Below are 57,671 nucleotides of genomic sequence, written 5' to 3'. Positions count from 1 at the left end.
GCGTGCAGAATTAGCCAAAGTCGGTCAGGTTCAACTCTAATCGCTAAAAAGTAGTATGCACATAAATATGTGGATAACTTTATGGATAAGTGTGTAGATATCCATGTGGGTAACCATATGGATATGTTGTGTAAAATGTAATCATTTGTAGCCAGATTGATTATGCCTTAGACGAAATTTGTATAAAAAGAGCTCAAATCTGGTTCTTTTTATACCTTACAACCCCTCTTGTTTAGGGGTCGTTTATTCATCACAGGTTCATAATCATGTTAAATAAAAAGTGATCAATAGGTCTTAAAATTGTATTTCATTGTGTAATCTCTTTGCTCGTTATTTAAATTTAATGGATGTGTATAACTTGATATGCTGCACTTATTTTTGTGAAATTGTTGTTGCTCAATTTGCCTGATCATAGGGGCTATTTCTGAATGATCATTTTGAATATCTACCATAATAACAGCAGCGACAAATGTCTTGAAGATTTGAGTAAGATCAGGTTAAGTTGCATCTCTAAGAGTCATGTTTTGTAAAAATAATCAGGTGTGCGTAATCTGGTTTTATAAAATTTTTTATAGGTAGGAGGAACGACCTCCCTTGTCTATTTCATGCTGAAATGCACAGGAAAAATCGTCAGGACGGCCTGATTCTTAGATAAAAGAGGAGGGCTGCATGGCCTGGATTGCACTTATATTCGCAGGTGTTTTTGAAATCGTTTGGGCATATTCCATGAAATTGTCCGAAGGATTTACCCGATTAACGCCAAGTATCATCACCATTTTCTTTATGATTCTCAGCTTTGCCTTACTGGCCTATGCCATGCGTACTTTGCCATTAGGCACAGCTTACGTGATCTGGACCGGAATCGGGGCTGTGGGTTCATTTCTGATCGGGATTTTAGTTCTGGGTGAGCCGACATCGGCCATGCGTATGCTGGCTGCAGTATTGATTATTTCCGGTCTGGTGCTGATGAAAGTATCTTCTTCATAATTTGTTTCAGCCTGTCTCGGTGAACTGAGTTAAAATAGAAAATAAACTCCGCTGATCCGGGACAGGGTGTAAGCATGAACTTAAGTTATCTCTATATGGATTCTCCAGTCGGTCAGTTACGACTGGTCGCGAATGACACCGCACTGGTAGCTGTGCTTTGGGATTGTGAACAGCCGAATCGGGTGAAACTGGCGACCTTGGTGGAAGATCTGCAGCATCCGCTATTGATTGAAACCAGACGCCAGCTTCAGGAGTATTTTGCTGGTCAGCGCAATGTTTTTGACTTGCCTTTGGACTTTGCCGGAACCGATTTTCAGAAAAAAGTCTGGCAGGCTCTGCTGAATATTCCTTATGGCCAGACCCGAAGCTATCGCGATATTGCCGAGCAGGTGGGTAATGTTAAAGCAGTGCGTGCCGTGGGTGCAGCCAACGGGAAAAACCCGATTTCGATTATTGCACCCTGTCATCGGGTGATTGGCAGCAGTGGTAAGCTGGTGGGCTTCGCCGGTGGTTTGGATAAAAAAGAAATTCTGTTAAATATTGAGCGAACGCATTAAGATCGAAGTCTTAAAATAAATGAAAATTAGAATATTGAACATTCCACATTACAGATATTAAGTTCGCTCTGGTCCAGTGTATGGTGGATTTTTCTGCTGTTCTTTGGCGTGATTGTTTTTAAATTATTTAAGCCATTTTTAAAAGGGAAATTAGGAGAATTTGCGGTTGCTGCCCATGTTAAACTGTATTTAAAAGACCCTGAATACATTCTGCTGAATGATTTGACCCTTCCAGATGGAGCAGGTGCCACCACACAAATCGATCATCTGCTATTAAGTCCTTATGGCATCTTTGTGATTGAAACCAAAAACTATAAGGGCTGGATTTTTGCAAGCGCGCGTCAGAAACAATGGACCCAGAAAATTTATAAAAACAGTTATACATTTCAAAATCCGATTCATCAAAACTATAAACACATCAAAGTTCTGGAACAATTACTGACTGATATTGTGGAGCCAGATCTTTTGCATTCCGTGATTGTATTTATGCCGGATGCGGTATTTAAAACACCAATGCCGAATGAGGTATTTCGGGGCGCAGCTTGGACCGATTATGTGAAAAGTTTTGATCAACAGATGATTTCTGAAACAAAATTAAAACGGATACAACTGCGTTTAGAAAAAGAGCTTTTAGAAAAATTCTGGAAAACCAATCGGAAACATGTAGAAAGCTTAAAACAGCATAAGCAGCCTTAAAATGATTTATAGAATCAAAAAAATCCTTTGAATCATTCAAAGGATTTTGCATTTACATAGTTGAAGCTTTCAGTTTTTCGGTAATCTCGGCAAGAACTTTAATCCGCTTTACTTCATCCCATAAGGCTTTGGCTTCAGGATAATGTTTCGACATCATGCCCAGCCATTGTTTGTAACGACCGACCATGCCAATTTCAGTTTTGGCGGGACCATTGATAAAGCGAATTTGCAGTTCCAGCAGTTCATTCCAGTTCATCAAAGGTGCATCCGAATTTTGGCGGATACATTGGGTCAGGTCGGGTGTGGTCACTGCACCACGGCCAATCATCAGGTCTTCGCAGCCAGATTCCAGACGACACTGTTTGGCATCGGTATTGTTCCAGATTTCACCATTGGCAATCACATTAATTTTCAATGCTTCACGGATCGGTTGTAACTGGTCCCAAAAAGCAGGTGGGGTATAGCCATCGGCTTTGGTGCGCGCATGAACGGTGACCCAAGACGCTCCCGCATCTTCAATAGCATGGGCATTGTCCAGCATAAAGTTGCGATCCATATAACCCAAACGCATTTTCGCAGACACCGGAATATGCGCCGGTACTGCATCTCGCACGGCTTTGACTAACTCATGTACCACTTCGGGTTCATCCAGTAAAACGGAACCGCCGCGATGACGGTTCACGGTTTTCGCAGGACAACCAAAATTCAGGTCAATCGCCGGTGCGCCCATTGCGGCAACTTTGGCTGCATTTGCTGCCAGCATTTCCGGATTATTTCCCAGAAACTGCACATGTACCGGCGTACCCGCCGCCGTCTTGCCATCATTTAACAGTTCCGGGCAGTAACTGTGATAAACATGATCGGGCAGGATAGAGTCGGTGACACGGATAAACTCGGTCACGCACCAGTCAAAGCTACCTACGGATGTCAGCACATCACGCATAATCGGATCGGTTAAGCCTTCCATGGGAGCAAGCACAAGTTTCAACGGTGCACACCTGTAAATTTAAAACGGTGTTATACGTTTTTTTAGCCAGCCTGTCTAGGTTGGAGGGAGAATTGAAATTTGAGAACTTGAAAATTGAGCTTGTGGAATGGATATAAAAAAGGCCTTTAATGTGGATTAAAGGCCTTTCACAGTGAAGCTTAAGATGGCTGATTCATATCCAGCTATTTTAGTCAGCCAGTTTTTCGACTTTCATACTCTCACGATAATACTGACAGCCCTTATACAACAAGAAGAAGCCAATCACTCCGGCAATGGCATTGACGATCGAAATAGAATTACCAACCATCATCGTGTTCTGAAAATATTTATCCGTGATCAACGCCACTGCGGTGGTTCCGATGCCTAAGGCAATCAGATTTGAAATTAGCAGAAACTTGGCAGAGACCTGGGCTCGTAACTGGTTTGGTGTCAGCATTTGCGTAGCAGCAGCGGATGCAGGAATCGGGAAAGTGGAGAAGAACATCGCCACAAAAATCAGCGCAAATGAAAGCTGCATATTATCGACCTGAGTAAACAGCACACTCGGAATAATCAGCGCCGCACAGCCAATGGCACCGGTACGAATTGCAGCATCGCTATAGCCACGCTTTGAAAAGAAGTCGATCAGCCAGCCACAGAACAGGGCACCAGAGGTATTTGCCACTAAAATAATCGTCCCAAGGATATAACCGGTTTGACTCGCATCCAGACCGAAATTACGCATGTAATAGGCAGGTGCCCAGCCCAGCAGCGAATACAGCATCATGGTGTAAAAAGAAAAGCCGATAAAATGACAGAAAAAGGTCTTTTTATGTGTCTTGATAAAACCGATCGAATTTTTGAAAGAGGCTTTAATGACCTGACCATCCTGACCGACTTTCATGCCCTTACGTGCAGGCTCACGCACCGTCAAAACCATCAGCAGGGCCAGCAATACGCCTGGTAGACCCACAATCATAAAGGTAAGTTGCCAGGTTTTTACTTCACCAATGAGCGGTAAAGCCACGAAGCTGACATCTTTTAGCAGGCCAATCACATAGCCGCCAATCAGGAAAGCTAAACCCGAACCAATAAAGGCACCAATCGCATATACCCCGAGTGCACGGCCTAATTTATCTTTGGGAAATAAATCGGCAACGATTGAATAAAAGGCAGGGGAAAGCGCAGCTTCACCGGCACCCACACTCAAACGTGCAATAAACATTTGAATAAAGTTTTTACTGAGACCACAGGCCGCTGTAGCGAGGCTCCAGAATGCAATCCCAGTCGCAATAATTTTAATCCGGGACTTTTGATCCGCCAGCGCGGCAATGGGCAGACCCATAATGGCATAAAACAAGGAGAAGGCTAGACCCTGTAACAGGCTGAACTGGGTATCGCTTAGCATTAAATCGGCTTTAATCGGTTCAATCATTAAGGATAAAATTTGACGGTCTACAAATGACAGAATGTAAGCCACCATACAAATGACCACCACATACCATTGATAGGTGCTGCTTTCCGGTGGTGGTTCAATCTGTTCAGACAGCGGCACGGCCGTTTCTGTCGGTGTAGGCTCAAAACTTTGATTGGGCGGTTGAATCGTCCTTTCAACCATGTCTATGTCTAGCGATTTATCATTCATCATGCAACATCCTGTGCTGATCGTTTGAGATATTTATTTGATACTTTTAATTTATATATTATTTTTATTTTGTATCGCGTTTGATCAATCTAAAGTTTAATTGGATTGACGTCAATCTGTTTTTTAAGAATAGATACAAATAGTATTTGAATTGAAAAAAAAGGAATCATAATGATTCCTTTTTTGAGTTTAAATGTTTAGCCGCGCTCAACCAGGGTCAAAATATCATAGGTTGCGACCAGTTCATTGCGCTGATTTTTGACTTTAATATCCCAGACCACGACACCATGTGGTTTCTGTGTCGGATCGCGCAGTGCTTTTGGAGTTTTCTGCTTACAGGTCAGTTCTACCTGAATGGTATCGCCAATTTTCACCGGCTCTACAAAGCGCAAGTTGTCCATGCCATAGTTGGCAATGACCGGGCCTGGAGCAGCCTCGACGAATAAACCGGCCGCGGCAGATACCACAAAGTAACCATGGGCCACGCGCTCACCAAACAGTGATTCTGCCGCAGCAATTTTGTCCATATGCGCATAAAAGTGATCACCGCTCAGGCAGCCGAAATTCACCAGATCGGCTTCGGTCACGCTACGTCGTGCAGTCAGTAAACGCTCACCGATACGCAATTCATCAAATGATTTTTTGAATGGATGCACACGGTCTTCAAAGACCTGAGCACCAGCCGTCCAGCTATGACCGACTTGGGTCATGGCATTCGGGGAACCTTGAATTGCAGTCCGTTGCATATAATGTTTCACTGCACGTAAGCCACCGAGCTCCTCACCGCCACCAGCACGTCCCGGTCCACCATGCACCAGCAAAGGTAATGGAGAACCATGTCCGGTACTTTCTTTGGCACTTTCTGCATCCAGAATATGGACACGACCATGCCATGGCGCAATTTTGCTGAGCAGTTGTTCAATATTTTCATCAGTATTGCGTACGATGGAGGCGACTAGGCTACCTTCGCCACGTGCCACCAGGTCAGCCAGCTGAGCCAGGTCACTATATGGCATTAAAGTGACAACAGGCCCAAAGGCTTCGATTCTATGAATATTCTCTGCCTGAGCCGGTGCTTTGCAGACCAAGACTGTTGGTGGATAACATGCGGACTTCTCAGTATTTTGTACTTGAATCTTAAAGTCCTGACGCAAGTGACTACCGAACACAATTTCTGCATCCTGGCTGAGCTGTTCAACTTTTGCCGCGACATCATGTTTCTGTTTGACGCTGGCCAAAGCACCCATTGTCACGCCTTCCTGAGCCGGATCACCGACAACCACTTTTTTCAGTTTTTCAATCAGACGGTCTTGTACTGTATCCAGCAGCTCGGCTGGAACAAAGGCACGACGAATGGCGGTGCATTTTTGTCCGGCTTTAGTGGTCATTTCACGGAAAACTTCACGAACAAATAAATCAATCGTTTCATCATTGGCTTGCGCCGTCAAAATCGCACTATTGACCGAATCTGCTTCCATAGTGAATGGAATCGAGTAGGCATTTAAGTGTGGATGCGAACGCAGTTTTTGCCCGGTTGATGCAGAACCGGTAAAGGTGACCGTATCCTGAGGATTTAAATAATCAAACAAATCATAAACCTGTCCGCAAATGAGCTGCAGTGAACCTTCTGGCAAGAAACCGCTTTCGTGAATGGCTTTGACCACGGCATGGGTCAGCTCGGCACCTTCTGTTGCCGGTTTGACAATACAGGGTACGCCTGCCAGTAGCGTAGGAGCGATTTTCTCCAGCATGCCCCAGATTGGAAAGTTAAAGGCATTGATATGCACGGCAACACCGGCTTTAGGCGTCAGAATATGTTTCGCGCCAAAGCTACCTTGCTTAGAAAGAGGAATCCAGGCATCTTCGACCCATGCTGTTTCATCACTCAGTTCACGACGCACCAAACTCGAATAGGCATATAAGGTGCCAATCCCGCCTTCAATATCAATCCAGGCATCTTTACGGGTACAGCCGGTTGCCTTGGCAAGTTCATAAAAGTCTTCTTTGCGCTCCATCAAATACTGTGCCACTTGCTTCAGTGCATTGGCACGTTGATGGAAGGTCCATGTGGCGATAGTCGCGCCTTTTTGTTTGGCATACTTGACTACAGCTTGGGTATCGATGCCCTGACTGCCGACCTGATAAACCGCTTCACCGCTAATGGCATGATAAACCGTACGTAAATCGGCTTGCGCTGTGTATTCCTGGCCGTACACCAGTGAAGCTAAGCTTTTGATGGCAATAGGATTATGAGTTGATTCAGTATCTTGATAATCCATTGTGCTTGAGTTGCTGTCTAACTCTAACATGGTAAAAACTCCATTTATGATACGTTTTGAGATGTATTTTAATTTTGATGTTTCATAATTTGTGTTGAAAAAGTGAAAATGTCAATCATAAATCTGTGTTTAAAAATGATTAGGAATAAAATAAAAAATATTAAACTATATAAAACAATCATTTATTAAAAATAAGCAATAAAAATTAAATGATACCAATAAATAGATATTGATTTTAATTTTGTATCGTTTTAATTTGAGTGTATCAACACTTGGGATAAGTGAGGGAACAATGAATAATCAACAACAAATCTTTGATCAAAAGATTGAAAAGGATATTTCCATCGAGCCGAAGGACTGGATGCCGGAGGCTTATCGTAAAACTTTAATTCGTCAGATTGGTCAGCATGCACACTCTGAAGTGGTGGGCATGTTGCCGGAAGGCAACTGGATTACCCGTGCACCGACTTTAAAACGTAAAGCCGTGCTGATGGCAAAAGTTCAGGATGAAGCCGGTCATGCTTTGTATCTGTACAGTGCTGCAGAAACCCTGGGTGCCGATCGTGACGACATGATGGATAAACTGATTGCCGGTCGCATGAAATATTCCTCAATTTTTAACTATCCAACCCTGAGCTGGGCCGATGTTGCAGCGATTGGCTGGCTGGTGGATGGTGCAGCTATTGTCAATCAGGTTGCGCTGTGCCGTACGTCTTACGGTCCTTATGCCCGTGCCATGGTGCGCGTTTGTAAGGAAGAGAGTTTTCATCAGCGTCAGGGCTTTGAAGCCATGATGGAATTGGCCAATGGTACGCCGGAACAAAAGCAGATGGCACAGGATGCGGTGAACCGTTTCTGGTGGCCGGCACTGATGATGTTTGGTCCAAGTGATGATAATTCACCGAATAGTGCACAAAGCATGCAGTGGAAAATTAAATTATTCAGCAACGATGATTTACGTCAGAAATTTGTCGATAACACTGTATCGCAAGTCTTGCAGCTGGGTTTAACCGTTCCCGATCCAGACCTTAAATTCAATGAAGCAACCGGACATTATGAATTTGGTGAAATCAATTGGGATGAGTTCTTTGCGATTCTTGCAGGCAAGGGACCGTGTAACCATGAGCGTATTGAAGCACGCCGCAAAGCTTGGGAAGGCGGTAAGTGGGTACGTGATTCAGCAGCAGTCTATGCGCAAAAACAGCAGCAACAGTCAGCAGCACAAAAAGTTGCTTAAAACAGTTTGATCAATATAGGGAATTTTGCTCATGAATAACAAAAACAACTGGTCACTTTATGAAGTGTTTGTGCGTAGTAAACAGGGTCTGAGTCACCGTCATGTTGGCAGCCTGCGTGCACCGGATGAGGAAGTCGCACTACAAAATGCCCGCGATGTATATACCCGCCGCAATGAAGGGATCAGTATCTGGGTGGTGAAATCTGAATTGATTACCTCTTCCCAGCCAGATGAAAAAGCAGAATTTTTTGAACCAGCTTTGGACAAGGTCTATCGCCATCCAACCTTTTATAACATTCCAGCTGGCATCGAGCACATGTAAAGGGAAAGGTGAAGATTATGACAAATCAAGTATTGGCAGAATTTCTTTTACATGTGGGCGACAGTCAACTGGTGTTGTCGCATCGTTTGGCAGAATGGTGTGGCCATGCCCCTGAACTGGAACTGGATATTGCCTTGGCCAATATCGGACTGGATTTATTGGGTCAGGCACGTACTGCCCTCAGTCTGGCCGGTGAAGTGGAAGGACAGGGCCGTGATGAAGACAAGCTGGCTTATTTCCGCACCGAACGTGACTATCGTAATTTACTGCTGTGTGAACAGCCGAATGGTGACTTTGCCCAGACTCTGGTGCGTCAGTGGTTGATGGATCACTATCACGCTTTATTGTTTAGTGCCTTAAGTCAAAGTCAGCATGCTGAGTTGGCTGCCTTTGCAGTAAAGTCACTCAAAGAAGTGAAATATCACCAGCGTTTTTCCACCACCTGGATGGAACGCCTAAGTCTAGGTACAGCAGAAGCGCATGAAAAAACCCAGCAAGGTTTAAACCAGTTATGGCGTTTTACTGAGGAACTTTTTGTATTGACGGCCGCTGAAAAACAGCTGGTCAATAGTGGTGTCCTTCCAGATATTGAAAATTTAAAAGTCCAGTGGCTAGAAACAATTACAGCCGAATTAGCCCGATTTGAATTAAGCCTGCCAGAGCTAGGTGCTTATCGTAGTGGAGCTAAACAGGGTTTACATACAGAACATCTCGGTTTTGTTTTGGCTGAACTGCAATACATGCAGCGCTCATATCCAAACATGAACTGGTAATTCAGCACAATCACAGGGAGTGAGTCGCATGAATCTGATTCGACACGTAGAAGATCAATGTTGGGACGTTTTGCAGCAGGTTTCTGATCCAGAGATTCCGGTATTGTCAGTGATTGATCTGGGCATGATTCGTGGCGTCGAGCTGAATCAGCAGGATGAAATTGTGGTGCGACTCACGCCGACCTACAGCGGCTGTCCAGCCACAGATATATTAAAAGCAGAAATTACCCAGGCTTTCGAGGCGAACGGTTTGACGCCGGTCAAAGTCATTGTCGATCTGTCTGAAGCCTGGACCACGGACTGGATGAGTGAATCGGGCAAACACAAATTACAGCAATATGGTATTGCCCCGCCGCAAGGCCAGTCACATAGCTGTGGTACGCATGTGGCATTGACCGATGGCATCACCTGTCCACAGTGCTTAAGTAACAACAGCAAATTATTAAGTGAATTCGGTTCGACCGCCTGTAAAGCTTTATATCAATGTCGGGACTGCTTAGAAACTTTTGACTATTTCAAATGTATTTAATTGTAACGATTGCGCGGTGGGCAGGGTAAACCAATAACAAGCCTGAACACCGCCACCTAAAAGAAGGATTTTGCCATGAGCCAATTTATACCATTAACCATTAAATCAATTCAGCCACAAACCGAGCAGGCAATCTGTATTGCCTTTGATCTCGCGCCTGAGCAGTTGGATGCTTTCCAATATCAGCCGGGTCAGCACCTCACCATTCGTCATTTAACCGATGACGGCGAGCTGCGCCGTTGCTATTCGATTTGTAGTGATACTCAGGAAGACATGAGTATTGCGATTAAAAAAATTGATCAAGGTCAGTTCTCGACCTGGGCCAATGCGCATCTCAAAGCGGGCGATGTACTGGAAGTCATGCCACCGCAAGGGGTGTTCTTTCAGAAAGCAGCCAAGGCCGGTGGCCAGAATTATCTAGGGTTTGCAGCAGGCAGTGGCATTACGCCAATTTTATCGATTGTAAAGTCGGTGCTAAACCGTCAAGCAGAAGCCACATTTACCTTGGTATATGGCAACCGTTCCTGGAAACAGACCATGTTTTCTGAACAGATCATGGACTTGAAAGACCGTTTTAAGGAACGTCTGCAACTGGTAAATATTTTTTCCCGTGAACTGAATGACAGCGAAATCTTTAATGGTCGTATCAATGCGGATAAATTGCAGCAGCTGTTTCAGGCCAATCTGATTTCAGCCGACACAGATCACTGTTTTGCCTGTGGTCCTGAAGAAATGATGGCGGCGGTCGAAACGGTATTACCGACTTGGGGCATTCAGCGCAGCAAGATTCATACTGAACGCTTCAATACGGGTACTGCACCGAAAGCAACCGCCCAGCAGATGGAAAGCCGCAGTGAAGAACGTGTCAATATTATCCTCGATGGTCGCGAGCTGATTGTTGAAGTCTCCAAACAGGATGACAGTATTTTAGATGCTGCGCTACGTGCCGGAGCCGATCTGCCTTATGCCTGTAAGGGCGGTGTTTGTGCCACCTGTAAATGTAAGGTGTTAGAGGGCCAGGTTGAAATGGCAGTCAACTACAGCCTGGAAGAAGACGAAATCCAGAAAGGTTATGTGCTGAGCTGTCAGGCACGTCCAACCACGGCCAATGTACGTCTGAGTTTTGATGAATAAGTACGGAATCAATTGCTGAGCATAGCAGGAGTTCAAGGATGACCTACATTAAAACCAGCTCACCCAAGCCAGGTGTGGTACTGATCGAGTTAAACCGTCCGGAAAAGCGCAATGCCTTAAACAATGCCACCTTGCAAAACATTGCAGCCTGTCTACAGGACTTGGAAACAGATGCTGCTGTGAAAGCCGTGGTCATTACCGGAAATACGCAATGCTTTGCTGCCGGTGCTGATTTAAATGAGCTGGCACAGTTAGATGTGGTCAGCATCCAGCAGGATCAGCGCCCACTGCTGTGGAAAAAAATTGATGAATTTTCCAAGCCTTTAATCATGGCCGTAAATGGCTATGCTTTTGGTGCAGGTTTTGAGTTGGCTTTGCATGGTGACATGGTGCTGACTGGAGAAAATGCCCAATTTGCCTTGCCGGAAATCGGTTTAGGTATGCTGCCGGGTGCTGGTGGAACACAGCGTCTGGCACGTCTGGTCGGTCAGCAATTGACGATGCGCTGGGCCATGACCGGTGAAATGATTTCAGCACAAGCCGCATTGCAACATGGCATGAGCAGTCAGGTTTGTCCGACAGGACTGACCGTGCAATACGCACTGGAACTAGCGGAAAAAATTGCCAAGCAGGCACCGCTGGCCATTCGCGCCATCAAGCAATCTTTAAAGTCGATTCATGAAGTGACATTAAGTCAGGGACTGAAATTGGAACGTCAGCATTTTGTCTGGCTGGCGGCGACCCAAGATCGCCAAGAAGGCATCAATGCATTTTTACAAAAAAGAAAACCAGAATTTAGAGGTGTGTAATGGAATATCAAACAATTATTGTCGAAGAAAAAAATGCAGTGGGCTACCTGACCTTTAACCGTCCGAAACAGCTCAACAGCTTTAATGAAACCATGCATCAGGAAGTCTCCAAGGTCATCAAGGCCTGGGCCAAAGACAGCCAGATTCGTGCCGTGGTGATTTCAGCTGAAGGCCGTGGTTTCTGTGCCGGCCAGGATCTAAATGATCGTGTGGTCGATCCGAATGCTGATGCACCGGACTTAGGCCTGTCAATTGAAAAATACTACAACCCTTTAATCAAACTGATTACTGAAATGCCAAAACCGGTGATTTGTGCGGTGAATGGTGTGGCGGCAGGGGCCGGTGCCAATATTGCACTGGCCTGTGACATTGTAGTTGCTGCAAAATCGGCTTCCTTTATTCAGGCCTTTTGTCGTCTAGGTTTAGTACCAGATTCAGGCGGCACCTGGTTCTTGCCGCGTCTGGTCGGGCGTGCCCAGGCGATGGGCTTAGCGATGCTCGGCGATAAAATTCCGGCTGAGCGCGCAGCACAACTGGGCATGATCTGGCAGGTGGTTGAAGATGAGCAACTGCAAGCAGAAGCGAAAAAACTGGCCAAGCATTTGGCCAAGCAGCCGACTTATGGCCTGTCACTAATCAAAAAAGCCATTCATGCCGCAGCCGACAATAATCTGGATGAGCAGCTCATTCTGGAGCGTGATTTACAGCGTCTGGCTGGACGTTCAAGCGATTATAAAGAAGGTGTACAAGCCTTTATGCAAAAACGTACACCTGAATATAAAGGATGCTAAATCATGCAACAGATCAATTTCGAACACCTCAAAGTTGCTGTGGTCGGTGCGGGAACCATGGGGATTGGCATCGCACAACTGGCCGCCATGCACGGGCATCCGACCTATGTGTTTGACCTCGATCGCAGCAAAGTTCAGAGTGCCTTGACTGCTTTAAAGGCGCAGCTTGGCAAGCGGGTACAGAATGGCAAAATGACCCAGCAATTGCTGGAGAGTACCTTCGCCAATCTGATCGTGGCAGAGGATATTCAGCAGCTTGCTGATGCGGGCTTGATTATTGAAGCCATTGTCGAGAAGAAAGAAGTGAAACAAAACCTGTTTCAACAACTGGCTGCCATTTGCCCGGAACAGACAATTTTTGCTTCCAATACTTCCTCGATTTCCATTACTGCAATTGCCTCGGCGATTCCGAATCCGGAACGGGTGATTGGGCTGCATTTCTTTAATCCGGCACCAGTCATGAAGCTGGTCGAGATTATCCGCGGACTGAAAACTTCAGCAGCCATTGCCGATGCGGTATTTGAATTGATGAAGGACTGGAACAAGGTTCCGGTACGGGCCAAATCGACCCCCGGTTTTATCGTGAATCGTGTCGCGCGACCGTATTATGCCGAAGCCTTTCGCGCCTTGCAGGAAAATGCCACCACCCCGGAACAGCTCGATTACATCATGCGCGAATGTGGCCGTTTTGCCATGGGACCATGTGAACTCACAGACTTGATTGGGCAGGATGTGAATTTCTCGGTCACGCAAAGTGTCTATCAGGAATTTTTCTATGAGCCACGCTACCGCCCATCCTTGATTCAAAAAGAACTGGTCGATGCCGGCTGTTATGGTCGTAAGTCCGGTCAGGGTTTTTATGATTACACGCAGTCCAAGCCTGCGCCTGTATATGAATTGCCAGTGTGTTATGCCAAGTCGCTGAATAAGCTCAAAGTCACGGTAAAAGGTGAATGGCTACATTCCTTAGCCCTGATTGAACGTTTAAAACAGGCCTCTCATGTAGAGCTGAGTTTTCAGGCGGCAGAACAGAATGAAATCCTGATTGGTGATCTTTCCCTGCGATTATCGCTCGGCGAGTCGGTTGAACTGGCTTATCAGCATGACCCCGTGGTGTTGATGGACTGGCATGCAGATTGGGAAAATGCCCAGGCTATTCCAGTCGTTGCATCACCGGCGTGTAGTGCTGAACAGCGCCAGGCAGTGGAGCTATTCCTTATAGGTATGGATATGATACCTATTTGGTCTAAGGATCATCCAGGTCTTTATGTTATACGTAGTATTGCCATGTTGGTGAATGAAGCCTGTGAAGCAGTATTGCATGCTATTGCATCAGAGCAAGATATTGATTCTGCTATGAAATATGGTGTGAAGTATCCTTGTGGTCCATTTGAGTGGGCAGACAGAATCGGATATTACACAATTTTACAAATTTTAGAAAATATGTATCGTATTTATGGTGAAGATCGCTATAGAACTAGTATATATTTAGCAAAGAAAGCGGTGCAGGGACATGCACAGGAAACTCAGCAGCAACCATTACGTGTTGCTGGCTAAAAGGAAGAATCATGGAACAGGTTTATATTTTTGATGGAATTCGCACCCCGATCGGACGCTATGCTGGTGGACTGAGCAGCATTCGTGCCGATGATCTGGCAGCGCTACCGATTCAATATTTGAAAGATCAGCATCCTACCTTGCCATGGGCAGAACTGGATGAAGTGATCTTGGGCTGTGCCAATCAGGCCGGTGAAGATAACCGTAACGTGGCGCGTATGGCTGCTTTACTCGCAGGGTTGCCTGAATCTGTTCCAGCACTCACCGTAAACCGTTTATGTGCCTCAGGTCTGGATGCGATTGGACTTGCCGCACGTGCCATCAAATCGGGTGAAGCACAGTTTATTTTGGCCGGTGGTGTAGAATCCATGAGCCGTGCGCCTTTTGTGCAATCCAAACCTACGACTGCCTTTAGCCGGACCCCTGAAATTTATGACACGACGATTGGCTGGCGTTTTATCAACCCAAAATTTAAAGCGCAGTTTGGCGTCGACAGCATGCCGGAAACGGCCGAAAACGTCGCTGAAAAATATCAGATCAGCCGTGCAGACCAGGATCTGTTTGCCTATCACAGCCAGCAGAAAACTGCAGTAGCGCAGCAGAAGGGTATTTTTGCCGAAGAAATTCTGCCGGTAGAGGTCAAAGGTCCGAAGAAAACCACCCTCACTATTTCCCAAGATGAGCACCCGCGTGTAGAGACGACGCTGGACAATCTGGCAGCCTTAAAAACCCCATTTCGTAAAGAAGGCGGTTCAGTCACTGCCGGCAATGCTTCGGGTGTCAATGACGGTGCAGCTTGCGTATTGCTGGGCAATCAGCAGTTTGCCGAGCAGTATGGTTTGAGCCCGAAAGCCAAAGTGATCGGGATGGCCAGCGCCGGTGTTGAAGCTAAATATATGGGTATTGGCCCGGTGCCAGCAGTACATAAAGTGCTGAAACAGACTGGCCTGAGTCTGGAACAGATGGATGTGATTGAGCTGAATGAAGCATTCGCAGCACAGTCGCTGGCCGTGATTCGTGAACTTGGCTTGCAAGACGATGATTCCAGAATCAACCCGAATGGCGGTGCTATCGCTTTGGGTCATCCACTGGGTATGAGTGGTACCCGTCTGGTGATTACCGCTATGCATGAACTGAAACGCCGTCAAGGAAAATATGCACTGTGCACCATGTGTGTCGGTGTCGGTCAAGGTGTTGCACTGGTTTTAGAAAATATGGATTAAACACATCATTCAATCAATGAATTAAACCGTGGTCAGGAAGACTGCGTCAGGAGTAAGAATATGAATAACAATGCAATGGAAAAAATTGAAAAAGTATCGGTTGATGAGTTACGCAGTGTCCAGCTACAGCGGATGAAAAAGACCCTGCAGCATGCCTATCAGAATAGCCCTGTTTATAAAAAGAAATTTGATGATGCGGGTGTGCATCCGGATGATTTTAATTCTCTGGAAGACCTGGCCAAATTCCCGTTTACCACCAAACAGGATTTACGCGATAACTATCCGTTTGGCATGTTCGCTGTACCACAGGAACAGATTGTACGTGTGCACGCCTCTTCTGGCACCACCGGTCAGCCGACCGTGGTCGGTTATACCCAGAATGATATTAATGTCTGGTCAGACGTGGTGGCACGTTCATTACGCGCAGCCGGCTTGAGCAGTAAAGATATCATTCAGGTGTCTTATGGTTATGGCCTGTTTACTGGTGGTCTAGGTGCGCATTATGGCGTTGAACGCTTGGGTGCAACTGTGATCCCAATGTCTGGCGGACAAACCGATAAACAGGCGCAACTGATTCATGATTTTAAGCCGACGGCATTAATGGTTACGCCATCTTATTGTCTGAATATTATTGAAGCGCTGGAAAAGAAATTTGGTACAGCCAAAAACTGTTCGATTAAAACCGGCGTCTTTGGTGCAGAGCCATGGACCAATGAAATGCGCAAGGAAATTGAAGAGCGTCTCGGCATTGATGCCTTGGATATTTATGGCCTGTCAGAAGTGATGGGCCCGGGCGTCGCCATGGAGTGTCTGGAATCCAAAGATGGCCCAACCATTTGGGAAGATCATTTTTATCCGGAAATTATCCATCCTGAAACCGGTGAAGTCCTGCCGGATGGTGAATTGGGCGAGCTGGTCTTCACCACCATTACCAAAGAAGGTATGCCGGTGATCCGTTACCGTACCCGTGATCTGACCCGTTTATTGCCTGGCACGGCACGTACCATGCGCCGTATGGACAAGATTGTTGGCCGCAGTGATGACATGATGATTATCCGTGGGGTCAATGTCTTCCCATCGCAGATTGAAGAGCAGATTTTACAGATCCAGCAACTGATTCCGAACTACCAAATCCAGATTTGCAAACAGGGACATCTGGATACATTGCATATCCGTACCGAAATGCGTAAAGATAGCAGTGACATTATGGCGCACCAGCTGGCAACTCAGCTTAAGGGCCAGATTAAAACTATGGTCGGAATCACGGTAAGTGTCGAAGTGTTGCCTGAAGGGAGCCTGCCACGCTCTGAAGGGAAGGCACAGCGCGTTTTTGATATCCGCAAGTCTGCATGAAGTACTATTGGATGATAGCCAAATGGTCTATCATCCAGTTTCTATAAGGTAAAGTTAAACGCAATGAATCCGAAATTAAAACAAATAATTGATGACTTTATTCAAAATGAAGCACTCAGCGGAACCTCATTAATCATGACCATCTTCGGTGACTGTATTTTTCATCGCGGTGGCATTATCAGTCTGGCCAGCCTGATCCAGCTCATGGATGTCTTCGGCTTTAATGAACGTTCAGTAAGAACTGCTGTATTTCGTCTGGTACAAAATGGCTGGCTGTTCTCGGAAAAAATTGGCCGCACCAGTTATTACCGTGTGACCGAAAGCAGCCGCCAGCGTTTTATTATGGCTGACCAAAAGATTTACAGTTTTAGCCATCAGGAATGGGATCAGAAATGGGATCTGGTGCTGCTCAGTTCAGTGGAACTGGACAATAAACTGATTCTGAAAAAAGAACTGGAATGGCTGGGCTTTGCCAATATCGCCACCAATGTTATGGCCTATCCGGGCTGTGACCACCAGAAACTGCAAAACCTGCTGCTGAATTTGAAAATGACCGATCAGGTGGTGGTGTTTAAAGCCGAAACCTTACAGCTCTGGCAGGAATCTTATCCAACTGTGAAGCGCATGGTTGCCACCAACTGGCCGGTGCAGGAATTACATCAGCGTTATGAAAAATTTATCACCGATTTTCGGGAATTCTTTCATCTGGTGGAACAGGAAGATGAACTGGATTCGGTTCAGGCTTTTCAGTTGCGAATTTTGCTGATTCATCAATTCCGCCGGATTTTATTAAAAGATCCGAATCTGCCTTTTGAATTATTGCCATCCAACTGGCTTTCCCTGAATGCCCGTAATCTGAGCAGCAATTTATATCAAACCGTGGTTGCGGCAGGTGATGAGTTCTTTATGGAGATCGCCCGAACTTCGGAAGGTTCGATGCCGCCGGTACATCCACAATTTTATAAACGCTTTGGCGGTTTGCGATTGGAAGCCGTCAGTTAATCTAATTCTGCATTTTTAAAGGAATAAAATAATGCCGTGTTATGCCATTGATGGTGTGATTCCTGTGGTCAGCCCTCGCGCTTATGTACATCCACAAGCCGTCTTGATTGGGGATGTGGTGATTGAAGAGGGCGTATATATCGGGCCTTTTGCCACCTTGAGAGCTGACTTTGGCGGGATTCACATCCAGAGAAATGCCAATGTTCAGGATTCCTGTACCATTCATGGCTTTCCCGGCAGTATTACGCTGGTTGAAGAATATGGCCATATCGGACATGGCGCGATTTTACATGGCTGTATCATTCGCAAAAATGTACTGGTGGGCATGAACAGCGTGATTCTGGATGAAGCCGAGATTGGTGAAAATACCATTATCGGTGCTAATAGTACGGTTAAAGCCAAAGCTCAAATTCCGGAAAACTCACTGGTACTCGGTAGTCCGGCGCGGGTCATCCGTCCTTTGGACGCCAAAGAAATTGCCTGGAAAAGCAAGGGAACGCAGGAATATATTCAGCTGACAGAACGCTGTCTTTCTTCGATGCAGGAAGTTGAACCGTTGTCTGAAGATTCAGCAGATCGCCTGAACTATCAGGCCTTTGATGCGGAATATCAAATTAAAAAGGATCATTAATTTAGCACTTGGCTGATGATTGTATCAGCCAAGTTTTTTATTTCATTTATAAAAATTATAAACGGCGACATTGACCTTCTTTGTCACCATTGACCCGGTTATTGCCACCGATCGGTTGAATGCGGTTGGATTCGCATTGCAAATTACCGTCAACCACATTGTCATTTACAGTAATTTTTTGGGTATTCTTTTTCAGCTGGATATCACCCTCTACCTGATTGGCAGTGAGCTGAATCGTCTGACCGCCTTCTAGCTGGATATTGCCGTCAATCCGGTTATGTTGCGCCAGAACCGAGCTAAAACGTCCTTTCGATTCCAGATTGCCATCAATCGCAGTATTTGAAATTACTGCTTGAGCACCCTGATACAGCATGACATTGCCTTTAATGTTGGCATTATCAATCTGACAGTTTTGGCTGATACTGACATTATCATCAATCGTGCGATCTTTAATGCTACCGTGACAGTGATAATCTGCGAAACTTGCGCTTGATAAACAAAGTAGTGCTAAACCTGAAAGTAATTTTATCATCATGATCCTTGGTGTATTTTTAATGCACTTTAACCATAATTTTTGAATATGACATTTTGATGACGGCACTCAAACGCAGTGTTGGCTTTAGGTTAGCGTATGTTAACGTACCAAAATCATTTCCAGCACGAATTTAGAACTAATAAAACCCAGTGCCAACAAGCCAAAACCGAACAGGGTAAAGCGCACAGCTTTCTGGCCACGCCAGCCAAACTTCCAGTGTCCGATTAATAGTGAACCATAAACCAGCCAGGAAATAATACTGAACGCAGTTTTATGTGTCAGATGTTGGGCGAAGAAATTATCGATGGTGAAAAAGCCAAAGCTCAAAGCGAGCGTAAGTAAAACAAAACCGGTCATCAGCATATCAAACAGGAGTGATTCCATGTCTTGATAAGAAGGTAACAAACTGACCCAAACCCGGCGTTTTTGCTTCTTTTTCATCTCGCGATCCTGAAGCCGCAAGATCACGGCCTGAATGGTCGCCATGTAGATGAAGGATATAAAAATCTACCATTTCCATTTCAGGAAATTTCAATTTCACCACTTATGCTTGAGGTGGAGTGGAATTTTTATCAGCTGATTGTTTATATGAGTACCTGGTCAGCCGTGAAAGCAGCAACTCAAGCACTCGGACATAATCCACTGAATGTACTGGCAGATGCCTTATTGCCAGAATGGGAAGATCCAGAATTGCCTAGAGTCATTCGCTGGCCATTGTCGGTGCGGGTAGGGAACATTCATCCGAAATGATATTTTCATACAGCTAAACTTCCGGATATTCAGCAACTAGATTCCTGGTATTGAATATCTTTAAATATATTTTGACCATTTTAACAATACATTTTCTACAGTACTGCCACTACTTGGAGCTGTACTACCTTTGTTGCTTGGCGCGATAAATTCAGAACGAGGCACCACAATATTAGAACCCGCGCCAAAGGTATTCTGTTGCTGGATGGTATTGGTATAAGGCGGCTTACCTTGGGTGCTGATAGCACCTACAATCGAAGGACCACTGCTACAACCAGAACTGCTCTCGACTGTACTTCTGGCATAGACATCTCCATAGACCTGTGCACAGGTGCCAACACGAATTACCCGATTTGACATCAACGCCACATAGCCCAGATCCAGTTTTTTTACCGCAGTACCATCAATCGTGACCATTAAAGAATTACCAGAAGCATCTTGGCCCATACGATAGGCAAATTCATTGGCACTTTTACACAGATTAGTCGGTGTCAAATAGCGGTTTGATTCAGTTGCAGGTTGAGTCAAGGGTGCACCTGAAATCGTAGTACCAGTGACAGTTTTATATGGCCGGTCACAAATCAGGGCTGCTGAACCATTCCGTAAAACGTTATAAGGTGAGTAGATATAAGGGGAGAGGGCAACGGCATCAATATCTTCTTCAGCCAGAAAAGTATTGGTAAAGGTACCTGTACGGGTATGGCCGGTTAAAATCAGTTTACCTTCAAAATAAAAAATCCCGGGTGCAAATGCGGCATTATCTAGAGGTGAAGCTTCTGAGGTTGTCCGGATATGCCAGGTATTCACCCCAGCAAGATAGTCATAATCATTATCCACTCCCAAGGTTTTCCCGACGCTGATCCGTGGTAAATAGCTGATAATCGGGCTGGTACAGGTGCCATTGCTTGCAGTCAGGCAGATCGCACCAATATATTTTTTGCCCCCATAACTGTAATCCCCAATGGCAAAACCACGTTCGCTGACTAAAGTTTTAGTCCCGTTGGCTGCCACGGCATATTGTTTATTGTCCTGATACAGATAAGTGATGTTGGTGGATTTATTTTGCAAATAATTCAGATAGATATAAGAGATGCCATTTTTTTTGGTAAAAATATAGTTAGCATCATATTTGTAGACGCGTACATCGACTTTGGTGGAGAAATTCATTTTGTCATCAATACGCTGGCTGATCAGTGCGGTATCTACTGTCCGGGGAATGGTAAAATCCAGTCCCGGCACTATTTTCTGTTTTTCATTGACAGAGCCTTTAATGCCCGACTTGATTCCAATCACTTCTCCGGTCAGATAAACACTGCCTTCAATATCTTTACCAATCAGTCCATCCAGTAAGCGTAAATTTTTATTGGCATAGACATTTTTGCCAATCCAGCTGGTACTGAGTCGTACCGCAACATTATTGGTCAATGAAATAGTATTGAGACCCTTAGCATAGACCGAACCATTGACCTTGGCATTGGTATCCAGATCAACATAATCATAGGCTTTGACATCACCTGTCACTTCACTATTAGAAATATCTACCTGTTTACCAGATTCAATATTTCCATAAACCTTACTAAAAATGGATACGGAGACTGCACCATGCGTCTGGATGGTATTGGCTTTGGCATTGGTTCTTAAAATGACTTTGTCATTCGAGTAAATATTTTGTACCGAAGAACCTTCAGCAATTTCGACTTCACCTTGGGCCTGGATCGTTTTAGCGGTAGAGTTGAGAGCAAGATGAACCCTGCTTAAAGAAGAAATATTTTCGGCATTCACCCCGGTTTGCAGTTTGACCCAGCCTTTGGCATTAATCTCCCCAAAGTTTCCAGGATTGGTAATATGTACATTCCCTCTGGCATTGATATCAATTTTGGTATTGCCGCAGCGGGTAGTGGAACAATCAATAATTACATCTCCAGTAGAATTGATGGTCAACTGGCTAATATTCCTGGTTTTAAATCCTGCTTGGATCGAGGTATTGCCATCCACATTTAAGGTGACCTGACTATTAGGTGTTTCAGCTTTGATTTCTGTACCGGACATAAAAGTTGTCCCGGTAAAATTCAGCGCAAGATTTTCCTGAAGAGCCGTGACTTGACCATTTTTCACTGTCAGTTCATAGACCGCCTGAATGGTAGTCGCCGCTTTGGCGGTCATGTTATTCGAGCTGATGTCAGCGGTCACGACACAAGTTGTTCCTGGGGCGGTACAGCCGGACACCCGAATATTCTGGGCAATAATCTCTTTACTGTTCGCTTCATAGCGTAAGGGTAGGGTTTTGCCATGGAGGTCAGCCACTTTGCTGACATTGATTTTGCCCTGTTGTAGCAGGTATTCACGAAAGGCGCTGACACCTGCCCAGCCCATCAACTGAGCATTGGTCTGGGCATGAGCAGCCACAGAGGCATCTTTTTTACTGGTTAAGGTTTTGGCCACAGAGGCTGTAATCAGCATTACACTGATGCCAATCAGCAAAACCAGCAAAATTGTCGCCATGCCTTTTTGATGATGAATCGCCTGCATCTGTGTTCCCCTTTACTAAGTGGCCTTGATGTTATTGAGACAAATCAGGCTTTGAATTTTTTCTCCCAAGCCTGTCATCTCAGGACGGAAAGCGGTCAAGCTGATCTGCTTTGTACCTACTGGAGTACTGTTAATTCCAAAAGGTCGGCACTCTCCCAGACTCAAGGCATAGCGAAAAATCGGCGTGGTGGAGTTATTGTTAATGGAAACAATGGCCTGACTCTCCTGCCAGGTTCCCTCAGTCAATGCAGTGGTCGTGCCACAAGCATCTTTTTTCATAAGTACCAGTCGATGTATTCTTAAGCCATTTTCAGTAGTGATTTTTTCAGCCACCCCCTGACACTGATAACTGACGGGAACACTGTCTAGCTCGGGGATAAAACGCCAAAAAACGGCCGGATTTCCAAAATGCGTCCCGATCTGAATATCATTTGCCGAGCCTGAACCATAACCGGCATTCTGAATAAATTTTTCCAGAACCAGTAAACCAGTCTGGATCTGGGCATCATATTCAGCACTTTGAGAAGAGCGGACCGAAATTTGTGAAATCTGTCTGAACAGCATCAGCAGCATAATCATGCATAATATGGAGATAAGCAGGCCAATCATCAGTTCAATCAGGGTAAAACCATTCGCACGCATATCTATTTCCCCACGATATAGCAATCAGAACTGAGGGTTCCCTCTGCACAGGATTGGGCAATATTCTTTTGGGTACTAACGGCCAGTACAGGCCATTCAACCGGAATCCCATTGATGTCAATTTTTTCGGTAGCACACGCCATGTGATAAGTTTGCTGGGCCAAACTGAAACTATTCAAATCAATCGAGCTGCAAAGTGATGCAGAAGCCGGAGTATTTAATGCATTTTGGAGTTTATTTTGCATGGTATTGATAATGATAGAGTTCACCTGCATCTCTTTTTGTAGCTTTAACATATAAGACACAGCGGCAGCACTTCCCAAAATGATAATACCGAAGATCATCAGAGCCACTAGAGACTCGATCAGGGTAAAGCCAGATTGTTTAAAAGAGGGTGAATTCAGCATTTTCATTATTCTTCTCCACTTTTAAACTCAGACTGCTACTGTTCACACAAGACGATCCGGCCGGTGCAATCAGTACGCCGGCGGCATTAAATGCCAGACATTGAAAAGCAGTCTGATCCTGGCGAATAACAATGCCTTGAGCCAAGGATGAACTGAAAAGAACGGTATGATCGGCAGATGCCACATTGCAGAGATCGCTACTATTTTGTGCAAGACGGAGTACAGATAAAGTATGCGAAAGTGCATTCCAGCACACACTCACTGCGGGATGGTTTAAAGGCTGGTTATTGGTATTTCTTAGGGCAGCAGTTTTGGCTTGGGCAACTGTATTTTTTAAAGTCGAAATTCCACTATTAATCTGGCTACGATCCACCCAGCTTCGCGTTAAGGCACTTCCGATCAAAAGCAAGATACTTAACACGGTAATGGTGATCATTAATTCGATCAGGGTGAAACCACCGGATTGGCGCAATTGAAAATGTTGTGAGCACATATCAGTTGGTCCACTCTGTATTTCCACAACCGGTTGCTGTGCGGGTGCCTTGATGGTTCAGACTGAGTTGGCAGTCTGCTACCCGTGAGTCAGTACCAGTGGCTTTCAATGTATAGGTGGAGCCATCAGTAGATTGATACTGATAGGAAAAAGTATCAGAGGTTGGGTTCCAGGTACTAAACATAGTACTGCTCTTTAAAGCAGCACTATTGCTGAGGTTTGCAATTGGATAATTTAAAGTACGTTGATAAAAATTTTCTGCTGAGAGGGATAAGGCAATTAAATTCGACTGTGCTTCTTTAATCTTCGACTTGGTAATATAGTTCTGATAACTGGGCACAGCAATCATCGCAAGGACTGCAATCACTGCCACCACAATCATCAGCTCAATTAAAGTAAAGCCTTTTATCTTATTCATATTTACCTCATCTTATTTTATTTATCCTTTTGAATAATTTGCAAAAATTAATGCAAATCCAGATTTTTCTAGAAAAGTATTATAATTATAGGTAAAAAATAAATAGAAAAATTTGAGAAACATGAATCATTACAAAACTAAAACTTAAGCTATATCAAGGAGTAAAAATTAGTAATCCATATAAGGTAAGGTGTAGTTTTTTTGTTATAAATCCAATATAAAAATGCGATGAAAAAGAGCTAAGTAATATTCGGATAAAAATTATAAAAATACTGTCTCGTGTTTGCATGGGTCTACAAGAAGCTTACTTGTCTTCAAGTATTTTCGTATAGAAAATGGGGAGTATCTGATCAACCATCAGAGCAGCGAAAAGCCTTGCAATATGACCTTTTGCAACAGTTTGTACTTAAGATTCTGCCTGTGTGAGGAGATGCAGAACTTAACAGGGAGATGTACTGGCCATTATCAGTGCGTGCGGGGCGTATAATCCTTTAAAGAATACTCAAGCTAAAGCCTTTTCATTGAACAATGAATTGAATATTTCAAGGCTCAGAATTATCGCCCCAAGATCATTTCCAGCACAAATTTAGACCCAATAAAACCCAGTGCCAGCAAGCCAAAACCGAGCAGGGTAAAGCGCACGGCTTTCTGGCCACGCCAGCCAAACTTCCAGTGTCCGATTAATAGTGAACCATAAACCAGCCAGGAAATAATACTGAATGCAGTTTTATGTGCCAGATGCTGGGCAAAGAAATTGTCGATGGTAAAAAAGCCAAAGCCTAAAGCGAGGGTAAGTAAAACAAAACCGGTCATCAGCATATCAAACAGCAGTGATTCCATGTCCTGATAAGAAGGTAATAAACTGACCCAGACCCGGCGTTTCTGTTTCTTTTTGAGTTCACGATCCTGCAGTCGCAAAATCACGGCCTGAATGGTCGCCATGAGCAATACGGCATAAGCAGATAAAGACAGGATAATATGAATATCCAGACCCAAAGAGTTTTGTGCGATGATTTTTGCAGGCTGGGTAAAGACAAAGCCGAGAATTAAACCCGTGGCAGCCACTGGAATCCCGATCAGATTCAGGGCAATAATTGGACGATAAGTACTGTAAATAATGCTGAGTAACAGCATCAGACCAGAGGTAAAGGAAAACAGGGCAAAGACATCATAATTGATGCCAAGCGGGGTGTGCATATCGCCATATAAAACCAGCGCATGTAAGCCCAGTCCAAGCAGGGCAGTTAGCGAAACAAACCATTGATTAGGAGCACGTTTAGACATTAAATGAATGAACAGATACCAGAAGGAAGCGGTATAAGCGACTAATGCTAAGATCGTATAAACCAAGGGGAGGCTAACCATGTCAAACCTTTTTAAGGGTGATGAATATTCATTTATATAAATTCGCTGCGAACTACAGTATCCTATAGCATTCTATGCATAAATTTTCTATTTTAAGAAACAATTTTTTGCTCATGGCTATTTTAAGCGGATTTTGCAATGTTTGATACCTTAACAGAACGACTCACGCAGAGTTTAAGAAATGTTACTGGCTCAGGGCAGCTAACCGAAGACAATATTAAAGATACGTTACGTGAAGTGCGTATGGCGCTTCTTGAGGCCGATGTTGCGTTACCTGTAACTCGTGAATTCATCGCGAAAGTTAAGGAAGAAGCATTGGGCCAGGAAGTGATGACTCAGTTATCTCCTGGACAGGCTTTTGTCAAAATCGTTCATGACGAATTGACCAAAATGATGGGCGAGGCCAATGAAAGCCTCGACCTCGCTGCAAAACCACCTGTTGTTGTCCTGCTGGCAGGTCTACAAGGTGCGGGTAAAACAACAACCGCAGCGAAACTTGCACGCTTCTTACAAGAACGTCAAAAGAAAAAAGTCGCGATGGTATCTGCTGACGTATACCGTCCAGCAGCGATCAAACAGCTACAAACGGTTGCAGGCGAAGTAGGTGCGATTTTCCTGGAATCTAGCGCAGACGAAAAACCGATTACGATTGTGAATCGCGCGATTGAACAGGCAAAAATCCAGTTTGCCGATGTGCTGATTGTCGATACGGCAGGTCGTTTGCATATCGATGATGACATGATGGGTGAAATCAAAGAGCTGCATGCAGCGATTAACCCGACTGAAACCCTGTTCGTGGTCGATGCCATGACCGGTCAGGATGCAGCAAATACTGCCAAAGCATTCAACGATGCCTTGCCTTTAACTGGTGTGATCCTGACCAAAACTGATGGTGATGCGCGCGGTGGTGCGGCGCTTTCAGTACGCGCGATTACTGGCAAGCCAATTAAATTCTTGGGTATGGGTGAGAAACTCGATGCCTTGGAGCCATTCCATCCTGAGCGTATCGCGCAGCGTATTTTGGGTATGGGTGATGTACTTTCTTTAGTCGAAGAACTTGAACGCAAGGTCGACAAAGAAAAAGCCGAAAAAATGGCAAAAAAACTGCAAAAAGGTGGCAGCTTCAACTTTGAAGACATGCTGATGCAGTTTGAGCAGATGAACAAGATGGGCGGCATGATGGGCTTCCTGGACAAACTTCCTGGCATGAGCAATGCCGGTCTGCAAGATGCGTTGGCGCAAGCCAATCCTGAAAAGCAGGTCAAGAAAATGGAAGCGATTATCCAGTCGATGACCCTGAAAGAGCGCCGTAATCCAGACCTGATGAACCCAAGCCGTAAAAAACGTATTGCAGCAGGTTGTGGTATGGAAGTAGCAGAAGTCAACAAACTGATCAAGCAACATGCCCAAATGGCCAAGATGATGAAAAAATTTGCCAATCCATCGGGTATGGCAAAAATGATGAAATCACTCGGTGGTTTGCAGAAACAGTTTGGCGGCGGTGGCGGCATGGGCCCACTGTTCGGCGGCAATGACAAGAAATAAGATTCTGATTTAAAAAAGGCGCGAAATGCGCCTTTTTTATTATGTATCAATCAGAAAACCGGTTTAAACAAAACAACATTTACTTACCCAAAATAAAAATCCAATCAGGCAGACTCAGGAACATCAGCACAAAACAAAGAGAAATTTAAAATGGCTCAAGTGATCATCGTCCATGGTTATACTGCAAGCCCGGAAGAAAACTGGTTTCCATGGATTCAGGAAAAAGCCCAACAGGAAAATGTCAGCTTAAAAGTACTGCGACTTGACCCATCGACCACACCCAAGCTAGAGGTGTGGGACCAGCAAATGCGTGAGCAGATTGAGGGGATTGATGAAGACAGTATTTTTATCGGGCATAGCCTAGGAACTGTGGCTGTATTGCATTACTTATCCAGAGAGTTAAAACAGCAAAAGATTCAGCAATTGGTATTGATCGCAGGATTTAATGGCCGCTTGGGTCGTTTAGATGAAGTCAATCCGTTTATTGATGCTGCTGAGATCGATTTTGATCTGCTTAAACAGCAGGTGGCAGAACGGGTGGTGATTTATTCTGAAGGCGATGATCGGGTGGAGCCTGAATTTAGCCTGGAACAGGCAGACAGTCTGGATGCGATTGTGGTGAGTGCCAAGCATCAGGGACATTTTATCGATTCAGAAGGCTGTACCGATCTGCCAGAACTCTGGAAAGTGATTGAGCCTTATCTGATTAAAGCTGAATCTTAAGCAGGTTGTTGGATTCGTTCAATTTGTAAATTGAGTCTGAGATGGGATGCAAAAAGTTACTTGAATTTCATCTTCAGACTGTTTAATAGTAGTTTTTGTCAAAGCACTTTGTGCTCAATTATAATAAGTAAAACACGATGAAAAATATAATCAACAAAGTCTATATCGTGCCTGATTATCAGGCCACCTCAAATGACCATTGGTATCCGTGGCTGAGTCGCCAACTCAAAAATGTCGGTGTTGATTCAAAACGGATTATGCTGGCCAATCCTTTTCAGCCTGATCTAGAAGAATGGCAGCAAAATCTGAAACTGCATATTCCACATCTGGATGAGCATACGTTTTTAGTTGCCCATGGCCTGAGTGGACTCAGTGTTTTAAGTTTTTTACAGCAACATTATCTCCAGCAGCACCGCAAGACCGGCGGGGTTATTCTGGTTTCAGCTTTCGATACACCGCTGGTGGCCTGGTCGGAACTGAATAAAATGCTGCAGGCGACACGACTGGATCTGAACAACCTGCCGTATAGCTATAAACGCGCGGTCATACTGATCTCCAGTAATGATCCTTTTGTACCTGCACCGGTTTCCCTGCGCCTGGCCCACAGCTTAAATGCTCAAATTTTTGAGATTAAAAAAGCCGGACATTTTAACAAATGTGATGGATTTACCGAATTTCCTCAATTGCTCGAAATCATGAAACTGTATTTGGCAAATGAGCCGCAAAATGCTGCAAACCTTTAAGCAGAAGATCAGGTTCAATCCTCGGCTGATACGGCTCAAGATGTTGGGCAAACAGTGGAGCATCTCCACCGGTTAGTACCAGCTGTGCCGGAAAATCATGCAGCACTTTTTCAATGGTGCTGAGCAGACCGAGCAGAATGCCATGATGTACTGCATCGATGGTATTGCGTCCGGGATTGAGCTCAGAAAATGCGGCATCCGGAATTTTAATACCTTTGGTATTCTGAATCAGTGCATCACGTTGTAAATATAAATTTGGCAGAATAAAACCGCCTAAATGTTGTTGTCCTTGAATCAGGTCAATGGTCAGCGCTGTACCACAACTAATCACACAATAATTCTCATGAGGCTGGGTCGCGACAGCAAGTACCTGTAGCCAGCGGTCAATCCCCAGTTGTGCCGGTTCATCATAGCCACAAATCAGGCCAGCATATTGGGCCTGCACCTGAGCAAAAATCACTGGAATATGCAGACCATCTAATATACTGAGAATGCGCTCATTATTGACCTTGTCCTGAACCGAAGACAATCCGACCTGATCCAGATCCAGCGTTTTAAAGTGCTGAATCAGGCCAAGTAACAAATCGGCAGGGGACTGTAAATGTAATTCCGCTGCATGTTCAATGATCTGATCTTGTTCGGTAATCCAGTATTTGAGTCGGGTATTGCCAATATCTAGCCATAGTTTCTTCATGGATTATGCCTGTTCAAGGATTATTTTTGAGCCGTAATTGACCTTGGTAAAAGATGTGGACACCTGTTTCAGTTGCGATTTTAACAGCGCCATCATCCTGAATACCCAGAAATTTTCCTGAATATTGCCCTTGCAGATCGGTAAATTCAACCCTCTCTTGGATAAAAGCGGCATGTCGATTGAAACGACCAGACAGATTCTGGCTGCCATAACTAAACCATTGTCTGGCTTGCTGAATCGCCAGATACAGTTCTGCAATCAGCTGAATGCGTGAACCCGGATGCAGGCCCAACTCATTCAATGAGGTCACTTGCTGCTCGGGAACCTCAGCAGACATTGGGCTGAGGTTGATCCCGACCCCGACCACCACCTGCGTAGGTGAAATCGGTTCCACCAGAATGCCGCCCCATTTGCCTTTGACGCTATACAGGTCATTCGGCCATTTTACTTGCAAGTCCAGCCCTTGTAGACTGGGCATTTGCAGGATATTTAACGCAATTTCCAGAGCCAAACGGCCATCGATGGGTTTTTGTGTATGCAGCAATGTGCTTAAATAGATATTCCCTTCAGGTGAAATCCACTGACGCTGGCGCTGTCCACGGCCTTGGGTCTGCACATGGCTGCAGACCAGAACCTGCTGTACCCCCTTGGTTGCCAATTCCCGCACATCGTCATTGGTTGATGTGGTAATCGGTTTGATGAGCAATACTTCCGGAAGCTGGCCTGCATCGCTTAATCGTTGTTGCAGTTCACGAGTTTCTACATCCATTTGAATCTAAACGTGGTAAATATCGTTATGGAGTTAATCATATATTTATTGATTGGTGCAATTGCAGGATTTACCGCTGGCCTGTTTGGGGTTGGTGGTGGTTTGATTATTGTGCCGATTCTGTACATTGTTTTTACCCAGCTCCAGTACGATCCCAGCGTGATTATGCACATGGCGGTGGGGACTTCTCTGGCTACCATTATTGTCACCTCGATCAGTTCTGTCATGGCGCATCATCAAAGAGGTGCCGTGTTGTGGTCGGTATTTCGTAATCTGGCACCCGGCTTGATTATTGGTTCCTTCCTGGGTGCAGGGATTGCTGACTATTTATCTGGTCAAGGCTTGCAGCTGTTGATCGGGTTCTTTGCAGTCTGGGTGGCGTTTAGAATGTTTAAAGGCGCCAATGTTCAGGTCGATCCGAATAAAAAATTGCCTTCAACCCCGGTACAACTCGCTGCGGGCGGTGGGATTGGTGTGGCATCGGCGATCTTTGGGATTGGTGGCGGTAGTCTGACAGTCCCGTTTTTGAATCGCTGTGGCATCGTGATGCAAAAAGCCGTGGCGACCTCTGCGGCTTGTGGGTTGCCGATTGCCGTGGCAGGCGCACTGGGCTTTATCTGGTTTGGTCAACAGGCCCAGGTCGCAGTACCAAATACGATTGGCTATATTCATATCTATGCCTTTATTGGCATCAGCATGATGAGTTTTTTTACCGCCAAACTCGGTGCAAAAGTGGCACATTTACTTTCACCTGCGGTACTGAAAAAATGTTTTGCGGCTTTACTGACCACCGTCGGTCTGTATTTTATTTATCAAGGTTTTATGGCCTGATTTAATTTTTTAGGTTGAACTGATGTATCACCTAAGGAGAATGGTTCACTATTCTCCTTTTTTATGAACTTGAGTTGGCTGTAGAGACACAAGATTGTCTGACAATGTCACAGTATTCATCGAAAAAATTCTGTCTAATAGCAATATAGCCCAAATCATGGGCTGAACCAGTATCCATAAAAATAAAGACAGGAACGGTATGCCATTAGAACAAGCACACAGTTTGTCTGAGCAGATTGCCAAACACATTAGCGAACAGATTATTCGTGGCGAATTGGTCGAAGGCGAACGTATACAGGAACTCAGGATTGTCTCGGAGCTGGATGTCAGTCGAGGGTCAGTTCGTGAAGCCCTGCTGTTGCTGGAACGCACCCAGCTGATTGAAATTTATCCGCGTCGCGGTGCCATTGTCTCGGAAATGTCGGCCTTGCAGGTGCGGGCCTTATTTGATATTACCTCTTTATTGCTGGGGCAGATGGTGCATCGTATGGCTGAAACCTGGCGGAGTCATGAAGCCGAGCGCATTCAGCTATTATTAGAACAATTAGAAGCAGAAACTCGCCAAGGACATACAGAAAAGTTTTATGATCTGATCTTTCAGGGCATGGCCCAGCAACATGAGATGGTCGGAAATCCCTATCTGATGCGCTACTATCAGGATCTGTTACCTTGCTTGCGGCGTAGCTATTTCCTGACCCTGAATATTTCCAGACGCGAGTTACAGGAATCTTTCGACTTATTTAAACTGGTCACTGAAGCAATTCTGATACGAAAAACCCATCAGGCCGCTTTATTTATGGAAGATTTTTGTCGACACTTACGCAACCTTGTGTTGGAATCTCTGACACGGATGAAACAAATTGAACTCGCGTGGGCCAGACGCTCACGACGTTAAATCAGGACATTATGCGTTTAAGCAGTTTAAAACTTTCAGGCTTTAAATCTTTTGCCGACAGTACCACTTTACATTTTAAAGATAATCGTACTGCAGTCGTGGGACCGAACGGGTGTGGTAAATCTAACGTCATTGATGCCATACGCTGGGTCATGGGTGAGTCCAGTGCGCGCCAGCTGCGTGGTGGCAGCATGCAGGACGTGATTTTTACCGGAACTGCCAAGCGTAAACCGGTGGGCATGGCCAGTGTGGAACTGCGCTTTGACAATACCTATGGCAAACTGGGCGGCGCTTATAATGCCTATAATGAACTGGCAGTCCGCCGTCAGGTCAACCGCGATGGCAAGTCTGAATATTTCCTGAATGGCAGCAAATGCCGTCGTCGTGACATTACCGATATTTTTCTGGGCACCGGTCTGGGGCCACGTTCTTACGCGATTATTGAACAGGGCATGATCAACCGTCTGGTCGATGCCAAACCGGATGAAATGCGGGTCTATATTGAAGAAGCTGCCGGGGTTTCGCGTTATCAGGCACGGCGCCGTGAAACCATGCTGCATCTGGATCACACCATGCAAAACCTGTCGCGTCTGGAAGATATTGCCTCTGAACTGAAATCTCAGTTAAAAACCCTGAAACGTCAGGCTGAAAGCGCGATTCAATATAAGCAACTGGAAGAACAGATTCGCAGCATCAAGATTGAAATCCTGTCTTTCCAGTGTGAACAAAGCCAGCGCTTGCAAGAAGAATATACCGTGGAGATGAATACTCTCGGAGATAATTTTAAGCTGGTGCGTTCCGAGCTGACTACGGTTGAACATGATTTAGGTCGTACCAGTGAACTGTTTCAGCGTCTGATTCAGCAATCGACACCTTTGCAAAGTGAATGGCAACAGGCCGAGAAAAAACTGGCCGAACTGGAAATGACCTTGCAGCAAAAACAGTCTTTGCTCGAGCAAAATTCCACCAGTCTGGTCAAGCTGGAACAGCAAAAAGCCCAGACCAAAGAGCGTTTGCAATTGATTGAACTGCAACTCGATACCTTGCAGCAGCAAGCTGAAGATCAGCAAGCACAATTGCAGCAGCAAGATGGCCAGAATCAGGCGCAGAGCCAAAATCTGGCTGATCTCAAATCACAACATACAACAGTCGCGGCACAATTTGCCCAGATCAAAACTCAGGTCGAACAGCAGCAGCAGCGTAAATTACAAATGTTGGCTCAAAGTGAACAACTGGCCAAGAATATTGAGCGGATTGAACAGCAAAAACAGACCGTACAGCAACAGAGCATACAGATTCAGCATCAAGCGCAACAAGATGAGCTAGAGCAATATCAACAAGACAAGACTGAGATCGAACAGCAGCTATTCACATGTGAAGCGCAACGCACTGTATTGCAAGATCAATTGGCTCAAGTTCAGACCGAGCAGGCAGAACAGCAGCAGTGCTTGATGCAGTTAAAATCTGAAATTCAGGTGCTGCATTCGGAACAGAAAAACCTCAGTCAATTGCTGACCAAAGCCAATCCACATGCCAAGGCCGATGCACTACAGCTAATGCATGTACTTAAGCTCAACGATGCAGGCAAAGACCATGCAAAGCTGATCGAAAAGTTTCTGGCAAAATGGCTGTCTGCCCAGATTCTGGCAGAGGGTGAAAACTTTCTTGAAGATCGGGCGCGTCAGTTAAAGCCATATACTGTGCAAGATGAAATTCAGATTGCCAATACGGTGTGTCTGGCCGACTGGATTGAATCTCCACAGTATTCACTGTGGCAGCAGGTTGCAGTTGTAGATTCATTAGCGCAAGCCTTGAAACTTCAAACTGGGCTTTTGCAAGGTCAGACCCTACTCAGTCTGGATGGCTATCAGGTTGGGCCTGATTGGGTGATTGCGCTGGATTATGATGAATCGAGCCAAGCCGCTCAGGGCGCATTGAGTCATCGTATCCGTCTGGAGGAAATCGAGCTTCAGTTATCAGCACTGAATACCCAACTTAGTCAGGCTGAAGAGCAACTGCCTGAACTGAATCTTCGGATGAAGGAGTTAAAAACCCAGATTCAAACGATCAGTGAGCAGTACAAGCACACACAAAAGCAACTGCAACAACTCGATGTCAATATTGCCAAAGTTCAAAGTAGTGCTCAGGCTTTCGCATTACATAAGCAGCAATTACAGCATCAGCTGCAACAACTCGATGAGCAGCTAGAAGAAGATGCCATGCAGAAAGACGATCTGGAAATTGATCTGCATGCTCTGAATATTAAGCTGGAACAAGCGCTACCAAATTATAAAACCCTGCAATTCCAGCTGGAAGCATTGAGCACTCAGTTAGATGACTCGCAGCAGCTTAGCCAGCAAGCGCAGCAGGAACTGGAACTGCTGCGCCGTCAAAGCGTACAGAGTCAGCAGCAGATTGAATTGCTGGAAAAAGATCAGGTATTTTTAATAGAACAGTATCAACAAATTAATCTACAAATCGAGCAAGCCAAGAAATTTGTCGATCCGGTACAGCTAGAATTGCCTGCTTTACAGAGCCAGTTTAATGAACAGGCGCAGATCACTGAAAAGCTGCAAAAAACCTGGGCCGACTGGCAGATCGAATTAAATCAGGTGCAGAGCAAACAGCAGCAATTAACTGAACAGCGTCACAGTTTCCAGCAGCAGGATGAAAAACTGCGTACAGCACTGGAAGCCAAACGTCTGGCCTGGCAGGCAGCCAAATCTGATTTGCAGCATTATTCAGAACAATTAAAAGAACTGAATCATGAAGTCATCAGCGGTTTAACTATTGATGTCAAAACCCATCAGGCGAAACTGGAAAAAGCTCAGGCGCAGTTCGATAAGCTCGGTGCAGTGAATCTGGCGGCTTCTGAAGAATATGAAGAAGTCTCGAAACGCTATGAGGAACTGAGCCACCAGATGCAGGATCTGGAAAATACTGTGGAACAGCTACAAGCTGCGATGAAAAGTATTGATCAGGAAACCCGCAAACTGTTTATGCACACTTTTGATCAAGTCAATGCCGAACTGCAAAACCTGTTCCCGAAAGTATTTGAAGGGGGCGAGGCGAGTTTAAGTCTTGAAGATGGATGGCAATCGGGTGTAAAACTGATGGCCCGACCACCGGGTAAACGTAACAGCTCCTTGGCATTACTCTCCGGTGGGGAGAAGGCTTTAACTGCATTGGCACTGGTATTCGCGATTTTTCGCTTAAATCCGGCACCTTTTTGTGTACTCGATGAAGTCGATGCACCACTAGATGATGCCAATGTGGGACGTTTTTGTAATTTAGTCAAAGAGCTTTCTGAACACGTGCAATTTATTTATATTACCCATAACAAACTTGCAATGATGATGGCGACTGATCTTTTAGGTGTAACCATGCCTGAACCGGGAACCTCAAAATTAGTGACAGTAAATTTGGAACAGGCAAAAGAATACGGCTTAGCTGCGGAGGTATAATATGGAAATCACCACCATTATCGGGATTGTTATTGCAATTATCATCATGCTGTTGGGCATCAGAATGCTGTTCAAAAAACCTGTAGAGGCAGTCCCTTCACTGGATGCTAACCTGCATATCGATCCGGATAGCCAGACCCCTGTCATTCCTCGGCATGTACGATCGCAACTGGCAAAGCAGAACGCAGATCCGGCACAACGTATAGAGCCGAGCCTGAGCGTAGAAGAAAAGGCTCCTGAAAAACCTTCGGCATTTCGCAAGCCTGAACCGACCTTGGCTGAGCCAGCAGTGCTTGAGACAGCTGCAGCGGTCGAGCCGAGTCCAATGACCGAAGCTGAAGTGGTGGCAAGCTCTGCAACTACAGAACCAGCCGAAACATCACTGGAGCAAAAGCCGGCCGAAGTAGAACCGGAAAATAACCAGCCTGAAAATAAAGATATAGCTACCGAATTTAGTCTGAACAGCAACATCGAAAAAGCAGAAATTTCTGAATTTAATGATGAAAGCAGTATTCTGGATGCCCATCTGCATGAGCAAAAAATAGTGGATGAAGAAAGTGCGTTATCCAGTGCTGAAACCATTATTTCTCTGCATATCTATCCGCAAGGCCGTGTACTTTCAGGTGATAAAACCCTGAAAGTCTTACTCAAATATGGTCTGCGTTATGGCGAACTGGCCTGTTTCCACCGTTATAGTGAAGATGATTCAAAACTGCTATTTTCGGTACTGCAAATGACCGATACGGGTATGGAAGGCTTTGATCTGGAAACATTGTCGACTCAGGAAGTCAAAGGTCTGGCTTTCTTCCTGGCTTTACCGCATAGCGATGTACAAAATGCCTTTGATACCATGGACAGTATTTCACGTCTGATTGCCCGTGAAGTCGATGGTCTGGTCTATGATCAGAACCAGCAGGAATTTACCCCACAATTACGCGAATTCTGGCGCCATCAAGCGATTGATTATCGTGCCGGTCAACCGACAGAAGTTTAAGCGCTTTTGTTCAATCTCCAAGTTGAATCTGGAGACTGCAATTTTTATAATAGCCAAAAGCTGAATATTCTACAGGGCGGATTTTCCGCCCTTTTTTATGGTGAAATTATGACCCAAGATGCCACTGTCATTGCGCAAATGCGTCAACTGATTCAACTGCTTGCCAAGCATAACCATGCTTATTATGTGATGGATCAACCGAGCATTGAAGACAGTGAATATGATCAGCTCTTTCATCAGCTCAAAGCCCTAGAACAACAATATCCCGATCTGATCCAGTCCGATAGCCCGACCGATAAAGTCGGTGGGCAAGCACTTTCAAAATTTGTCACCGTTACGCATGCTGTTCCGATGCTGTCATTAGGCAATGTCTTTCATCAGGACGACCTGTTTGCTTTTGCCCGCCGTATTGAAGAACGTTTACCGAATCAAGAAATTGAATATGATGTTGAACTGAAATTTGACGGACTGGCCATTTCCCTGTGGTATGAGCATGGTGTCTTGACCCGTGGTGTGACCCGCGGTGATGGGGAAACCGGTGAAGACATTACCCAGAATGTCCGAACCATTCGCAATCTGCCGAAACTTTTATCATCAGTGAATGGCATCATTCCCGATTTGCTGGAAGTACGCGGCGAAGTGTTGATGCCGAAATCCGGCTTTGAAAAACTGAATGCCGCCAATGCAGCCAAAGGTGAAAAGACCTTTGCCAATCCACGTAATGCGGCGGCAGGCAGTTTGCGTCAGCTGGATCCGAATATTGCCGCATTACGGCCACTGGCTTTTTATGCTTATGGAATTGCACAATGCGTACCGCATCATGGGCAAGGCACAATGTCTGCCAGTCTGGAATGGTTACATCAGTTCGGTTTTGCGGTTGGCGAGCGTCACTTTATCTGTGACAGTATCCAGGACGTGCAAAAAGTCTATGAACAGATCATTCAGGAACGTGCCAGCCTCAGTGTAGAAATCGATGGCATGGTGATTAAAGTCAATGACCTAAAACAGCAGCAGCAACTCGGTTTTCTGAGCCGGGAGCCGCGTTGGGCCACCGCTTATAAATTCCCCGCAGTTGCAGCACTGACCACGGTTGAAAATATTAACTGGCAGGTGGGACGTACCGGAACTCTGACGCCGGTAGCACGTTTGAATCCGGTCGCGGTCGGCGGCGTGACTGTTTCTAATGTGACCCTGCATAATATTGGTGAAATTCACCGTCTCGATGTACGGATTGGCGATACCGTCAGTGTCTATCGTAGTGGCGATGTAATTCCTAAAGTGGAAAAAGTCTGGCCGGAATTCCGCCCGGTGGATGCCGTTGAAGTGCATTTACCTGAGCAATGTCCAGTCTGTGATTCACCGGTGGTGATGCCGGAAGGCGAAGCCTTGGCACGTTGTTCAGGAGGGCTGTATTGTGCAGCGCAGCGTATTGAGGCGATTCGTCACTTTGTTTCACGTAAAGCCATGGATATTGAGGGTCTGGGGGATCGCTGGGCAGAATCTTTGCTGCATCTAAATCTGCTGAAAGATGTCTCGGATATTTATCATCTGCATGAACATCGTGAGCAGCTGCTACAGATTGAAAAAATGGGTGAAAAATCTGTTCAGAATTTAATAGATTCTATTGAGAACAGTAAGAAAACCACACTGGCCGCTTTTATTTATGCACTCGGTATTCGTGGCGTGGGTGAAACTACAGCGCGCATGCTGGCCAATAATTTCCAGACACTGGAGGCACTGCGTCAGGCAGATCTGGAGGCATTAAAGAAAACCCCGGATGTGGGTGCTATTACTGCTGAATGGATTCTGGATTTCTTCCAGGCACCGCATAATCTGGAAGTTCTGGATCGTCTACTGGCGGCCGGCATTCACTGGGATGCACCAGTTGCACCGACCCGTCAGCCACTCAATGGCGAAAGTTGGGTCGTGACCGGAACCTTAAGCAGTATGGGGCGCGATGAAGCGACTCAATTACTTCAGGCACTGGGTGCGCGAGTCAGCGGCAGTGTATCCAGTAAAACCAAATGCGTGGTAGCCGGTGAAAAAGCCGGTTCCAAACTGGACAAAGCAGAAAAGCTGGGTGTAACGGTCATCAATGAGGAACAGTTCATTGCCCTGATGAAAGAGCATGGGCAAATCGAAGACTAATCAGTTCTAAACAATGACTCAAATAAAAAAGACACCAAGGATGATGAGTCTTGAGGTGTCTTTTTTATTGCTAGTTCAAAACTATAGGTGAATGAGAGGGGGGAGGATAGACAAATACAAGGACGGGTTCGGCAATGTGAGTTGAATTCACGTACAATATCGATTCATTTGCAGGTATAGATCCTGCCTTATTGATTCTGTTCTCCCGTTGATGATTGACATACACATGGCTCAAGCAAAAAAATCTTTTCTGCAACAAAAATCGCAATTACATGCACGAAATCTGCATCGCAGTCGTTACGATTTTCCTCAGTTAATCAAGAGTTGTCCGGAACTTGCGCCTTTTGTCAGCCCGAATCAATATAACGATCTTTCAGTCAACTTTTCTGATCCTCGAGCTGTGAAAATGCTCAATAAAGCATTGCTCAAGCATTTTTATAGTATTCAATATTGGGATATTCCTCAAGATTATCTTTGCCCACCTATTCCGGGTAGAGCCGACTATATTCACTATTTGGCGGACTTGTTGAGTGATAGCAATAAAGGTCAGATTCCAACAGGACACGCCGTTCACGTATTAGATATTGGGGTGGGCGCGAACTGTATTTATCCGATTATTGGTCATCGTAGTTATGGTTGGAAATTTGTTGGCTCAGACATTCATCCTGCATCGGTTAAAAGTGCTCAATTTATTGTGGAGGCAAATCCAAATCTCAGAAAGGGGATTCAGATTCGATTGCAAAAGACACCGAGCAATATTTTCAAAGGCGTGATTAAACCTTCAGATCGTTTTGATTTGACCCTGTGTAACCCACCATTTCATGCTTCGCAAGATGAAGCAAATGCCACAGCAACGCAAAAATTACGCAAACTTGGCAAACCGGTTGATCGGTCTAAAGTGGTGTTAAACTTTGGCGGACAAAAGAACGAGCTGTGGTGTGACGGTGGAGAAGAACGCTTTGTTTGCCAGATAGTACAAGAGAGCACACAGTTTGCTGAGCAATGTCTTTGGTTTAGTACACTGGTTTCTAAGAAAACCACATTGCCTATGCTGTTAAATACCTTGCGTAAGTGCGGTGCAGTGGATTTAAAAACCATTAAAATGACGCAGGGGCAAAAAGAGAGTCGCTTTGTGGCTTGGACTTTTCTAGATGCAAAGCAACAGCAAGCGTGGAAAAATGCGCGTTGGACTTCTGCTTAGCTTGTTTTTAGGCAGGAATAGTGAGCTTGTGGGCGCATAAGTCGGTGTAGTAGCTCAAATTTAATCTGACAGATACAATCAAAAAATCGGTAACTGTCAGATCAGGTTTGAGCTAGTACGATTAAGGAATATATTTTTTGACTACGCCATCATCGAGTAATTGCTGGAAATGCTCGACCAGACTTTCTTTCACTGGACGATATTGAATACCCAGTTCATCCTGACTCTTTTGCGCATTGAAGTAGATCGGATAACCCATGTTCAGTTCCACAAACTTGGGACTAAAGCCTGCCAATGGTCCAAACAGTTTAAAGGCCGCTTTTGGCAACTGATTGCGCGGGAAGGGGAACTTATTGCCAAAATTTTCTCTTAAAATCTGACCCATTTCCAGCAGGCTCAGGCTTTCACTACAAATAATATAACGCCCATGTGCTTCTGGTTTAAATGCAGCACGGAGATGTGCTTCAGCGACATCCTGCACATCGACCACACCATTCCACATGGGTGGAACACCGAGTAAAGTCATGCCATTGGCAAACTGTTGCAGTACTTCGACACTGCCAGACTGGGTATTTGGTGTGAGGGATTTACCAAAAACCAGCGCTGGATTGATACAGACCAGCTGCCAGCGATCCTGTGCTTCTGCCATTTCCCAGGCCTTACGCTCTGCCATGACTTTGGAATAAGGATAAGGCTGATGAGTTTCCGAACTGGTGCTATTCCAGTGTGATTCATCAAAACTGTTATTTTCAGTTTGCAGAATATCAATGGCATCGCCATAAGTAGAGGCAATACTCGAGGTAACAATCACACGTTTCACGGATTCTGTCTGATTGACGCTTTTCAGGACATTTTCAGTACCTAAAATCGCAGGTTCAATAATATCTTTGACCGCATCCTTATAATTGGTGACCACAAAGGGCGACGCCATATGAAACACAATTTCACAGCCTTGCATGGCGGCATCAAAAGAACCCGGACTCAGTAAATTGGCCTGAAATAATTTGAGGGTGCCTGGACTGTTCTCGGCAATTTTTTCTAAATGGGCGAAGCTTTTGCTTTTGTTTAGGTCACGTACCGTGGCATGTACAGTATAGCCTTGCGTGAGTAATTTCTGGATAACCCAGCTGGCAATATAACCCGATGCACCGGTGACCAGAACAGGTGCTGTTGTATGTGGATGTGTCATATTTAAACCGTTGTTGTTTTAAATTTGTCTGAATGATAAGCGAAATTTATGCATTAAGTACGCCAATGCGGTGATGTTTATACAAAAATAAGCAATCTTGCGGGTTTTAATGAATACTTACAAATCTTAACTGATGGATTTATCCGGCAGATTGTGCTTAAAGTGAATAGTCGTGACAGTGCAAAGTATTGTTTTATAAATGGGATTTGATTCAGAACGAAGTGTAAATGCAAGTACTTCTCATTTTAATTATATAAAAATCATATATTTAACCAATGTTAGGCTTTGCAAAATCCTTTGAGTTTCTCCATAATAGCCAGATAAAGGCAGGGAGTAATTCAAATGCGCGGTAATCCAGAAGTCGTAGATTATTTAAATATGTTGATCGGTGGCGAACTGGCTGCTCGTGACCAATACTTGATTCACTCTCGGATGTATGAAGATTGGGGTTTAACCAAAATCTTTGAACGTATCGACCATGAAATGCAGGAAGAAGCCCAGCATGCGGATGCGATTATCCGTCGTGTCTTGTTCCTGGAAGGTACACCAAACATGCAACGCGATGACATTGAGATTGGTGAAGATGTGGTGAGCTGTCTGAAAGCCGACCTGAAACTTGAATATCATGTGCGAGAAAAACTGGCACAGGGCATCAAGCTGTGCGAAGAAAAAGGGGACTATATCACCCGTGATATGCTGCGCCAGCAAATGTCAGATACCGAAGAAGATCACACCTACTGGCTGGAAAAACAATTGCGTCTGATCGAACTGATTGGCCTGCAAAATTATATTCAATCGCAGATGTAAGATCAGATCAATCAAAAAACCCAGCATATGCTGGGTTTTTTTTCTGGGGTGAAAATTGAGGGCAATACTATTCTGGTTTCAGTTGGGACAATGTGGGGTTGATAAACATTGCACAAAGAATAGGATGATTGCATAAAGAGACATTTAGTGAGCAGTTGGTTATTATGAATTTCTGGGTTCTAAGATCAAGGCCATGTGAATTCTCTAAAAAAAAGCTTATTTATCTTTGTGTGAAGAGAAGACGAATCGGCGTTTTAAAGATAAAAATGACATAAAAGGTTCATTAAAAATATTTGGTTAGGCAGAATAAGGGCAAGTGCATAAAAATAAATTTTCTCGGTAGAAGTTGAAAAAATAGTTGTTTTTGAAGATATGAGATTTGCTTTGTCCAATTTAATTTCTCTATTCAGCTTTGATTCATAAATTGCAACAAATATAGGGCGTTAGGTTAAGAACTTCCTAGATCAATAAAACATTAAGATAAAAATAGGTATGACTTTGAAATCAGTAATTTTAAGGATGACAGTTCTAGCACTGGCAATGGTCTCGGCAGAAGGGGTTTCAGCAAAATCGCCTGCACAACCAGATAAAGTTTTGAATATTGCATTTGAAGCGCCTGATGATGGTTTCGACATGGTCAAGACCTATAATTTTTATAGTGGCAGTATTGCTGAAGCAATTTTTGAACCCTTATTACGTTACGACTATCTGGCGCGACCAGCCACTTTAACTCCGAATACTGCGGAAGCCTTGCCCAAGATCGAGCAGGATGGCAAGGTCTATACCTTCAAGATTAAACCCGGCATCTATTTTAGTGATGATCCGGCATTTAAGGGCAAAAAACGTGAACTGGTTGTCGAGGACTATATTTACTCCATGAAGCGGGTGATGGATCCTAAAAATCATTCGCCGACCTTTTCGTTTATCGAGGGCAAAATTCTCGGTGCAGATGCTGCCATTCAGCAAGCCAAAAGTTCTGGTCAATTTAATTACGATGCGCCAATTGCAGGACTAAAGGCACTTGATCAATATACCTTGCAAATCACGCTCACGCGTTCCGACTTTAATTTCCCTTATATCATGGCCTATGTCACTTTTAGCGGTACCGCCAGAGAAGTCATTGAGCATTATGGCGCGCGTGCAGGTCAGCATCCAGTCGGGACAGGGCCCTATCAATTGCATAAATATGTGCCGCGTAGCCGGATTGAATTAAAGGCCAATCCAGATTACCGGGGATTTAGCTGGAATTTTAAGGGTGAAAATACGGCCTGGGATCAACGTCTGGTAAAAGAAATGAGTGGCAAAAAAATGCCGCAAATTGGGATGGTCAAGGTCAGTATTATTGAAGAAGAACAATCGCGCTGGCTGGCGCTGAAATCGGGTCAACTGGATTATGACCGGCTCACTGCAAGCGGTGCCGAACAGGCCCTAGTCAATAAACAGCTCAAAAACGAATACAAGCAAAAAGGCATTTTGCATTATCCAAATAAAGACGCAGAAATCACTTATACCATCATGAATATGCGCGATCCTGTGGTCGGTGGAAATTCACTAGAAAAAATCGCTCTGCGTCGGGCAATCGCCTTGTCTTATAACCAGAATGAAGCCATCAAACAGCTGTATAAGGGACATGCAGATAAAGCTGAAATGACCATTCCCGAAGGCGTGAATGGGTATAATCCAGCTTATAAAAATAGTATTGCCTATAATCCCCTCTTGGCCAACAAGCTGCTCGAGCGTTTCGGTTATAAAAAAGGTGCAGATGGCTATCGGACTTTGCCTGATGGCAAACCTTTGACACTGAAAATGAACTCGACCAGTTCCAGCTCTTCAGTGATTGCAGCGGAATTATGGAAAAAAAATCTGGATGCAGTTGGTCTACGTATTGAATTTAAAATCAGCAATTTCGCCGACAACCTGAAAGAAGCCACGCAATGTAAACATATGCTGTGGGGCGGTGCCTGGATTGCAGATTATCCGGAGGGTGAAAATTTTGCTCAACTCTTATATGGCCCAAATGCACAGCAGGGCAACCTGAGCTGCTATACCTCAAAAGCCTATGATGCTCTGTATCAGGCTGCCATGAAGCTGCCACCAGATCAGCGTACGCCCTATTATGAAAAAATGAACCGGCAAATCGAAGCCGATAATCCCTGGATTTTACACAATACCCGGGTGCGTAACTGGCTGATCCATCCTCAGGTTCAAGGCTTTAAGGCGCATCCAATCATGAACTCCGTTTGGCAATATCTCGATATTGAACCAGTCAAAAAATAAACCTATTTAGATGAAGAGTATGATGAAGGGAAATTTATCAAAGCAATTCAAGCAACTGACGGGTAGTGTTCTGCTGGGAAGTTTGCTCTGCTCGGGGATCGTTTCTGCATGGGCCATTAATCCTGCAGATCCTAACAAGGTGATTCGGGATGTTTTTCCGGTGGCAGAAACCGGATTTGATCCCGCCGCAACGCACGATGCCTATTCAGCCCGGGTTAATAGCGCGATTTTTGAAAACCTGTTTAGCTATGACTATCTGGCAACCCCAGCCAAGCTGATTCCTAATACCGCGGTTGCCATGCCAGAAGTCAGTGCAGATGGTCTCACTTATACCATCAAAATCAAAAAAGGCATTTACTTCGCCGATGATCCCGTTTTTAAAGGTCAGAAACGTGAACTGACGGCTTATGATTATGCCTATTCATTAAAACGTCTGATCGATCCCAACTTGCATTCACCAAATAGCTGGTTGCTGGATGGCCGGATTAAAGGGCTGGAAGCATGGGTCGCCTTAGGCAAAAAGAATGGCAAAGTCTATGAAAACCCCTTTGAAGGCATTCAAACGCCAGACCGTTATACCCTGATTCTGAAACTGACCCAACCGGATCAAAACTTTCCGATGTTACTGGCACATGGCCCAGCAGCTGCAGTTGCCCGTGAAGTTATTGAAAAGTACCGTAATAAAGCAGGCTTTGCGATGGACAAACCAGTCGGTACAGGCCCTTATTTATTGTCACGCTGGACTCCGGGTTCACGCATTATTTTAAAAGCCAGTCCGAACTACCGGAGTTTTGTCTGGAATTTTAAAGCCAGTAGCAGCGAAGACCAGCCTATTGTGGATGCATTGCAAGGCAAAAAAATGCCGCAAATTGGCACGATTGATATCCGGGTCATTGAAGAAGCCCAGTCACGCTGGTTGGCCTTTAATAAAAATGAACTGGACATGACTGAAATCGACGGCGACATGGTGGTTCAGGCGCTTGAAAATGGGCTACTCAAACCTTCCTTAAAACAAAAAGGGGTTCAGTTATCTAGGATTACCGATCCGCTGATTGGCTACCATTACTGGAATATGCAGAATCCTGTGGTTGGTGGGTTCAGCAAGGAAAAAATTGCGCTACGTCGTGCCATGGCCATGGCTTACTCTACCGACAATATGATCAGTGTCTTGCTCAAGGGCGATGCCAATAAGTTACAGATGCCGGTACCACCCGGGGTGGTTGGTTATTCACCGGATTATAAAAGCAGTATTCCCTATTCGGTCAAGGCGGCCAATATGCTGCTTGACCGTTATCAATACAAAGTCGGGGCCGATGGCTGGCGCAGACAACCCGATGGTAAGCCTTTAGAGATTGAACTGATTGTCGGTAATACCAGTCGTGGTCAGCAACAGGCAGAATTCTGGAAAAAAGCCCTGGACAATATTCAGATCAAGATGGTCAGTAAAGCCATGCCATTTGCCGAGGCGATCAAGCTGGAAAAACAATGTAAGACCATGTTTAAAAGCTCGGCATGGATTGCAGACTATCCGGATGCCGACAACTTCATGCAGCTTTTTTATGGCAAAAATGTCAATGTCACCAACAATGCCTGCTTCAAACATCCTGAATTTGACCGCCTGTATGAGCAAACCCAAAGTATGCCAGCCAGTCCTGAACGTGATGCAATCTATCGCAAAATGTCCCGGATTCTGGAAGTGAATATGCCGGTACTGATGCTATATAGCACCTATCGTAATGTCTTGTCGCAACCCCGGGTCATTGGCTATAAAAACCATCCGATTCTGTCTTCAGAGTGGATGTACATCGATATTGATAGCAAAAAGTAAGAAAAATCTGGAGATAAATATGAAATCGAAGTCTTTAAAATTAAGTAGCTTATGTTTAGTCATAATGGGGGGGTATCAGGGGGTAGCGGCACAGACTCAAGCGCAGCTACTGCCATTATTTAAGGCAGCAGAGATTCCATCTTTATGTGATGCCAATCTGGCCAGCATGCAAAAAGATATTCAGATATTTGAAAATCAGAAAATTAAAAATAAGGCCAAGGCAGGGCCTTATCTGGCTGAATGGGATGAATTACATGCCAAAGCCCGGGATTTTGGTGCAGCAGTCGGATTGTATAGTAATGTCGATCCAGACCCTGCATTGCGTCAGGCAGCAGATGACTGTGAGCTAAAAATCAGCAAGTACCAGACCACGCTGTACCAGAATCCGAAACTGTATGCCCAGTTCAAGAAACTGAAGGCCAGCGATCCGATTGATCAAAAATTCTTGCAAGATATTCTGGAGCAGTTTGAAAAAACAGGGGTACAACTCAGTGCAGAAAAACAAAAGCGCCTGAAAGATATCATCGAAGAATCGACCAAGCTGTCTCAGGATTTCGCCAAAAATGTACGTGATAATCCGCATAAAGTCGAATTTACCCCAGCAGAAATGAAAGGTCTGCCAGCCAGCTATATGGCGGGGTTAAAGAAAAATGAAAAAGGCAATTATCTGCTTGGCTTTGACTATCCGGAATACCAGCCATTCATGGAGCTGGCAGAAAGTGATGAAGCGCGTAAACGTTATCAGATGGCTTATACCCGCCGTGGGACAGAGCAAAACCTGCAATTTATGAAAAAAGCCATTGATCTGCGTTATGAGATGGCTCAACTTTTTGATAAAGAAAGCTATGCACATTCAGCCCTTGAATTTCGTATGGCAAAAACCCCAGAAGCGGTGAATTCTTTTCTAGAGGATGTGTATAGCAAAGTCGCACCTTTAGAGAAACAAGATGTAGAGGAGTTACGCCAGTTCAAAGCCGAGACCTTAAAAGTTCCACGAGAGAAAGCAGACATTACTCGCTGGAATCAGGGCTATTGGAGTGAAAAACTGCGTCAGGCCAAATACAAGGTCGATCAGGAAAAACTGCGCGATTACTTCCCGACCGAAGCGGCACAAAAATGGTTATTTGCTGTGTCATCAGAACTGTACGGGATTGATTTCAGGCCGATGAAAGTCAAGGCCTGGCACAATGAAGTGGAATATTATGCGGTACATGATACTGCCTCAGGTGAATTCTTGGGCGGATTATATGTCGATAAATACCCGCGTGAAGGTAAATATGGACATGCGGCCGTCTGGGGCGCCTATGGTGGCAGTACCCTGAATCAGCGTCGTCCGGTGTCGGTACTGGTCACCAACTTCAACCGCAAAGGTTTGAACAGCAACGAGCTGGAAACCTTTGTGCATGAAATGGGGCATGCCTTACACGGGATTTTATCGAAAACCCGCTATTCCGAACAGTCTGGTACATCGGTAGAGCGTGACTTGGTGGAAGCACCTTCACAGATGTATGAAGAGTGGGCACGCCGTCTGGAAACCTTATCAAAAGTGGCCGATTATTGTGAACCGGCTTGTCCACGTGTCGATGCTGCCATGACTGAGCGTCTCAAAGACGTAAAAAACTATGGTCGCGGTCTGCATTATGCGCGTCAGACTTTATATGCGCAGTACGATATGGCCTTACACAGTAAAGATGCCCTCAAGACCGACCCATTAAAATTATGGCAAGAGATGGAAAGCAAAACTGCCTTGGGTTATGTACCCGGTCAGCAGTTCCCGGGACAGTTCGGGCATGTGATGGGCGGCTATCAGGCAGGTTATTACAGCTATATGTGGTCCGAGGTGATTGCGCTAGATATGCTCTCTGCCTTTGGCGATCAGTTGATGGATAAAAAAGTCGGTGCGCATTATCGCAATACGGTCTTGGCGCAAGGCGGACAAAAACATGGCGAGCAGATGGTGAAAGACTTCTTGGGTCGTGATCCGGACAGCAAAGCTTTCTTTAATGAAATCTCTGGAAAAAATTAAGGAAGGCAAGCGATGCTGGCATATATTATTCGACGGCTCTGGCAAATGATCCCCACCATGCTCGGGGTGATTTTGCTGATCTTCCTGCTGTTTAACTGGGTGGGGGGCGATCCTGCCTATATCCTCGCCGGTAAAATGGCCAATGCAGAACAGATTGAAAACATCCGGCAACAGCTTGGCGTGGATCAACCGTATTATGTGCAACTGTGGATTTTCATCAAGCAGATTTTAACCTTTGATTATGGGGTGAGCTGGAGTACCGGCGAGTCGGTGGCGCAAATTATTAGTACGCGTCTGGGACCCTCACTGACCATTCTGATTCCACTGACCATTTTGCAAACCATTATTTCCATCATTTTAGCCTTGGGTGTGGCGTCAGTTCGCGGCAGTCTGACCGATCGCATGATCATGATGCTGTGCACCATCGGCATGTCGATCAGTATTCTGGTCTATATCATTGTGTTTCAGTATTTCCTCGCTTATGAGCTGAGCTGGTTTCCGGTGCAGGGCTGGAGTGATAATTTCGCTGACAATCTTTTCAAATACGCCTTATTGCCTGTACTGATTATGCTGGTGGTGAGTATTGCCCCGACCTTACGTCTGTACCGCAGTTTCGTACTGGATGAAGTCAATCAGGACTATGTGCGTACTGCACGGGCCAAAGGTCTGGGCGAAAGCCGGATTCTGGGCGTGCATGTGCTACGCAATGCCTCGATTCCGATTATTACCGATGTGATGGCGGGGCTTCCAGCACTGCTGATCGGTGCTTTCCTGATTGAGCGTTTTTTCGGTATTCCGGGGATTGGCCGTGAAGTGATTATTGCCGTAGAGCGTTCGGATTTCCCGGTGATTAAAGCGATTACGGTCTATGTTGCCGCTGCGACCATGATATTCAACCTGATTGCCGATCTGATCTATAAATGGGTCGATCCACGCGTACAGTTGAAGTAGGTGAATTATGCTGAGTGCGATATTTAAAAAAGAGCAACACGCTCAAGCCGTGCCTGAGTCTACTTCGACAGGATTATGGCAACTGGCCATGCGCCGTTTGAAACGTGACCGGATTGCCATGTTCTCCTTATTGGTGGTGCTGTTTTATCTGCTGCTACTTTTGCTTTCCATGAGCGGTTTTATTGCCAAGGACTGGAATAAAGAAGTGGCGGTCAGTTATGCACCGCCAAGTTTTATCAGTGCAGCGCCTATGCCGGCTGTTTCCGGTGAAGAACAGGAAGCAGAATCGGTCGTTTTACCGGTCAATCCAGTCGATCCTTTAAAAGAGGTGATTGCAGAACTCAATGCTGAAATTGCTGCTGAGCAAAGGATGGGGGGCAGCATCGATTATTATGGTGTAACAGATCCGCTGGCAGAAGACATGCACGTCATTAACCAGCAGCTCGGTGGTCAGCTGATGGATCAGGACAGCGAATTAAAACAGAGTCTGATCTTTGGTGCGGATAAATGGGGACAGGATGTTTTACAGAAAACCATTAAAGGTGCGGAAACCTCGATTCTGGTCGGACTGGTTGCGGCTTTGGTCGCTGTGATCATTGGCACCGTACTTGGTGCACTTGCCGGTTATTTTGGTGGCTGGGTCGATGATCTCCTTAACTGGTTTTATAATGTCTTTACTTCAATTCCTTATTTACTGCTGGTTCTGGCAATTGCTGCGGTGTTACAACAGAAAGGGATTTTATCAATCATCCTGATTTTAGGTCTGACCGGCTGGACTGGGGTTTTTCGTCTGGTTCGTGCCGAGTACATGAAACATACGGCGCGTGAATATGTACTGGCTGCCAAGGCGATTGGGGTGAGTAATTTACGGCGTATGTTTGTACATATTTTTCCGAATGTCAGTCATATTGCCTTGGTACAAATGTCCATTCTGGTGGTGGCTTTTATCAAATCTGAAGTGATTCTCAGCTTCCTCGGTTTTGGCGTGCCAATCGGAGTAGTGTCTTGGGGAAGCATGCTGAATGAAGCGCAAAGCGAGCTGATTTTAGGGAAATGGTGGCAACTGGCCGCAGCCTCGATTGCCATGGCAATACTGGTGACGGCTTTCTCGATGTTTACCGATGCACTCCGTGATGCATTAGATCCGAAACTGAAATAGGAGCGCAACCATGTCTGAAATCAATCCAAGTACAGCACCTGCGTTACTTCGCGTGGAAAATTTGCGTGTCAGTTTTAAAGGTGAAAATAAACAATATATCGAAACCGTAAAAGGGGTTTCTTTTGAAATTCCGGCCAATACTACGGTGGCATTGGTGGGAGAATCGGGAAGTGGCAAGTCGGTTACTTCACTGGCGACCATGGGCTTGCTCCCGACGGAAAGCGCGCGTATTTCCGAAGACAGCCAGATTATCTTTGAAGGGAAAAATCTGCTTAAGCTCAAAACCCGTGACATGCGCCAGATGTGTGGTAAAGACATTGCCATGATTTTTCAGGAGCCGATGTCCTCGCTCAATCCGGTATTTACGGTAGGCATGCAGATTGCAGAAATCCTGCAACTCCATTTGGGTATGAATAAAAAGCAGGCGCGGCAACGTACTCTGGAATTGCTCAAAGAAGTGGGTATTCCTGCACCTGAAACTAAAATCGATGCCTATCCGGGACAGCTTTCGGGGGGGCAGCAGCAGCGGGTCATGATTGCCATGGCTATTGCCTGTGAACCTAAACTGTTGATTGCGGATGAACCGACCACAGCACTGGATGTCACCATTCAAAAGCAGATTCTGGATTTGCTGGAATCGCTGCGTCAGCGCCGTCAGATGTCGATGCTGTTCATTACCCATGATCTGGCTTTGGTGGGGGAAATTGCCGATCAGGTGATTGTGATGCGACATGGTGAAATTCGTGAACAGGGTTTGGTTCAGGACGTACTGGATCGACCTCAGGATATGTATACCCGGGCTTTATTGCATTGCCGTCCACAATTGTCGCAACGTCCGTTACGTTTGCCGATGATCAGTGATTTTATGAAACAGGATGGTTCAACCTGGCTGGACGATATCCACCTGAATACTCAACTTCCGCAACGCTCACGCGGACTCAAGGGCGGAGAAGAAATTATTCTGGATGTACGTGATCTGAAAAAATCTTTTTATAGCCGCAAAGGTCTGTTTGGCAAAGATGAATTTCAGGCGGTGAAAGGGGTTTCTTTTCAGCTGGCCAAAGGTAAAACCTTGGGGCTGGTCGGAGAATCCGGTTCGGGCAAAACCACCATTGGCTTGCTATTGATGCGTTTGCAACAGGCAACAGGCGGTAAAGCGCTATTTCAGGGGCGGGACATTTTGGCCATGTCTGAAAAGGAATTTAACCAGTATCAACGTAAAATCCAGATCATTTTCCAGAATCCTTATGCCTCTTTAAATCCGCGTTTTACCGTGGGGCAAATCCTGATGGAACCGATGCAGATTCATAAAATTGGTCAGGATGATACAGAACGCAAGCAAATGGCTTTGGACCTGTTGGAGCGGGTCAGCTTGCCTGTTCAGGCTTTTTATCGCTATCCGCATGAGTTTTCCGGTGGTCAGCGTCAGCGAATTGCGATCGCGCGTTGCCTGACTTTAAAACCTGAAATTTTAATCTGTGATGAATCGGTCTCGGCACTGGATGTTTCAGTACAGGCGCAGGTCTTGAATTTACTGCAAGATTTGCAGGATGAATTTGGACTCAGTTATATTTTCATTTCACATGATTTATCGGTGGTGAAGTATATTTCAGATCAGATCATGGTGATGAATCATGGGGAACTGGTGGAAATTGCCAATTCAGATGAATTGTATCAGTCACCACAGCATGAATATACCAAGCGTTTACTCAGTGCCATTCCACAAGGGATTCCACAAAGTGCCTGATACATAATGCATAAAAAAGTCAGGCATTTGCCTGACTTTTTTTGTTTATATCAATTAAAACTTTTTAAAGCCTTTATTGACACCGTATGGACGACGTGGCGCATTTTCATCACGCTCTTCACGGCGACCAAAAGCTTGATCTGGACGAGTTTCGCGGCGAGGAAATTGAGTATTGCCATCACGGTTGTCACGACGAACGAACTGCGTACCATTTTGGTTTTCATTTCTGTCACGACGACCATAGGCATTGTCATCACGACGCTCGCGGCCAGGGTTATTCTGTGGTTGTTGTTCATCACTGTCACGACGTTGCTGACGCAAGAAACCGCCACGGCGTGCAGCCATCGGTTTATCCTGCATACGCTCGTTACGACGTTTCGCCATACCAAACAGGCCTGTACCTTGACGTGGTTTCAGTTCCACAGCTTTGGTCAGGTTGTCGATATCGTTTTTATCCAGTTCAATCCAGCGACCGGTACGCAGTTCGCGTGGCAGAATCACAGTACCGTAGCGGGTACGCAGCAGACGGCTTACTTTCAGACCTTGTGATTCAAAGATACGACGTACTTCACGGTTACGACCTTCTTTTACTACGACCTGGAACCAACGGTTAATACCATCACCGCCGAGTTCAGAGAACGATTCGAATTTCGCTGGGCCGTCATCTAATACCACGCCTTTAAGCATGGTGTTTTTGATTTGTGGTGTCACCTCACCCATGACACGAACTGCGTATTCACGTTCGATTTCATTGGATGGGTGCATCAAGCGGTTGGCAAGTTCGCCATCATTGGTGAACAGTAACAGACCGGTCGAGTTAATATCCAGACGGCCGACCATCACCCAGCGATCGCCCGGAATCGCAGGCAACTGTTCAAACACGGTCGGGCGGTTTTCAGGATCGCTACGTGAGCAGATTTCGCCTTCAGGCTTATAATAGATAATCACACGACGACGAATTTCGTCTTCAATCTGAAATGCAACCTTACGACCATCGATGCGAAGCTCATCACCTGGTTCGATTCGTTCACCCACTTGGGCAATTTGCCCATTGACGCTTACACGACCCGCGGCAATGACTTCTTCCATATAACGGCGAGAACCCAAACCAACGCGTGCAAGCACCTTTTGCAATTTTTCACTCATGACAGCATAACCTTAGAAATAATTATCAACAGTTCACCTATTTATGACTTCGGTGCATTTGCATCGAGGGCCATAAAAGCTTCCTTGGCATCCTGCAGGGGAGGCAATTGGCCTAAAGAATTCAAGCCAAACGCATTTAAAAATTGTGGCGTTGTCATTAACAACGCAGGTCTTCCAGGGAGTTCACGAAATCCGGATTCTTTAATCCAGTTCCAGTCAAACAGCGTACGCAAAATCTGACTGTTATTCGTCACACCACGAATTTGTTCAATATCGGCTCGGGTCACCGGCTGGTGATAAGCAATCACTGCAAGTGTTTCAAGTAAGGCTGGCGACAAGCGAGTTGGTCGCTCAGGCCAGGTCTGTGCAATAATATTACGATATTTTGCACGCACTTGAAAACGGTAACCTTGTGCTGTTTCAATCAGTTCAATCGAACGGCCATGCATTAACATGGAAAGTTGTTGTAAATACTGACGTAATTCCTGTTTGCTATAGCGATCCTGAAAAGCCTCTTTCAGACGCGCCAATGAAACCGCAGAGTCGCTGGCGAAAATAATCGCCTCAAGCTGCATCAACACCTCATGCAGATGATCTTCTGCAGAAAACAGCGTATTTGGCTCTAGTGTCATTGACTGGCTCCTTGAACTGCGAGCGGGGCTTCAATACCTGTAGCAATAATCTGGATTTTTTGTTGCCGGGTCAGCTCCAGCACTGCCATAAAGGTCACCACCATACCCATGCGTCCCTGACTCGGTTTGAGTAAATCGGCAAAAGATAAGACTTCGCCAGATTCCAGACAGCTTTCAATATAGGCAATCCGTTCTTCGAGCAGTACCGGTTCCTGTTGCACCTGATGAATCACCGGTTCAGGACGGTTAAAAATACACAACAAGGCATCACGCAGTAAATCGATCGAATAGCCTTCATTATTCTGCTGAACGTCGCCCAGACTGACATGGGTCAGGAATGTATCACGCTCCAGAATAGGCATTTGCCCCAGACGTTCTGCTGCCCGTTTAATTCTTAAATAATTTTCTAAACGGTCGATCAGTTCTTGTTTTGGATCTTGCTCAATCGCAGACAGGCTTTTCGGTTTAGGCAATAACAGACGCGATTTGAGATCTGCCAATAAAGCAGCCATCACCATATAATCTGCGGTCAGCTCAATATTCAGGGATTTCATTGCATCCATATAGGATAAATATTGCGCTGCAATCGGCGCGATATCGACTTGCAACAGGTCAAAACCATTTTTTTGAATCAGGTAAATTAAAAAGTCGAGTGGGCCTTCAAAATGTTCTAACAAGATTTCAAATGCGGCGGGAGGAATATACAGATCCTCTGGAATAGTATCCTGCCATTCATCCAGAACCCGAATGTGCGGAGCAGATTCCATTGTGTTATGGATAATTTGAGTCATTACAATTATAGGCCACGCGAATTTTCAAAGGCATGCAAAGGCTTGATCTTCGGTATCTCATCGAAAGAAAAAGCATAGAATTAAGTGCCGTCATTGTACTGGAAAAGTAACTCTAAATAAATTAAATAAGGAGTCAAAGGCATAAAAACTTGAAAAAATAATGGAATTTATTTGCAATTTAAAAGAAGGCCCCAAAAAAACAGCCAGATAAGCGGGGCAAAGAGTCAATGTGTTACGGGTAGAAGCTATGACCATATCCATGTTTTAGTATCTGTTTTAGTATCCTGCGATATGATTAATACCTATCTGAGTGCTAAGAACTTCAGCGCGGTGAGGAAGGATATTCACTCAGTGCAAACTCAATCATACGTTGGCAAGTCTCTGCCAGGCATAGGTTCTGGCTTGAATAGATCTGTAATAGCTGTCGAAGCAAAGCCAAATTCATGAAAAACTGATATTCAGTAGCATCAATGTTTAGAGTGGGACTGGGCGAAGGATATGCTTCGATCATGATGGCCCTGGATTGAAGTGTCCAAGGCAGTTCTGCATAGATACAATATTGGGCAGAGAATTCATGCTGATTCAGCAGGATATAAAATAAATCCATAGACTGACTCCTGCAGTCGGCTGGAAATAAGATGGCATTCTTTATTCAAATGCGCTGACATCACCCACGCCACGACGAATAATTTCTGGATGATCACCAGATAAATCAATAATCGAGGTGGTGCTTAATGTACCTAAACCGCTATCGATAAACACATCAATGCGTTTGCCCAATTGCATTTCAATCTCAAAAGGATCATCCAGCGGATCGGTCTGGTCCGGCAAAATCAGGGTAGAGGTCAAGAGAGGCTCACCCAGTTCTTTGAGCAGCATCTGACACACCGGATTGCTCGGAATGCGCAGGCCAATGGTTTTCTTTTTGGGATGCATCAAGCGTTTCGGCACTTCACTGGTGGCCGGTAAAATAAAAGTGGTGACTGCTGGTGTATTGTTTTTGAGTAAGCGATACATGGCATTGTCCACTTTGGCATAGGTGGCAATATCGGATAAATCACAGCACAAAATTGCATATTGATGTTTTGGGCCAAGTCCGCGAATCTGCGCAATGCGTTCCATGGCACTTTTATTCCCAATCTGGCAACCAATCGCATAGGCAGCATCCGTGGGATAGACCACCACATCGCCAGCACGGATTCGTTCTACCGCCTGACTGATTAAGCGCGGTTGCGGGTTATCGGGGTGTACGCGTAAATGCAGCATAGAGGCTACTCCAAGCTTGGGCTGATGGCTTATTATGTGGCGCTCAGGCAGCGTCTGGCAATCACCAAAAAGGTAGATTTGTGTAATTTAATCAAGCATTTCACGTATAAATTCATCAGATTGTAAACTTTTGCCACCTCTGCTACAGGCACAGATACATTGAATAAAGCGTTGTGCATCCCGTGGCAATTTTGCCTCACCACGAAAATAAGCCTGCACTTGTGCATAGACATGATCTTTAAAGCGGGTTCCGTCACCGCCGTCACCAGTCAGGTTATCCAGCGACACCCGAAATTTACGCCCAAAGGCCTGGGCAAACATCCACTCGATTGCCTGCGGTTTAATTTCTACCTGTTCAAACAGCGCTTGTTGTTCGGCTGTACGCCCATCCGGGGCATACCAGTAACCAAGATCCGGAAGTTCCCGGCGTTTATCCCCGGCAATTGTCCAATGGCTGATTTCATGCAAGGCACTATTAAAGAATCCATGTGCAAACTGAATCCGGGCAGGAGTATCGGCATCGGCAGGAAAATATTCAGGTTCAAATTCGCCACGGACTAAAGTCACATTTAAATGGGAAAACCAGTGATTAAAGTGTAAGATGAGCCAGTCCACCTGCTGCGCTTCTGACGATAAATTCGTCCATGGCGAGAGTTGCACTTGTTGTGTTGAACTGTCAGAATCAAGGCTTGGAATTGTGCTAACGAGTGATGAAACATTCACTTCTGTTTGCGGCTGCAACAGATGCATGACTTGAGTTACCCAAATGGTCTGTCGAAATAAGTACAAAATTGTATCTTAATCTTTGACAGAGTACTGATGAATTTGTAGAATTGCCGCCTTAATTATGTCAGCAAATACCTTTCCGGCACAGATTGAGCCGTTTAAATGGGCTGAACAGGGCTTTAAATGGTCAGGTCAACTGCCTTTATCCCGCTTTGTTCGTATCGCTCGTGAAGCTGTTGGATCAATTGATGATCAATTGATTAACATAGACTGTAAGCTATCAATGGATGCCTATCATCGTATTGCATGGCTAGATGGTCACGTTGAAACAAAAGTTCCTATGGAATGCCAGCGTTGTCTGGAAACTGTAGAGATTGAACTGGTTTCATCGTTCCATTTGGCACTTGTGGATGATGAGTCACTGATAGAGCGCTTGGATGAGGATGCTGATTTCATCGTCCTAGGTGAAAGTGAAGCAACGACCAAAGGTGACTATGATGCACCTGCGACCGCTGATTTGCTCGCGCTGATAGAAGATGAACTGTTATTGTTGGTGCCGTTGTCGCCTAAACATGAGTTTTGCGAACATAAGCATCAGCCTGCCATAGAAGAAGTTGTCGAAGAAAAACGAGATAATCCGTTTGATGTTTTGGCAGCTCTGAAGGGTAAACTTAACTAATTTTTGTGTTATACTCTTGTGTATAAGACAATCGAATTTGTTCTGATCCATTTTTTCGATCTTTGTAAGGAGCCATCATGGCCGTTCAGCAAAACCGTAAAAGTCGCTCTCGCCGTGACATGCGCCGTTCACATGACGCTTTAACCGAGAATGCATTAACTGTAGACCAAGCTACTGGCGAGACTCACCGTCGTCACCACGTATCTAAAGATGGTATCTACCGTGGTCGTCAATTATTCGCTAAAGCATCTGCTGAATAATTGATGATGTATTAAGCGTCAAGCTTAGTAGAAAAAATGGGAGCATTTAGCTCCCTTTTTTTTGTCCTTGATTTTTGCTTGCATCGGTTTTTTGTTGTATTTGGCAATTACCGCCAGCAAAATTACATGCTAAATTGCGCTCCACAATGATTTAGGTGGCTTTATTGGCCAGTCTTCTTGCTATAACTGAAGATGACACCTCTTGAATGAAAGGATTTTATTATGTCTGCGACACAACTCGAACAAGCAGCACAAGCAACGAAAACTGCATTTGTATTTCCAGGTCAAGGCTCACAAAAAGCCGGCATGCTGGCTGAACTTGCAGAGCAGTTTTCTGCTATTCGCGAGACATTTGCAGAAGCCTCTGAAGCTGTCGGCTTCGATTTGTGGCAGATTGCGCAAACTGGCGAAAACTTAAATCAAACTGAATTTACCCAGCCGGTATTGCTGACTGCAAGTATTGCCTTGTGGCGCGTGTGGCTGGAATCTGGTGGTGTGGCACCGAAATATCTGGCAGGCCATTCACTGGGTGAGTACAGCGCGCTGGTG

Annotated in this window: 54 protein-coding genes and 2 pseudogenes (2 of these 56 cut by a window edge); 36 read left to right on the top strand and 20 right to left on the bottom strand. The window is 45.2% G+C overall.

Features of this window, described 5'->3' with window-relative positions; translation table 11 throughout:
• The 4 genes from rpe to CWI32_RS04510 form a co-directional block, all read left to right on the top strand.
• On the top strand, nt 1-40 hold the 3' end of the coding sequence (rpe, locus tag CWI32_RS04525; RefSeq protein WP_005172476.1) for a ribulose-phosphate 3-epimerase. 647 nt of this gene lie to the left of the window's left edge; 40 of the gene's 687 nt are visible here — the last part of the coding sequence; its start codon lies off the left edge, out of view; the stop codon is at nt 38-40.
• Nucleotides 41-669: 629 nt separating this feature from the next.
• On the top strand, nt 670-987 hold the full coding sequence (locus CWI32_RS04520; protein WP_005095886.1) for a DMT family transporter: 318 nt from the start codon (nt 670-672) through the stop codon (nt 985-987).
• 74 nt (nt 988-1,061) lie between these two features.
• Nucleotides 1,062-1,544 (top strand): methylated-DNA--[protein]-cysteine S-methyltransferase, encoded by a 483-nt coding sequence (locus CWI32_RS04515; protein WP_100328961.1) that lies wholly within the window; start codon nt 1,062-1,064, stop codon nt 1,542-1,544.
• A gap of 33 nt (nt 1,545-1,577) precedes the next feature.
• Nucleotides 1,578-2,240: a nuclease-related domain-containing protein gene (locus tag CWI32_RS04510; RefSeq protein WP_100534726.1), complete on the top strand. Its 663-nt coding sequence runs from the start codon at nt 1,578-1,580 to the stop codon at nt 2,238-2,240.
• Between the two features lie 52 nt (nt 2,241-2,292).
• On the opposite strand, the gene CWI32_RS04505 is transcribed toward CWI32_RS04510, so the two are convergent.
• The 3 genes from CWI32_RS04505 to paaZ form a co-directional block, all read right to left on the bottom strand.
• Complete coding sequence (locus CWI32_RS04505) at nt 2,293-3,228, bottom strand: tRNA dihydrouridine synthase (RefSeq protein WP_180050636.1); 936 nt, start codon at nt 3,226-3,228, stop codon at nt 2,293-2,295.
• 187 nt (nt 3,229-3,415) lie between these two features.
• Nucleotides 3,416-4,855 (bottom strand): spinster family MFS transporter, encoded by a 1,440-nt coding sequence (locus CWI32_RS04500; protein WP_005172468.1) that lies wholly within the window; start codon nt 4,853-4,855, stop codon nt 3,416-3,418.
• A gap of 194 nt (nt 4,856-5,049) precedes the next feature.
• Nucleotides 5,050-7,161 carry a phenylacetic acid degradation bifunctional protein PaaZ gene (paaZ, locus tag CWI32_RS04495; RefSeq protein ID WP_100534725.1) on the bottom strand — a complete coding sequence of 704 codons (2,112 nt, stop codon included), beginning with the start codon at nt 7,159-7,161 and terminating at the stop codon, nt 5,050-5,052.
• Between the two features lie 262 nt (nt 7,162-7,423).
• On the opposite strand from paaZ, the gene paaA reads away from it, so the two are divergent.
• The 12 genes from paaA (at nt 7,424) to CWI32_RS04435 (ending at nt 18,492) form a co-directional block, all read left to right on the top strand.
• A complete protein-coding gene (gene paaA, locus CWI32_RS04490; protein WP_005095897.1) occupies nt 7,424-8,368 on the top strand; it encodes a 1,2-phenylacetyl-CoA epoxidase subunit PaaA in 945 nt (314 codons plus the stop codon).
• A 31-nt stretch (nt 8,369-8,399) separates the two neighbouring features.
• Nucleotides 8,400-8,690 carry a 1,2-phenylacetyl-CoA epoxidase subunit PaaB gene (gene paaB, locus CWI32_RS04485; protein ID WP_004279183.1) on the top strand — a complete coding sequence of 97 codons (291 nt, stop codon included), beginning with the start codon at nt 8,400-8,402 and terminating at the stop codon, nt 8,688-8,690.
• 17 nt (nt 8,691-8,707) lie between these two features.
• The gene (gene paaC, locus CWI32_RS04480; RefSeq protein WP_100534724.1) at nt 8,708-9,463 is read left to right on the top strand and encodes a 1,2-phenylacetyl-CoA epoxidase subunit PaaC; all 756 of its coding nucleotides are present in this window, start codon (nt 8,708-8,710) and stop codon (nt 9,461-9,463) included.
• Between the two features lie 28 nt (nt 9,464-9,491).
• Nucleotides 9,492-9,992: a 1,2-phenylacetyl-CoA epoxidase subunit PaaD gene (gene paaD / locus CWI32_RS04475; RefSeq protein ID WP_100534723.1), complete on the top strand. Its 501-nt coding sequence runs from the start codon at nt 9,492-9,494 to the stop codon at nt 9,990-9,992.
• Between the two features lie 75 nt (nt 9,993-10,067).
• The gene (locus CWI32_RS04470) at nt 10,068-11,126 is read left to right on the top strand and encodes a 2Fe-2S iron-sulfur cluster-binding protein (RefSeq protein ID WP_100534722.1); all 1,059 of its coding nucleotides are present in this window, start codon (nt 10,068-10,070) and stop codon (nt 11,124-11,126) included.
• A 38-nt stretch (nt 11,127-11,164) separates the two neighbouring features.
• Nucleotides 11,165-11,935, top strand: coding sequence for an enoyl-CoA hydratase-related protein (locus tag CWI32_RS04465; protein ID WP_100534721.1), 771 nt, complete (start codon nt 11,165-11,167; stop codon nt 11,933-11,935).
• Nucleotides 11,935-12,726, top strand: a complete 792-nt coding sequence (gene paaG, locus CWI32_RS04460) for a 2-(1,2-epoxy-1,2-dihydrophenyl)acetyl-CoA isomerase PaaG (protein ID WP_100328953.1) — start codon at nt 11,935-11,937, stop codon at nt 12,724-12,726. The genes CWI32_RS04465 and paaG overlap by 1 nt, the downstream gene beginning before the upstream one ends.
• A gap of 3 nt (nt 12,727-12,729) precedes the next feature.
• Nucleotides 12,730-14,283, top strand: a complete 1,554-nt coding sequence (locus CWI32_RS04455) for a 3-hydroxyacyl-CoA dehydrogenase (RefSeq protein ID WP_100534720.1) — start codon at nt 12,730-12,732, stop codon at nt 14,281-14,283.
• A gap of 11 nt (nt 14,284-14,294) precedes the next feature.
• Entirely contained in the window at nt 14,295-15,506 is a 1,212-nt protein-coding gene (gene pcaF, locus CWI32_RS04450; protein ID WP_100534719.1) for a 3-oxoadipyl-CoA thiolase, read from the top strand.
• Nucleotides 15,507-15,566: 60 nt separating this feature from the next.
• Entirely contained in the window at nt 15,567-16,859 is a 1,293-nt protein-coding gene (gene paaK / locus CWI32_RS04445) for a phenylacetate--CoA ligase PaaK (protein ID WP_005247155.1), read from the top strand.
• A 63-nt stretch (nt 16,860-16,922) separates the two neighbouring features.
• On the top strand, nt 16,923-17,861 hold the full coding sequence (locus tag CWI32_RS04440) for a PaaX family transcriptional regulator (protein WP_100534718.1): 939 nt from the start codon (nt 16,923-16,925) through the stop codon (nt 17,859-17,861).
• Nucleotides 17,862-17,892: 31 nt separating this feature from the next.
• Entirely contained in the window at nt 17,893-18,492 is a 600-nt protein-coding gene (locus tag CWI32_RS04435) for a DapH/DapD/GlmU-related protein (protein ID WP_100534717.1), read from the top strand.
• Between the two features lie 55 nt (nt 18,493-18,547).
• Here the strand turns inward: CWI32_RS04435 and CWI32_RS04430 are convergent, their stop codons facing one another.
• Both CWI32_RS04430 and CWI32_RS04425 read right to left on the bottom strand, forming a co-directional pair.
• Entirely contained in the window at nt 18,548-19,024 is a 477-nt protein-coding gene (locus CWI32_RS04430; RefSeq protein WP_100355532.1) for a hypothetical protein, read from the bottom strand.
• Between the two features lie 102 nt (nt 19,025-19,126).
• Nucleotides 19,127-19,519, bottom strand: a pseudogene (locus CWI32_RS04425) (cytochrome C assembly family protein); the annotation flags it as partial.
• On the opposite strand from CWI32_RS04425, the pseudogene CWI32_RS15495 reads away from it, so the two are divergent.
• Nucleotides 19,508-19,777: pseudogene (locus tag CWI32_RS15495) on the top strand (class I SAM-dependent methyltransferase); the annotation flags it as partial. The pseudogenes CWI32_RS04425 and CWI32_RS15495 overlap by 12 nt on opposite strands.
• A gap of 60 nt (nt 19,778-19,837) precedes the next feature.
• Here the strand turns inward: CWI32_RS15495 and CWI32_RS04415 are convergent.
• The 6 genes from CWI32_RS04415 to CWI32_RS04390 all read right to left on the bottom strand — a co-directional run bounded on the left by CWI32_RS04415 (nt 19,838) and on the right by CWI32_RS04390 (nt 25,631).
• Nucleotides 19,838-22,306 (bottom strand): bactofilin family protein, encoded by a 2,469-nt coding sequence (locus CWI32_RS04415; RefSeq protein WP_100534716.1) that lies wholly within the window; start codon nt 22,304-22,306, stop codon nt 19,838-19,840.
• Nucleotides 22,307-22,321: 15 nt separating this feature from the next.
• The gene (locus tag CWI32_RS04410; protein ID WP_100534715.1) at nt 22,322-22,948 is read right to left on the bottom strand and encodes a prepilin-type N-terminal cleavage/methylation domain-containing protein; all 627 of its coding nucleotides are present in this window, start codon (nt 22,946-22,948) and stop codon (nt 22,322-22,324) included.
• A 2-nt stretch (nt 22,949-22,950) separates the two neighbouring features.
• Nucleotides 22,951-23,361: a type IV pilus modification PilV family protein gene (locus tag CWI32_RS04405; RefSeq protein ID WP_100534714.1), complete on the bottom strand. Its 411-nt coding sequence runs from the start codon at nt 23,359-23,361 to the stop codon at nt 22,951-22,953.
• Nucleotides 23,333-23,848: a pilus assembly FimT family protein gene (locus tag CWI32_RS04400; protein WP_100534713.1), complete on the bottom strand. Its 516-nt coding sequence runs from the start codon at nt 23,846-23,848 to the stop codon at nt 23,333-23,335. Before CWI32_RS04400 ends, CWI32_RS04405 begins: the two co-directional genes overlap by 29 nt.
• A gap of 1 nt (nt 23,849) precedes the next feature.
• Entirely contained in the window at nt 23,850-24,266 is a 417-nt protein-coding gene (locus CWI32_RS04395) for a type IV pilin protein (protein WP_100534712.1), read from the bottom strand.
• A 555-nt stretch (nt 24,267-24,821) separates the two neighbouring features.
• Nucleotides 24,822-25,631, bottom strand: coding sequence for a cytochrome C assembly family protein (locus CWI32_RS04390; RefSeq protein ID WP_005095927.1), 810 nt, complete (start codon nt 25,629-25,631; stop codon nt 24,822-24,824).
• Between the two features lie 138 nt (nt 25,632-25,769).
• Here CWI32_RS04390 and ffh point away from each other — a divergent pair, with 138 nt between their 5' ends.
• The 3 genes from ffh to CWI32_RS04375 all read left to right on the top strand — a co-directional run bounded on the left by ffh (nt 25,770) and on the right by CWI32_RS04375 (nt 28,642).
• Complete coding sequence (gene ffh, locus CWI32_RS04385; RefSeq protein ID WP_100534711.1) at nt 25,770-27,176, top strand: signal recognition particle protein; 1,407 nt, start codon at nt 25,770-25,772, stop codon at nt 27,174-27,176.
• Nucleotides 27,177-27,326: 150 nt separating this feature from the next.
• Entirely contained in the window at nt 27,327-27,899 is a 573-nt protein-coding gene (locus tag CWI32_RS04380; protein WP_005095930.1) for an RBBP9/YdeN family alpha/beta hydrolase, read from the top strand.
• Nucleotides 27,900-28,036: 137 nt separating this feature from the next.
• Entirely contained in the window at nt 28,037-28,642 is a 606-nt protein-coding gene (locus CWI32_RS04375) for an RBBP9/YdeN family alpha/beta hydrolase (RefSeq protein ID WP_100534710.1), read from the top strand.
• Here CWI32_RS04375 and CWI32_RS04370 read toward each other — a convergent pair.
• Both CWI32_RS04370 and CWI32_RS04365 read right to left on the bottom strand, forming a co-directional pair.
• Nucleotides 28,593-29,336 carry a type III pantothenate kinase gene (locus tag CWI32_RS04370; protein ID WP_100534709.1) on the bottom strand — a complete coding sequence of 248 codons (744 nt, stop codon included), beginning with the start codon at nt 29,334-29,336 and terminating at the stop codon, nt 28,593-28,595. The two genes, CWI32_RS04375 and CWI32_RS04370, sit on opposite strands and share 50 nt — an antisense overlap.
• Before the next feature lie 13 nt (nt 29,337-29,349).
• Complete coding sequence (locus tag CWI32_RS04365; protein WP_100534708.1) at nt 29,350-30,105, bottom strand: biotin--[acetyl-CoA-carboxylase] ligase; 756 nt, start codon at nt 30,103-30,105, stop codon at nt 29,350-29,352.
• 27 nt (nt 30,106-30,132) lie between these two features.
• Here CWI32_RS04365 and CWI32_RS04360 point away from each other — a divergent pair, with 27 nt between their 5' ends.
• The 6 genes from CWI32_RS04360 to rlmF all read left to right on the top strand — a co-directional run bounded on the left by CWI32_RS04360 (nt 30,133) and on the right by rlmF (nt 39,638).
• Nucleotides 30,133-30,936: a sulfite exporter TauE/SafE family protein gene (locus CWI32_RS04360; RefSeq protein WP_005095936.1), complete on the top strand. Its 804-nt coding sequence runs from the start codon at nt 30,133-30,135 to the stop codon at nt 30,934-30,936.
• 199 nt (nt 30,937-31,135) lie between these two features.
• Nucleotides 31,136-31,831 (top strand): GntR family transcriptional regulator, encoded by a 696-nt coding sequence (locus tag CWI32_RS04355; RefSeq protein ID WP_100534707.1) that lies wholly within the window; start codon nt 31,136-31,138, stop codon nt 31,829-31,831.
• An 11-nt stretch (nt 31,832-31,842) separates the two neighbouring features.
• On the top strand, nt 31,843-35,295 hold the full coding sequence (gene smc, locus CWI32_RS04350; protein WP_100534706.1) for a chromosome segregation protein SMC: 3,453 nt from the start codon (nt 31,843-31,845) through the stop codon (nt 35,293-35,295).
• Between the two features lies 1 nt (nt 35,296).
• Nucleotides 35,297-36,289 carry a cell division protein ZipA C-terminal FtsZ-binding domain-containing protein gene (locus tag CWI32_RS04345; RefSeq protein WP_100534705.1) on the top strand — a complete coding sequence of 331 codons (993 nt, stop codon included), beginning with the start codon at nt 35,297-35,299 and terminating at the stop codon, nt 36,287-36,289.
• A 108-nt stretch (nt 36,290-36,397) separates the two neighbouring features.
• Entirely contained in the window at nt 36,398-38,437 is a 2,040-nt protein-coding gene (gene ligA / locus CWI32_RS04340) for an NAD-dependent DNA ligase LigA (protein ID WP_100534704.1), read from the top strand.
• 226 nt (nt 38,438-38,663) lie between these two features.
• A complete protein-coding gene (gene rlmF, locus CWI32_RS04335; RefSeq protein ID WP_100534703.1) occupies nt 38,664-39,638 on the top strand; it encodes a 23S rRNA (adenine(1618)-N(6))-methyltransferase RlmF in 975 nt (324 codons plus the stop codon).
• A 121-nt stretch (nt 39,639-39,759) separates the two neighbouring features.
• On the opposite strand, the gene CWI32_RS04330 is transcribed toward rlmF, so the two are convergent.
• Nucleotides 39,760-40,827, bottom strand: coding sequence for an SDR family oxidoreductase (locus CWI32_RS04330; protein ID WP_100534702.1), 1,068 nt, complete (start codon nt 40,825-40,827; stop codon nt 39,760-39,762).
• Between the two features lie 342 nt (nt 40,828-41,169).
• Here CWI32_RS04330 and ftn point away from each other — a divergent pair, with 342 nt between their 5' ends.
• The 7 genes from ftn to CWI32_RS04295 all read left to right on the top strand — a co-directional run bounded on the left by ftn (nt 41,170) and on the right by CWI32_RS04295 (nt 51,622).
• On the top strand, nt 41,170-41,634 hold the full coding sequence (gene ftn / locus CWI32_RS04325; RefSeq protein WP_100328939.1) for a heteropolymeric bacterioferritin subunit Ftn: 465 nt from the start codon (nt 41,170-41,172) through the stop codon (nt 41,632-41,634).
• A gap of 519 nt (nt 41,635-42,153) precedes the next feature.
• Nucleotides 42,154-43,911 (top strand): ABC transporter substrate-binding protein, encoded by a 1,758-nt coding sequence (locus CWI32_RS04320; RefSeq protein WP_100534701.1) that lies wholly within the window; start codon nt 42,154-42,156, stop codon nt 43,909-43,911.
• Nucleotides 43,912-43,933: 22 nt separating this feature from the next.
• Nucleotides 43,934-45,739 (top strand): ABC transporter substrate-binding protein, encoded by a 1,806-nt coding sequence (locus CWI32_RS04315; RefSeq protein WP_100534764.1) that lies wholly within the window; start codon nt 43,934-43,936, stop codon nt 45,737-45,739.
• A 19-nt stretch (nt 45,740-45,758) separates the two neighbouring features.
• Entirely contained in the window at nt 45,759-47,765 is a 2,007-nt protein-coding gene (locus tag CWI32_RS04310) for a M3 family metallopeptidase (RefSeq protein WP_100534700.1), read from the top strand.
• Between the two features lie 12 nt (nt 47,766-47,777).
• Complete coding sequence (locus CWI32_RS04305; RefSeq protein WP_005172401.1) at nt 47,778-48,716, top strand: ABC transporter permease; 939 nt, start codon at nt 47,778-47,780, stop codon at nt 48,714-48,716.
• A 7-nt stretch (nt 48,717-48,723) separates the two neighbouring features.
• Nucleotides 48,724-49,875: an ABC transporter permease gene (locus CWI32_RS04300; RefSeq protein WP_100534699.1), complete on the top strand. Its 1,152-nt coding sequence runs from the start codon at nt 48,724-48,726 to the stop codon at nt 49,873-49,875.
• Nucleotides 49,876-49,885: 10 nt separating this feature from the next.
• On the top strand, nt 49,886-51,622 hold the full coding sequence (locus CWI32_RS04295; protein ID WP_100534698.1) for an ABC transporter ATP-binding protein: 1,737 nt from the start codon (nt 49,886-49,888) through the stop codon (nt 51,620-51,622).
• A gap of 54 nt (nt 51,623-51,676) precedes the next feature.
• On the opposite strand, the gene rluB is transcribed toward CWI32_RS04295, so the two are convergent.
• The 6 genes from rluB to CWI32_RS04265 all read right to left on the bottom strand — a co-directional run bounded on the left by rluB (nt 51,677) and on the right by CWI32_RS04265 (nt 56,207).
• Nucleotides 51,677-52,768, bottom strand: coding sequence for a 23S rRNA pseudouridine(2605) synthase RluB (gene rluB, locus CWI32_RS04290; RefSeq protein WP_074384125.1), 1,092 nt, complete (start codon nt 52,766-52,768; stop codon nt 51,677-51,679).
• A 41-nt stretch (nt 52,769-52,809) separates the two neighbouring features.
• Complete coding sequence (gene scpB, locus CWI32_RS04285; RefSeq protein WP_005095975.1) at nt 52,810-53,400, bottom strand: SMC-Scp complex subunit ScpB; 591 nt, start codon at nt 53,398-53,400, stop codon at nt 52,810-52,812.
• Nucleotides 53,397-54,191, bottom strand: coding sequence for a segregation and condensation protein A (locus CWI32_RS04280; protein ID WP_005172392.1), 795 nt, complete (start codon nt 54,189-54,191; stop codon nt 53,397-53,399). Before CWI32_RS04280 ends, scpB begins: the two co-directional genes overlap by 4 nt.
• A 322-nt stretch (nt 54,192-54,513) precedes the next feature.
• Nucleotides 54,514-54,798 (bottom strand): hypothetical protein, encoded by a 285-nt coding sequence (locus CWI32_RS04275; protein ID WP_005095980.1) that lies wholly within the window; start codon nt 54,796-54,798, stop codon nt 54,514-54,516.
• Between the two features lie 41 nt (nt 54,799-54,839).
• Nucleotides 54,840-55,457, bottom strand: a complete 618-nt coding sequence (locus tag CWI32_RS04270; RefSeq protein ID WP_005095982.1) for an L-threonylcarbamoyladenylate synthase — start codon at nt 55,455-55,457, stop codon at nt 54,840-54,842.
• An 87-nt stretch (nt 55,458-55,544) separates the two neighbouring features.
• A complete protein-coding gene (locus CWI32_RS04265) occupies nt 55,545-56,207 on the bottom strand; it encodes an elongation factor P hydroxylase (protein WP_005095983.1) in 663 nt (220 codons plus the stop codon).
• 97 nt (nt 56,208-56,304) lie between these two features.
• On the opposite strand from CWI32_RS04265, the gene CWI32_RS04260 reads away from it, so the two are divergent.
• The 3 genes from CWI32_RS04260 to fabD all read left to right on the top strand — a co-directional run.
• Nucleotides 56,305-56,862 carry a YceD family protein gene (locus tag CWI32_RS04260; protein ID WP_074384127.1) on the top strand — a complete coding sequence of 186 codons (558 nt, stop codon included), beginning with the start codon at nt 56,305-56,307 and terminating at the stop codon, nt 56,860-56,862.
• Between the two features lie 77 nt (nt 56,863-56,939).
• Nucleotides 56,940-57,122, top strand: a complete 183-nt coding sequence (gene rpmF / locus CWI32_RS04255) for a 50S ribosomal protein L32 (RefSeq protein ID WP_004279227.1) — start codon at nt 56,940-56,942, stop codon at nt 57,120-57,122.
• A gap of 222 nt (nt 57,123-57,344) precedes the next feature.
• On the top strand, nt 57,345-57,671 hold the start of the coding sequence (fabD, locus tag CWI32_RS04250) for an ACP S-malonyltransferase (protein WP_005095987.1). It continues 660 nt past the right edge of the window; 327 of the gene's 987 nt are visible here — the first part of the coding sequence; its start codon is at nt 57,345-57,347; its stop codon lies beyond the right edge, outside the window.

The sequence above is a fragment of the Acinetobacter pseudolwoffii genome, assembly GCF_002803605.1.
Taxonomy (GTDB): Bacteria; Pseudomonadota; Gammaproteobacteria; order Pseudomonadales; family Moraxellaceae; genus Acinetobacter; species Acinetobacter pseudolwoffii.
Note: the sequence above shows the minus strand (reverse complement) of the source record. Positions and strands in the feature narration are given on the sequence as shown.

What these genes read in the sequence shown, in the direction of transcription:
- CWI32_RS04470 (WP_100534722.1), top strand. Translation starts at nt 10,068, where the DNA reads ATGAGCCAATTTATACCATTAACCATTAAATCAATTCAGCCACAAACC.
- smc (WP_100534706.1), top strand. Translation starts at nt 31,843, where the DNA reads ATGCGTTTAAGCAGTTTAAAACTTTCAGGCTTTAAATCTTTTGCCGAC.
- CWI32_RS04265 (WP_005095983.1), bottom strand. Translation starts at nt 56,207, where the DNA reads ATGCATCTGTTGCAGCCGCAAACAGAAGTGAATGTTTCATCACTCGTT.
- paaK (WP_005247155.1), top strand. Translation starts at nt 15,567, where the DNA reads ATGAATAACAATGCAATGGAAAAAATTGAAAAAGTATCGGTTGATGAG.
- rluB (WP_074384125.1), bottom strand. Translation starts at nt 52,768, where the DNA reads ATGAGTGAAAAATTGCAAAAGGTGCTTGCACGCGTTGGTTTGGGTTCT.
- CWI32_RS04430 (WP_100355532.1), bottom strand. Translation starts at nt 19,024, where the DNA reads ATGATAAAATTACTTTCAGGTTTAGCACTACTTTGTTTATCAAGCGCA.
- CWI32_RS04315 (WP_100534764.1), top strand. Translation starts at nt 43,934, where the DNA reads ATGAAGGGAAATTTATCAAAGCAATTCAAGCAACTGACGGGTAGTGTT.
- paaZ (WP_100534725.1), bottom strand. Translation starts at nt 7,161, where the DNA reads ATGTTAGAGTTAGACAGCAACTCAAGCACAATGGATTATCAAGATACT.
- ligA (WP_100534704.1), top strand. Translation starts at nt 36,398, where the DNA reads ATGACCCAAGATGCCACTGTCATTGCGCAAATGCGTCAACTGATTCAA.
- CWI32_RS04465 (WP_100534721.1), top strand. Translation starts at nt 11,165, where the DNA reads ATGACCTACATTAAAACCAGCTCACCCAAGCCAGGTGTGGTACTGATC.
- CWI32_RS04300 (WP_100534699.1), top strand. Translation starts at nt 48,724, where the DNA reads ATGCTGAGTGCGATATTTAAAAAAGAGCAACACGCTCAAGCCGTGCCT.
- paaG (WP_100328953.1), top strand. Translation starts at nt 11,935, where the DNA reads ATGGAATATCAAACAATTATTGTCGAAGAAAAAAATGCAGTGGGCTAC.
- CWI32_RS04395 (WP_100534712.1), bottom strand. Translation starts at nt 24,266, where the DNA reads ATGAATAAGATAAAAGGCTTTACTTTAATTGAGCTGATGATTGTGGTG.
- CWI32_RS04435 (WP_100534717.1), top strand. Translation starts at nt 17,893, where the DNA reads ATGCCGTGTTATGCCATTGATGGTGTGATTCCTGTGGTCAGCCCTCGC.
- CWI32_RS04270 (WP_005095982.1), bottom strand. Translation starts at nt 55,457, where the DNA reads ATGCTGCATTTACGCGTACACCCCGATAACCCGCAACCGCGCTTAATC.
- pcaF (WP_100534719.1), top strand. Translation starts at nt 14,295, where the DNA reads ATGGAACAGGTTTATATTTTTGATGGAATTCGCACCCCGATCGGACGC.
- CWI32_RS04455 (WP_100534720.1), top strand. Translation starts at nt 12,730, where the DNA reads ATGCAACAGATCAATTTCGAACACCTCAAAGTTGCTGTGGTCGGTGCG.
- CWI32_RS04380 (WP_005095930.1), top strand. Translation starts at nt 27,327, where the DNA reads ATGGCTCAAGTGATCATCGTCCATGGTTATACTGCAAGCCCGGAAGAA.
- CWI32_RS04375 (WP_100534710.1), top strand. Translation starts at nt 28,037, where the DNA reads ATGAAAAATATAATCAACAAAGTCTATATCGTGCCTGATTATCAGGCC.
- CWI32_RS04345 (WP_100534705.1), top strand. Translation starts at nt 35,297, where the DNA reads ATGGAAATCACCACCATTATCGGGATTGTTATTGCAATTATCATCATG.
- rlmF (WP_100534703.1), top strand. Translation starts at nt 38,664, where the DNA reads ATGGCTCAAGCAAAAAAATCTTTTCTGCAACAAAAATCGCAATTACAT.
- CWI32_RS04500 (WP_005172468.1), bottom strand. Translation starts at nt 4,855, where the DNA reads ATGATGAATGATAAATCGCTAGACATAGACATGGTTGAAAGGACGATT.
- paaC (WP_100534724.1), top strand. Translation starts at nt 8,708, where the DNA reads ATGACAAATCAAGTATTGGCAGAATTTCTTTTACATGTGGGCGACAGT.
- CWI32_RS04355 (WP_100534707.1), top strand. Translation starts at nt 31,136, where the DNA reads ATGCCATTAGAACAAGCACACAGTTTGTCTGAGCAGATTGCCAAACAC.
- paaB (WP_004279183.1), top strand. Translation starts at nt 8,400, where the DNA reads ATGAATAACAAAAACAACTGGTCACTTTATGAAGTGTTTGTGCGTAGT.
- CWI32_RS04515 (WP_100328961.1), top strand. Translation starts at nt 1,062, where the DNA reads ATGAACTTAAGTTATCTCTATATGGATTCTCCAGTCGGTCAGTTACGA.
- CWI32_RS04275 (WP_005095980.1), bottom strand. Translation starts at nt 54,798, where the DNA reads ATGGATTTATTTTATATCCTGCTGAATCAGCATGAATTCTCTGCCCAA.
- paaD (WP_100534723.1), top strand. Translation starts at nt 9,492, where the DNA reads ATGAATCTGATTCGACACGTAGAAGATCAATGTTGGGACGTTTTGCAG.
- CWI32_RS04310 (WP_100534700.1), top strand. Translation starts at nt 45,759, where the DNA reads ATGAAATCGAAGTCTTTAAAATTAAGTAGCTTATGTTTAGTCATAATG.
- CWI32_RS04400 (WP_100534713.1), bottom strand. Translation starts at nt 23,848, where the DNA reads ATGTGCTCACAACATTTTCAATTGCGCCAATCCGGTGGTTTCACCCTG.
- ftn (WP_100328939.1), top strand. Translation starts at nt 41,170, where the DNA reads ATGCGCGGTAATCCAGAAGTCGTAGATTATTTAAATATGTTGATCGGT.
- CWI32_RS04330 (WP_100534702.1), bottom strand. Translation starts at nt 40,827, where the DNA reads ATGACACATCCACATACAACAGCACCTGTTCTGGTCACCGGTGCATCG.
- CWI32_RS04365 (WP_100534708.1), bottom strand. Translation starts at nt 30,105, where the DNA reads ATGGATGTAGAAACTCGTGAACTGCAACAACGATTAAGCGATGCAGGC.
- ffh (WP_100534711.1), top strand. Translation starts at nt 25,770, where the DNA reads ATGTTTGATACCTTAACAGAACGACTCACGCAGAGTTTAAGAAATGTT.
- CWI32_RS04390 (WP_005095927.1), bottom strand. Translation starts at nt 25,631, where the DNA reads ATGGTTAGCCTCCCCTTGGTTTATACGATCTTAGCATTAGTCGCTTAT.
- CWI32_RS04405 (WP_100534714.1), bottom strand. Translation starts at nt 23,361, where the DNA reads ATGAAAATGCTGAATTCACCCTCTTTTAAACAATCTGGCTTTACCCTG.
- rpmF (WP_004279227.1), top strand. Translation starts at nt 56,940, where the DNA reads ATGGCCGTTCAGCAAAACCGTAAAAGTCGCTCTCGCCGTGACATGCGC.
- CWI32_RS04320 (WP_100534701.1), top strand. Translation starts at nt 42,154, where the DNA reads ATGACAGTTCTAGCACTGGCAATGGTCTCGGCAGAAGGGGTTTCAGCA.
- scpB (WP_005095975.1), bottom strand. Translation starts at nt 53,400, where the DNA reads ATGACACTAGAGCCAAATACGCTGTTTTCTGCAGAAGATCATCTGCAT.
- CWI32_RS04520 (WP_005095886.1), top strand. Translation starts at nt 670, where the DNA reads ATGGCCTGGATTGCACTTATATTCGCAGGTGTTTTTGAAATCGTTTGG.
- CWI32_RS04440 (WP_100534718.1), top strand. Translation starts at nt 16,923, where the DNA reads ATGAATCCGAAATTAAAACAAATAATTGATGACTTTATTCAAAATGAA.
- CWI32_RS04260 (WP_074384127.1), top strand. Translation starts at nt 56,305, where the DNA reads ATGTCAGCAAATACCTTTCCGGCACAGATTGAGCCGTTTAAATGGGCT.
- CWI32_RS04370 (WP_100534709.1), bottom strand. Translation starts at nt 29,336, where the DNA reads ATGAAGAAACTATGGCTAGATATTGGCAATACCCGACTCAAATACTGG.
- CWI32_RS04280 (WP_005172392.1), bottom strand. Translation starts at nt 54,191, where the DNA reads ATGACTCAAATTATCCATAACACAATGGAATCTGCTCCGCACATTCGG.
- CWI32_RS04295 (WP_100534698.1), top strand. Translation starts at nt 49,886, where the DNA reads ATGTCTGAAATCAATCCAAGTACAGCACCTGCGTTACTTCGCGTGGAA.
- CWI32_RS04415 (WP_100534716.1), bottom strand. Translation starts at nt 22,306, where the DNA reads ATGCAGGCGATTCATCATCAAAAAGGCATGGCGACAATTTTGCTGGTT.
- CWI32_RS04305 (WP_005172401.1), top strand. Translation starts at nt 47,778, where the DNA reads ATGCTGGCATATATTATTCGACGGCTCTGGCAAATGATCCCCACCATG.
- CWI32_RS04410 (WP_100534715.1), bottom strand. Translation starts at nt 22,948, where the DNA reads ATGCGTGCGAATGGTTTTACCCTGATTGAACTGATGATTGGCCTGCTT.
- paaA (WP_005095897.1), top strand. Translation starts at nt 7,424, where the DNA reads ATGAATAATCAACAACAAATCTTTGATCAAAAGATTGAAAAGGATATT.
- CWI32_RS04360 (WP_005095936.1), top strand. Translation starts at nt 30,133, where the DNA reads ATGGAGTTAATCATATATTTATTGATTGGTGCAATTGCAGGATTTACC.